The organism is Microbacterium sp. USTB-Y (assembly GCF_023703415.1).
GTDB lineage: Bacteria > Actinomycetota > Actinomycetes > Actinomycetales > Microbacteriaceae > Microbacterium.
In genome coordinates this window covers 282198-338264 of record NZ_JAGMTU010000001.1, presented here as the reverse complement: position 1 = coordinate 338264, position 56067 = coordinate 282198, and the positions used below count along the sequence as shown (strand labels likewise).

The window sequence follows — 56067 nt, the reverse complement described above, 5'->3', positions numbered from 1 at the left end:
GGGGCGCGGACAGCCCGAGGGGGCGTCGACGTTTGAGCGCGGGCGTCAGGAGGCGAACAGGCGCTGCAGGCGCTGCACGCCCTCGAGCAGCTGGTCGTCGCCGAGCGCGTAGGACATCCGGATGTAGCCGGACGGGCCGAACGCCTCGCCCGGGACCACCGCGACCTCGGCCTGGTCGAGGATGAGGTCGGCGAGCTCGAGCGAGGTCGTCGGGGTCACCCCGCCCCAGGTGCGGCCGAGCAGGCCCTGCACGTCGGGGTAGACGTAGAACGCCCCGGTCGGGTTCGGCACCACGAGGCCGTCGATCTTCGACAGCTCGGAAACGATCAGGCGGCGGCGGCGGTCGAACGCCTCGCGCATCTGCTCGGCCTCGGTCTGCGGGCCGTTCAGGGCGGCGATCGCGGCGCGCTGCGCGACGTTGTTCACGTTGCTCGTGAGGTGCGACTGCAGGTTGCCGGCGATCTTGATCGCGTCGGCCGGGCCCACCATCCAGCCCACGCGCCAGCCGGTCATCGCGTAGGTCTTGGCGACGCCGTTGACCAGGATGGTCTGACCGGCGACCTCGGGCACGGCCCCGACGACGGAGGTCGCCTTCACGCCCTCGTAGGTGAGGTTCTGGTAGATCTCGTCCGAGATGATCCAGATCCCGTGCTCGAGCGCCCAGGCCGCGATCGCCGCGGTCTCCTCGGGGGAGTACACGGATCCGGTCGGGTTCGACGGCGAGACGAACACGAGCACGGTCGTGCGGTCGGTGCGCGCGGCCTCGAGCTGGTCGACGGTGACCTTGTAGTCCTGGTCGGCACCGGCGAAGACCTCGACGGGGACGCCGTCCGCGAGGCGGATCGCCTCGGGGTAGGTGGTCCAGTACGGCGCGGGCAGGAGCACCTCGTCGCCCGGGTTCACCACGGCCTGGAACGCCTGGTAGACGGACTGCTTGCCGCCGTTGGTGACGATCACCTGCGAGGGCGAGACCTCGAGGCCGGAGTCGCGCAGCGTCTTCGCGGCGATCGCCTCGCGCAGCTCGGGCAGGCCGGCCGCGGGGGTGTAGCGGTAGTTGGCCGGGTTCGCCAGGGCTTCGGCGGCCGCGTCAACGATGAACTGCGGCGTGGCGAAGTCGGGCTCGCCCGCGGCGTACGAGACGACGGGCTTGCCCTCGGCCTTGAGGGCCTTGGCTTTGGCGTCCACCTTCAGCGTGGCGGACTCGGCGATGGCGGAGAGTTTGCGGGAGAGAGGCGCGCGTTCGGTCACGCTCCCAGCGTACTCGGGGGCCTCTGGCGGGAAATGGCCGTGACGTACAAGAACGGGGCCGATTTGTCCGCCATGGCGAACGATGGCGAGGGGTCGCCGCTGTCAGGTCAGGAACGACGGCGGAACCGCGCAGTAGTCCGCCAGTCGCCGGACGGGGGCATCCGGATCCGTCACGTCGACGAGAGCCGTGGCGGCGGTGTGCGGCACCTCATCGCCGTCGATCAGCCAGACCGAGAAGTGCCAGAGACCCCGGGTGCGCTCGGCGAGCAGCCCCGGGGTGCCGGACACGATCTGCACGGCGTCGGCCCCCGAGGAGCGGAAAGGCGTCACGACGTCGGCACGCAGTGCGTCCTCGCCGCGGCCGTCCTGCTCGGTGATGCGGGCGTCGACGCCTCGGGCGGCGAGCGCCTCGCGGAGGCTCTCGGCGGCCGCCGCGGAGCGCTCCGCGTCGGGACTCGCGACCGCGACGAGACGCGCGCCCCGCGGGTAGTCGTGCAGGAACTCGTCGGCGACGCCCTCGAAGAGGACCTGCCGTGCGGAGGGGGCGCTCATGCCTCCAGCGTAGGCGCGTCGGCGGCGGGTGGACCCGGATCGGCGACGCGACGGCTCAGCGCTCGACGAGCACGCCGTCCTCGTCGGCGTACAGCCGGGCGCCGGGACGGAACTCGACGTCGCCGAAGCGCAGCACGACGTCGGCCTCGCCGGATCCGGTCTTCGCGCTCTTGCGCGGGTTGGTGCCGAGGGCCTTCACTCCCAGGGGGAGGCGGCCGATCGCGGCGCTGTCGCGGATCGCGCCGTGGATGAGGACGCCGGCCCAGCCGTGCGCGACGGCGCTCTCCGCGATCATGTCGCCCATGAGCGCGGTGCCGAGCGAGCCGGATCCGTCGATCACGAGCACCGCGCCGTCGCCGTCGGTGGCCAGCAGCTCCTTCACGAGCTGGTTGTCCTGGAAGCAGCGCACCGTGCGGATCGGCCCCTCGAACGCGACGCGGCCGCCGAAGTCGCGCAGCTGCAGGGCGAGGGACTGCAGGGCGTCGCCCTGCTCGTCGTAGAGGTCTGCGGTGGAGGTCATCTGTTCTTCCTGCCTGTGCTCTCGCACCTGCCGGTGCTCTTGCGCTCGTGGATGTGCCGAACTCCGTCGATCATGCCGTGCGTAACGGGTGGGAACGCCGCAGCCGCGGAATCGACGGAGTTCGGCACAGGGGGACCGGCGGATGCCGGGTCAGTCCTCCACGAGGTGCTTGGCGTAGGCGCCGAGGGTGAGGAACGCGGGGAACTCCGGACGCAGCGCCACCTCGCGGAAGACGTCAGCCGCGTCGTCGAAGCGGTCGCCCTCCGCGCGCGGGGTCTCGTCCAGCAGCGCCGAGATCAGACCCTCGACGTACTCCGCCGTGATGAGGGTGCCCTCCTGGGTCGTCTGCCCCTGGTGGATCCACTGCCACACCTGCGAACGGCTGATCTCGGCCGTCGCGGCGTCCTCCATGAGGTTGTCGATCGCCACCGCTCCGATGCCGCGCAGCCACGCCTCGAGGTACCGGATCGCCACGGAGACGTTGTCGCGCACGCCGTCGGCGGTGATCGGGCGGCCGATGTGCACGTCGAGCAGGTCCTCGGCGCGCACCTGCACGTCGTCGCGCTGCCGGTCCAGCTGGTTGGGGCGCTCTCCCAGCACGGCGTCGAACTCGGCCTGCGCCGTGGGGATCAGGTCCGGGTGGGCGACCCAGGTCCCGTCGAAGCCGTCGCCGGCCTCGCGCTTCTTGTCGGCGGCGACCTTCTCGACGGCCCGGGCGGTCACCTCGGGGTCGCGCCGGTTCGGGATGAAGGCGCTCATGCCGCCGATCGCGAAGGCGCCCCTCTTGTGGCAGGTCTTCACGAGCAGCTCGGTGTACGCCCGCATGAACGGGACGGTCATCGTGACCTCGCTGCGGTCGGGCAGCACGAAACGGGCGCCGCGGCCGCGGTAGTTCTTGATGATCGAGAAGATGTAGTCCCAGCGGCCGGCGTTCAGGCCCGCGCAGTGCTCGCGCAGCTCGAACAGGATCTCCTCCATCTCGAACGCCGCGGGCAGCGTCTCGATGAGCACCGTCGCGCGGATCGTGCCGCGGGGGATCCCGAAGTAGTCCTCGCTGAAGGTGAACACGTCGTTCCAGAGCTTCGCCTCCTCGCTCGACTCGATCTTGGCGAGGTAGAAGTACGGTCCGCGGCCGGCGTCGATGAGCGTCTGGGCGTTGTGGAAGAAGTAGAGGCCGAAGTCGACCAGGGAGCCCGAGGCGTCCATCCGGCGGCCGGTCCGGTCGGTGAACTCCAGGTGCTTCTCCACGAGGTGCCAGCCGCGCGGGCGCATCACGATGGTCGGCGTCTGCTCGGCGGTGACGCGGTACTCCCTGCCGTCCTCGTTCGTGTACGTCAGGCGTCCGCGGATCGCGTCGCGCAGCGACAGCTGCCCGCCGATCACGTTGCGCCAGGTGGGGCTCGTCGCGTCCTCCTGGTCGGCCAGCCACACCTTCGCGCCGGAGTTCAGCGCGTTGATCGTCATCTTGGGGTCGGTCGGGCCGGTGATCTCGACGCGGCGGTCCTCGAGCCCGGGGCCCGCGCCCGCCACGCGCCAGTCGGCGTCCTCGCGGATGTGCCGGGTGTCGTCGCGGAACCGCGGGTCGTGGCCGTTGCCGATCTCGAAGCGGCGACGCATGCGATCGGCGAGGCGGTCGTGCCTGCGGCCGCCGAAGCGGTGGTGCAGCTCGGTGACGAAGGCGAGTGCGGCGGGGGTGAGGATCTCGCCGAAGCGCTCGTGCAGCGGCCCGGTGATGCGGATCGAGGGGCCCTCGGCGTTCGCGACGACGGTGCCGATGGTCCGGATCGGGGCGGTCGGTGACGCAGCGGGAATGGTCATGATCTGTCTCCTCCGTGAGTGGGATCCGGTCCGGCATCGGTGCCGGGGTGGCTTGTGACCACTCTGCGTGAAGATCCGGAACGGCAATGACCGAAATCGGGGAGAAGTTTGTCGAGAATTCTGCTTTCGTGACAGAATCGGGCCCTGACGACCCGGAACGAGACCCCGAGGAGCCCCGCATGAGTGAAGAGGTCGACGCCCTCACGATCGGACGCCGCATCCGACAGTTCCGCACGGCCGCGGGCCTCACTCTGGAGCAGCTCGCGACGGCCATCGACCGGGCGCCGAGCCAGGTCTCCATGATCGAGACCGGCAAGCGCGAGCCCAAGCTCACCCAGTTGCAGGCGATCGCGCGGGCGCTGGACACGACGATCGACCAGATCCTCGCCGAAGGGCCGCTCGACGAGCGCAGCGGCATGGAGGTCGCTGTCGAGCGCGCGATGAAGGGGCAGACCTTCCAGGCGCTCGGGATCGCCCCGTTCCGGATCGCCAAGACCGTTCCCGACGAGGCGCTCAAGGCGCTGCTCGCGCTGCACGGGGAGATCGAGCGGCTGCGCGACGAGCGTGCCGCGACCCCGGAGGAGGCGCGCCGGGCCAACCTCGAGCTGCGCCACCTCATGCGCAGCCAGGACAACCACTTCGCCGACCTGGAGCGGAAGGCGGCCGAGATCCTCGCCGCGGTGCGGCACCCCGGCGGCCCGCTCACCCAGCGCACCGCGAGCGACATCGCCGCACACCTCGGGTTCACCCTGCACTATGCGCCCGACCTGCCGCAGTCGACCCGCAGCGTGGCCGACCTCGCTCACGGGCGGCTGTACCTGTCCAGTCGCGTCCCGGGCAAGGGCGATGCGCGCACGGCGGTGCTGCAGGCGCTGTCGAGCCGGATCCTCGGCCATTCCGAGCCCCGCAGCTATGCCGAGTTCCTGCGTCAGCGGGTGGAGACCAACTACCTCACCGGCGCCCTGCTCATGCCCGAGGAGCACCTGGTCCCGGTGCTGAAGGATGCGAAGGAGCGCCGGGCGATCTCCATCGAGGACCTCCGCGACGCCTATTCCGTGTCGTACGAGACCGCGGCGCATCGGTTCACGAACCTCGCCACCCGGCACCTCGACATCCCCGTGCATTTCCTCAAGGTGCACGAGTCCGGCACGATCACGAAGGCGTACGAGAACGACGACGTGAACTTCCCGACCGATCGGCTCGGATCCATCGAGGGGCAGATGTGCTGCCGCAAGTGGACGAGCCGGGTCGTGTTCGAGGAGGAGGACCGCTTCAACCCGTACTACCAGTACACCGACACCGGCAACGGCACGTACTGGTGCACGGCGCGCGTGGAGCCGTCGAGCGAGGGCCTGCACTCGGTGAGCGTCGGCGTGCGCTTCGACGACACGAAGTGGTTCATCGGGCGGGACACGCCCAACCGCGGTGTCTCGAAGCACTCCGTCGAGGTGTGCTGCCGGCGGGCTCCCGCAGACCTCGAGGCGCGGTGGCGCGAGCAGTCCTGGCCGAACGTGCGCACCCCGCGGACGCTGCTGGCCACCCTGCCGACCGGGGCGTTCCCCGGCGTCGACACGACCGATGTGTACGAGTTCCTCGAGGCGCACGCGCCCGCCTGAGCGGCCCCGGCGGGGCTTCGTCGGTCGGTTCCGCTCGACGCCGTGTGCGCAATTCAGGCTGGATGGTCTTAGGCGCGGATCAGAGTCGCGTGTTTCCGCGCCGGCCTGCTGCCTCGGCCTGAAGACGGCCTGAATCGTGCACGGTCTCCCGACGCGGCGTCTCCGGCGCGGCGCGGAGGTCCGTCAGCGCCGCCACGAGGGTCGCGAGGCCGAACTCGAACGCCTCGTCCACGTCGCCGCCGAGCCGGAAGGCCCCGGCCTGCTCCATGGTGCAGAAGCCGTGCGCCCAGGCGGTCAAGGTCCGTGCGGCGGGGAGCGGATCGCCCGGAGTCGAGGCGCGCACGGCGTCGAGGAGCGTCGCGGTCAGCGCGCTCATCGACTCGGACGCCGGCTCCGCGCTGAGCGCCGCCCCGGAGAACAGCAGGGATGCGGCACGGGGGGAGCGCGCGCTGAACGCCCGGAACGCGTGGCCGATCGCGGTGAGGGCGGTGGCGGGGTCTGCGGCGGATCCGGCGAGGGCGGCGATGTCGTCGCCGAGCTCGCGGGCCGCGTCGTCGGCGATGAGCCGGAGCAGGTCGTGCCGGTGCGTCACGTGCTTGTACAGGCTGGGCGCGCGCACGCCGACGGCCGCGGCCACGGCGCTGATGGTGACGGCGTCGATCCCGTCGCGCTCGGCGATCGTGCGGGCGGCGGCGGTGAGGGCGGCGCGGGTGACGCGCTGAGGTGCCGGCATCGGTTCCTCCTCTGCGGTGCGCTTCGGCTCGGTGCGGATGACCTTCATCATAAGGCTATTGACAGTAGCCATGATAGCTATATAACGTAGCCATCATGAATGCAGAACTCCTCCGGATCGGCGACGACATCGTCGCCATGCACGCCGTCGTCACCGACGAGGGCGTCACGCTCATCGACGCGGGACTCCCGGGCGATCGCCGGATCCTGCAGCAGGCGCTCGCGGCCGCGGGGCGCAGCGTCTCCGACATCCGCGGCGTCGTGCTGACCCACGGCGACAGCGACCATATCGGCGTCGCGGAATGGCTACGCACCGAGCACGGAGTGCCGACCTTCGTGCACGAGGCCGATGCGGGGCGGGCCCAGGGGGAGAAGACGCCGTCGGCCTCGGGCGGGAAGATGCGCCTGGGTCCGACCGTGCAGTTCCTCGCCGCCGCGCTGCGCCGCGGCGGCCTGCGGCCGAAGCACCTCGGCGCGGTGCGCACCGTGCAGGACGGGGAGGTGCTGGACCTGCCCGGATCCCCGGAGATCATCGCCCTGCCGGGGCACTCGGCCGGATCCGTCGCGATCCGCGTGCCCGCGGTGGGCGCGATCTTCGTGGGCGATGCGATCACGACGAGGCACGTGCTCAACGGCTCCTCGGACGTGCAGGTCGGTCCGTTCAGCGACGACCCGGCGCAGACCCCGGTCAGCCTGGAGCGTCTGCGCGCTCTGCCCGAACGGTCGATCGTCGTCGGGCACGGCCCGATCTTCTCGGGCACGGCTGCGGAGATGTTGGCGGCGCTGGCGAGGTGACGACCCGCGTGGGCGCCACCTCACTGGCGAAGGCCCCGCCTCAGCGGGGCGAGCGCACCACCTGCGTCACTGGTCGCCCGCGGTGCGCAGGGCCGCCCAGAGCTCGGCCCGTGCGGGGAACGATGTGAGGTCGGCGTCGAGGATCATCGCGGCCTGGCCGATCCGAGTGCGCAGCGTGTGCCGATGCACGCCGAGCGCGGCGGCGGCGGGCTCCAGGCGGGTGTCGTGCTCCAGCCACACCCGCAGCGACCGCTCGAGCTCGGCCCCCTCCTGGGCGTCGTGCTGCCGCAGCGGCGCCAGCAGCGACTCCGCGATGAGCCGCGCCTCGTCGGTGGCGAACGCCGCCAGCACGCTGGTCTCCGCGGTGTCCGCGTAGCGGGCGACGCCGGCGTCGCCCGAGCGCCGCAGGGCCGTGAGCGCCTGGGCGTGCGCTCGGGAGAAGCCGGTGTACTCCTCCGGGGCCGAGGCGCCGATGCGCACGCCGGTGCGCGCCGCGACCTCGTCCAGCAGCCCGGCGTCGCCGACCGCGAGGCACATCACCAGCCCCTCCTCGGACTCGGCGAGGAACGCCGCGGGGGCGTCGGCGGGCTGGCGCTCCCACCACTCCACGACCGCGCTCTGGCGCTGTCCGGCGGCGACGGCCACCACGATGGGGGCGGGCGGGAGCGCGCCCAGGACCCGGCGTGCGAGCGTGGGGTCGTCGGCGAGCAGAGAGGCGAGCAGCTGCCGGTGCAGCCGGCGCCGGCTGCGCTCGAGCTGCTGGCTCTGCTCGAGCGAGAGCCCGGCCATCGCGATGACGGAGGTCACGACTCCGCGGGTCTCGGGATCCAGGGTGCCGCTCGCGATCGCGACGACCCCGCGCAGGTGCCCGGCCCGTCCCACCGTCAGCAGCGTGTGGGCGGCCTCGCCGGCCTGGACGACGCGGTTCGCGGATCCCCCGCGGACCAGCAGATCGGCTGCGGCCTCGTCGAGCGCGGGGGAGGATCCGTCGGCGGGATGCTCGTGCACGAGCTGCCCGGCGGCGTCGTACATGCCGACCCAGCATCCGAGCCGGCGGGAGAGCTCGGTGAGCGTCGACTCCAGCCCGTGCGGGCGGAGGGCGGCGACCGACAGCGCTCGCTGCGTCTCCAGCGCCCAGGTGCGTCGTGCGTAGGCCTGCGCCGCGATCGCCTCGGCATGGGCGCGCGCGACGGCGATGAACGGGGTGCCGTAGGGAACCTCGAGCAGCGGCAGGCCCCACGCGGCGCAGGCGGCGGCGAGGCCGGCCGGGATCCCGCTGCGGTGCACCTCGGTGCCGAATCCGAGCGCCACCACGCCGCGATCCACCAGGCGGTGCACGTACGCGCCCACGCCCGCCTCGTCGTCGTCGCCGAACTGCGTGCCGGTCGTCAGCAGGGCGATGTCCTCGGCGAGGAACGGCGTGGGATCGGTGAGGTCGGAGTTGTGCACCCAGCGCAGCGGCCGATCGAGGGATCCGGGCGGCAGCGCCGCCTCGTCGCCGACCAGGCGCAGGTGCAGGTCGCGCCTTCCGAGCAGGGTGCGCAGGGTCGGCTGCTGCTCCATCGTGTGCGCTCCTTCCGCGCCGATACCGTTGTCGCCGTTCCGGCGAAATCGTCACCCAGATTGTACGCTTCGGCGAATGCTGTGCGGCGGCGACCTCCGTAGTCTCGAGGCCATGAGCACCATCGACGCATCGGCAGAAACGCTTCCCCTCGGCGGTCCCTCCCTTCCGCAGGAGCGCCGCCTCGTCACCGAGCTCCCCGGCCCCCGGTCGGCAGAGATCCTCGCCCGCAAGGCATCGGCCGTCCCGGCCGGCGTCGGGCACACCGTGCCGGTCGCCGCGGTCGCCGCGGGCGGCGGCGTGGTCGTCGACGCCGACGGCAACTCCCTCATCGACCTCGGCTCCGGCATCGCCGTGACCACGGTCGGCAGCGCGCACCCGAAGGTCGCCGCCGCCATCGCGGCCCAGGCCGCCCAGTTCACGCACACCTGCTTCATGGTCTCGCCGTACGAGTCCTACATCGAGGTCGCCGAGGCCCTCAACCGGCTCACCCCCGGCGCCTTCGCGAAGAAGACCGCGCTGTTCAACTCGGGCGCCGAGGCCGTCGAGAACGCGATCAAGATCGCCCGCAAGCACACCGGCCGTCAGGCCGTCGTCGCCTTCGACCACGGCTACCACGGCCGCACCAACCTGACCATGGCGCTCACCGCCAAGGCCATGCCCTACAAGAGCGGCTTCGGCCCGTTCGCCCCCGAGGTGTACCGCGCACAGGCGTCGTACCCGTTCCGCGACGGCCTGTCCGGCAACGAGGCGGCGGCCCGCACGATCCTGCAGCTCGAGAAGCAGATCGGCGCCGACAACCTGGCCGCCGTCATCATCGAGCCGATCCAGGGCGAGGGCGGCTTCATCGTCCCCGCCGACGGCTACCTGCCCGCGATCCTGGAGTGGTGCCGCGCGAACGGCGTCGTCTTCATCGCCGACGAGGTGCAGACCGGCTTCGGCCGCACCGGGTCGATGTTCGCGAGCGAGATCTTCGGCATCGAGCCCGACCTGATCACCACCGCCAAGGGCATCGCCGGCGGCATGCCGCTGGCCGCGGTGACCGGCCGCGCCGAGATCATGGACGCCTCGCACTCCGGCGGCCTCGGCGGCACGTACGGCGGCAACCCGGTGGCCTGCGCCGCCGCGCTCGCCGCGATCGACGCCTACGAGACCGAGGGCCTGCTCGAGCGCGCCACCGAGATCGGCGCACTGCTCAAGAACCGCCTCGGCGCCCTCCAGGCCGCCGACCCGCGCGTGGGCGACATCCGCGGACACGGTGCGATGATCGCCGCCGAGTTCGTCGACCCGGCCACGGGCGCCCCGGACGCGGCCCTCACCGGCGCGGTCGCCAAGGCCGCGATCGCGCAGGGCGTCATCGTCCTCACCTGCGGCACGTTCGGCAACGTGATCCGCTTCCTCCCGCCGCTGACGATCGGCGACGCCCTCCTCAACGAGGGTCTGGACATCATCGCCGAGGCCCTCGCGGCCCACTGAGACGTCCGGGCGCGATCGGGATCGGGGGATGCTGGATCGCGCCCGGCAACTTTTCCATGAAGAACCGCAGGGAGACCTGCACAGCGCACCGACCGGTGCAGACCGATGAAGGAGTCGAAATTGGCCGATATCACCCGTGACGTGCTCATCGTGGGAGCGGGCGCCGCAGGCACCACCGCCGCGAACGAACTGCGCAAGGCGGGTCTGTCGGTCGTGGTGCTGGAGGCCCGCGACCGGGTCGGCGGCCGGCTCTGGACCGACGTCATCGACGGCGCCATGCTCGAGATCGGCGGCCAGTGGGTCTCTCCCGACCAGGATGCGCTGATCGAGACGATCGACGAGCTGGGACTGGAGACGTTCAGCCGCTACCGCGAGGGCGACAGCGTCTACGTCGGCCCCGACGGCACGCTGCACCGCTTCACCGGCGAGATGTTCCCGGTCTCCGCCGAGACCGAGGCGGTCATCGCCGAGATCACCGAGCGCCTCGACGCCATGGTCGCCGAGATCGACCCGGACCGCCCGTACGCGCACCCGAAGGCGGCCGAGTGGGACTCCGTCACCTGGGACGCGTGGCTGCGCCAGCAGACCGATGACGACGAGGCCGTGCGCAACCTCGCGTTCGCGACCGGATCCGCGATGCTCACCAAGCCGACGCACGCGTTCTCGCTGCTGCAGTCGCTGCTCATGGCGGCGTCCGCCGGGTCGTACTCGCACCTCGTCGACGCGGACTTCATCCTCGACAAGCGCGTGATCGGCGGCCTGCAGCAGGTTCCGCTGCTGCTCGCCGAGCGTCTCGGCGACGACGTGCTCCTCAACCAGCCCGTGCGCTCGCTGGAGTGGGACGAGAGCGGCGTCACGGCGACGACCGACTCGCTCACCGTCCGCGCCCGTCACGCGGTCCTCGCGCTCGCCCCCGTGCTGTACGACCGGATCTCGTTCGTGCCGCCGCTGCCGCGCCGTCAGCACCAGATGCACCAGCACCTCTCGATGGGCTTCGTCATCAAGGTGCACGCCGTCTACGACCGTCCGTTCTGGCGCGAGCAGGGCCTGTCCGGCACCGCGTTCAGCCCCTACGAGCTCTCGCACGAGGCGTACGACAACACCAACCACGGCGACGAGCGCGGCACCCTGGTGGGCTTCGTCAGCGACCAGAACGCCGACGACCTCTTCGAGCTCTCCGCCGAGGAGCGCAAGGAGCGGATCCTGGAGTCGCTCTCGCACTACTACGGTCCCGAGGCGAAGAACCCCGTCGTCTACTACGAGAGCGACTGGGGCACCGAGGAGTGGACCCGCGGCGCGTACGCGGCGAGCTTCGACATGGGCGGCCTGCACCGCTACGGGAAGGACCTCCGCTCCGCGGTCGGCCCGATCCACTTCGCCTGCTCCGACATGGCCGGCGCCGGCTACCAGCACGTCGACGGCGCGATCCGCATGGGCCGCCTCGCGGCGGCGCAGATCCTCGAGGCGGACCGCGGCGAGGACGGCGCCGACGCCCGCGCGGCCGAGGTCGCCTCCGTCGGAGCGGCTGAGGGCTGATGACCACCTCCATCGTCGTCGGCTACACGGCGACGGAGACCGGTGCCGACGCGCTGGCGCTGGGCGTGCGTCTCGCCCGCGCCACGCGGCGGCACCTGCATGTGCTCATCGTCGTGCCCGGCGGCGGCGACACCGCGCCGGATCATGAGAGCCCCATCCACGGACAGGCGAAGCAGTGGCTCGACGCCGCGGCCGCGATGATCCCGGCCGACGTCGCGCACACCGCGCACGCCCGCGAGAACGACTCCTTCGCGGAGGGGCTCGTGCTCGCCGGCGAGCAGCTCGACGCGGCGCTCATCGTCGTGGGCGCCGCCAACGGCGCCACGATCGGGCTGCACCGGATGGGCAGCGTCGCGCAGGCGCTGCTGCACTCCTCGCCCATCCCGGTCGCGCTCGCTCCGGCGGGCTTCGCGCACAGCGCCGACGTGCAGGCGCCGATCCCGCGGATCACGGCGGCGATCGGCAACCGCCCCGGCGCCGACGCGCTGCTGGAGGCGGCCGTGGGACTGTCCGCCGCGATCGCGGCGACCCTGCGGCTGGTCTCGCTCGTCGCCTTCGACGTGCCCCGCGGGTTCGACCCGCAGGCCATCCGGCTGGTGAGCGGCGCCCACGGAGAGGACGTGCTCGCCCGGGCCGAGATGGAGCTGCCGGCCGGTGTCCGCGCCGAACTCGAGCGGGCGCCGGGCGACACCGTGGAGGAGGCCGTCGCGCGGCTGGAATGGCTGCCCGGGGAGCTGATCCTCGTCGGATCCAGCCGGCTCGCGCAGCCGCGGCGGCTGTTCCTCGGATCGACCGCGGCCAAGATGCTCGACGTCATCCCGGTGCCGATGATCGTCGTTCCGCGCACACGCCTGGACGACAGCGCAGACTCTGGATCCTGATCGGATCCGCACCACCCGATTGCATGAGAATCGAAGCATCTGACAAGGAGGATCGCATGACCGATCTGGAGAAGACCCTGCTGGAGAGCGTCCCCACGGGGCTCTACATCGCCGGTGAGTGGATCGCCGCAGAGGGCGACAAGACCTTCGACGTGCGCGACCCCGCCACGAACGACGTGGTGCGCACGATCGCCGACGCCTCGCCCGCCGACGGCATGAAGGCGCTCGACGCGGCGGTCGCCGCGCAGGACGCATGGGCGGCCACGCCGCCGCGCACCCGCAGCGACATCCTCCGCCGCGCGTTCGACCTGGTGCAGGCGCACAAGGAGGACCTGGCGCTGCTCATGACCGTCGAGATGGGCAAGCCGCTGGCCGAGGCCCGCGGCGAGGTCGGCTACGGCGGCGAGTTCCTGCGCTGGTTCAGCGAGGAGGCCGTGCGCATCTCCGGCCGCTACGGCCTGAACCCCGAGGGCACCGGCCGCATGGTCGTGTCGCAGCGCCCCGTGGGCCCGTCGTTCTTCGTCACGCCGTGGAACTTCCCGTTCGCGATGGCGACCCGCAAGATCGCGCCCGCGCTCGCCGCCGGCTGCACCGTGGTCATCAAGCCCCCGGCACTGACCCCGCTCACCACGATGTACTTTGTGAAGCTGCTCGAGGAGGCGGGTCTGCCCGCCGGCGTCGTGAACGTCGTGCAGACGTCGCGCTCGTCCGCGCTGTCGGCCCCGATCATCGCCGACCCGCGGCTGCGCAAGCTGTCCTTCACCGGGTCCACCGAGGTCGGCCGCAAGCTCATCGCCCAGGCGGCGGAGGGCGTGCTGCGCGTGTCGATGGAGCTCGGCGGCAACGCCCCGTTCGTCGTCTTCGAGGACGCGGATCTGGACAAGGCCGTCGAGGGCGCGCTCGCCGCGAAGTTCCGCAACATCGGCCAGGCCTGCACCGCCGCCAACCGCTTCATCGTGCACCGGGACGTGGCAGACGAGTTCGCCCGCCGCATCACCGAGCGCGTGAACGCGATGAAGATCGGCCGCGGCACCGAGGAGGGCGTGACCATCGGCCCGCTCATCGACGACGACGCGGTCGCCAAGGCCGCCGAGCTCGTCGGCGACGCCGTGGAGCGCGGCGCGACGCTGCTCTCCGGCGGCAAGGCGCTCGACGGCGTCGGATCCTTCTACGAGCCGACCGTGCTCGCGAACGTGCAGGCCGGCAGCGAGATCCTCCGCGAGGAGATCTTCGGCCCGGTTCTCGCGATCGCCACGTTCTCGGACGAGGCGGAGGCCGTGCGCCTCGCGAACGACACCGAGTACGGCCTGGTCTCCTACGTGTTCACGCAGGACCTCGCGCGCGGACACCGGATGATCGACGCGCTCGAGACGGGCATGATGGGTCTGAACGTGGGCGTGGTCTCCAACGCGGCGGCCCCCTTCGGCGGCGTCAAGCAGTCCGGCGTCGGCCGCGAGGGCGGCTTCGAGGGCATCCACGAGTACCTGTCGACTAAGTACACGCTGATCCCGGTCGACTGAACGACTCCCGCGGCGGGCTCGGGTTCGGGGATCCCTCGATCCCGAGCCCGCCGAGAACTCCCACAATGATGTGACACCGAAAGGATCGACATGACCGATTACGCCGTCGTCAACCCGGCAACGGGCGAGACCGTCGCCACCTACGACACCTTCACCGATGCGCAGATCGAGGACGCGGTCGCCCGCGCGCACGCCGCCGCAGCGGTCTGGGGGCGCACGTCCGTCGCCGATCGGGCGGCCGTGATCCGCCGCATCGCCGAGGGCCATCGCGCCCACCGCGACGAGCTCGCCGCGATCATCACGCGCGAGATGGGAAAGCCCCTCGCCGCGGCCGTCGGCGAGGTGGACTTCGCCGCCGACATCATCGAGTTCTACGCGGACAACGCCGAGAAGATCAACGCCGACCAGCCCCTGGACATCCTGGGCGACGGCACCGCGGTCATCCGCAAGGCCCCGCTGGGTGTGCTCTTCGGCATCATGCCGTGGAACTTCCCGGCCTATCAGGTCGCGCGGTTCGCGGGTCCGAACCTCGCGGTCGGCAACACGATCGTGCTGAAGCACTCCGAGCAGTGCCCGGAGTCGTCGGCCCTGCTCGAGAAGATCTACGAGGAGGCCGGGCTCCCCGACGGCGGCTACGTCAACGTGTACGCGTCGATCGAGCAGGCGGCCACCATCGTCGCCGACCCCCGCGTGCAGGGCGTGTCCGTGACCGGATCCGAGCGCGCCGGTGCGGCCGTGGCGGAGAACGCCGGTCGCAACCTGAAGAAGGTCGCGCTCGAGCTCGGCGGCTCGGACCCGTTCATCCTGCTCTCCACGGACGATCTGGACGCGACCGTGCAGGCCGCCGTCGACGCGCGTCTGGACAACAACGGCCAGGCCTGCAACGGCGCCAAGCGTTTCATCGTCGTCGACGGCCTCTACGACGCGTTCGTGGAGAAGGCCGTCGCCGCGCTGTCCGCCGTGACGCCCGGCGACCCGACGCAGGAGGACACCGTGCTGGGCCCGCTCGTCTCCGAGGCGGCCGCGGTCAACCTGCAGAACCAGGTGGACACCGCGGTGGCGCAGGGCGCGACCCTGCTCACCGGCGGCACCCGCGACGGCGCGTTCTACACGCCGACGCTGCTCGCCGACGTCACGCCCGAGATGGACGTGTACCGCCAAGAGCTGTTCGGCCCCGCCGCGGTCGTCTACCGCGTCGAGGACGAGGACGCGGCTGTCGCGCTCGCGAACGACACCTCGTTCGGTCTCGGCTCCTACGTGTTCACGACCGACGACGCCCAGGCGGCGCGGGTGGCGAACGGCATCGAGGCCGGAATGGTCTATGTCAACGTCGTCCTCGCCGACAGCCCCGAACTGCCCTTCGGCGGCGTCAAGCGCAGCGGCACGTCGCGCGAGCTCGGTCTGCTCGCCGCGGACGAGTTCGTGAACAAGAAGCTCATCCGCGTGGCCTGATCTCGGCCACGGGATCCCTTCCCGCCGCACTCAGCGGGATTCGAGGGCGGGCGTCGCACACCCTGCGACGCCCGCCCTTCGTCTGTCCCCGCCGGGCCGGATCCGGAACCGCGCGATGCGCGGACGGGAGCGAAGGGGTTCCCGAGGCGGTACCTCAGTCCTCGGCGAGGCGGCGCACCTCGGCGGCGTCGGCGTCGCGTCCGAGCCCCTGCAGCACGTCGCCGAGCTCGAGCGCGGCGATCTGGCGCAGCGGCGGGATGCCCTCCGCCTGGTCGAGCACCGCGCGGTACGCCGCGACCGCGTCGGCGGGGCGCCCGCCGCCGTGCAGGGCGCGCGCCGCGAGCAGCGCGGAGCCCCCGGCGGACTGCGCGTCCCCGATCGCGGCGAACGCGTCCGAGGCGGTCAGGGCGGCGGCGACGCCCTCATCCAGGCGCTCGGCGGCCAGCAGCGCCCGCGCCCGCGAGTCGGTGACGTCGGCCATCACCCAGTCGGCGTCGTTGGCCCGGGCGATCGCCTCGACCTCGTCGAAGAGCGCGAACGCCCGGGGGTCGCGCTGCGCGCCATAGGACTGACCGAGGTTGTGCAGCACCTCCACCAGGGCAGCGGGCGCATCCTCCGCGGTGCGGACGATCTGCGCGGCCTCCTCGAGGGTCGACACCGCCTGCTCCGGCTCCTCGTACTGGGCGAGGATCTGCGCCCGGCTCATCAGGGCCAGGGCCTGATCGGCCGGGTTCTCCGCTTCGCCGAACAGCTCTGCCGCGTAGCCGAACACGCCGTAGGCCTGGCCGGCCTCGTCGGCGGCGCGGAACGCCCGGGCGAGCATGAGGGCGGTCATCGCGCGGCTGCCCGCGGGGACGTCGGCGCGCTCCTCGAGCTGCAGCACCTCGCCGAACAGCTCCGCCGCCTCGTCCGCGGCGCCGGTGTTCAGCATCGCGCGGGCGACGCGGTACTTCGCCCCGGCGACGTCCCCGCCGGTCTGCTCGAGCATCCGCGCCCCGACCCGATACCGGGCGAGGGCCTGCTCGGGCTCATCGGCGTCCTCCCAGAGGGCGCCCGCGAGCATCTGCGCTCCGGCGAGCGAGCCGCGACCGCCCAGCTCGGCGAGGATCCGGCTCGTCTCATCGGCGTCGGCGGCGCCCTCGGCGAAGTCGCCCCGTCCGCCGCGGATCCGCGCGCGCAGTTCGAGGGCGCGCGCCCGCACGCCGCGCGGCGCGTCCGAGTCGGCGAGCAGCCGCTCGATCCGGGCGTGCCCCTCCTCGGCACGGTCTCCGCGCAGCAGCGCCATGATCGCGGCGAAGTCCGCGCCGTAGCCCATCCGGGCGTCCTGCGCCTCGACGAAGAGCGCACCGGCCTGCTCGGCGAGTTCGAGGGCGGCGCCGGGGTCGTCGTCCACGAGACCGAAGGCGATCGTGAGCGCGATGTCGCCGCGGGTCTCGGCCGGCAGGGCGTCCGCGGGCTCGGCCGACGCCGTCAGGAGGGCCGCGAGCGCCGCCGTGTCCTCGGGGGTCGCCGTGCCGAACAGTGCCAGCCCGAACCGCTCCTCGAGATCGGCCTGGGCGTCTCGGCCGGCGGCCCGCAGCGAGCGGATCCGATCCGGCAGCAGCGCCGCGGCCTCGTCGAGGCGCTCCAGGTTGACCAGGGCCGCGAGGCGCTGGCCCGTCAGCACCGCCCGGCGCTGCGGATCCACGGCGTCGATCACGTGCGGCAGGGTGTCCAGCATCTCGGCGGCCGCGCCGTAGCCGGAGACGTCGAGCGCGCGACGGTACCAGCCGTCCACGTCGAGGGGTGTCTCGTCGGGAGCCGGCGCGGTGAACACGTCGCTGCGGATGGGCACGTCGTAGCGCTCGGCGGCGCGGCGCTTCGCGGTCTGCAGGCGCCGGGCGTGGTTGTCGGTGCCGTCGCGCTCGTCGAATCGCGCGCCCAGGCGCTCGGCGGCGACCCAGGCGACCGGGGCCAGCTCCGCGGCCGTCCAGGCCGTCTCGCGGGCGCCGAAGAACGGCGCGAGCTCGGTCGCGTCCGCGCCGCGCACCGGGGTGGATCCGTGTCCGGCGTCGACCACGGCATCGAGCGTGGTGGCGACCGCGATGAGCATGCCGAAGTGCCCCTGGGAGTTGAGGGCGTCGTGGGCGAGCCACGGCAGGTGACGCTCGACGAGGGCGAGAGCGCGCGCCTCGTTGCCCGTCAGCGCGCAGAAGCGGATGCTGTTCGCGACCGCCCCGAGCAGGTCGGGATTGTCCTTGGCGAGACGGTAGCTGCGCAGATGGGCGGCCTTCGCCTCGTCCCCGCGTCCCAGGCGCAGGTAGGGCAGCAGCGCCAGCGAGAGCGCGTGCTCGGGCTCCTCGCCGCAGGAGAAGCCGCCCTCCACCATCTCCTCGACGAGACGGATCGCCTCCTCGTCGCGGTCGGTGTCGGCCAGGAAGCCGGCGACCTGGCTCCGGCCGCAGGCGTCGCAGTGGCTGTGCGAGTCGCGCGGAGTGGTCTCCAGCTGCACCCGGAGCCGCTCCGCCTCGTCCAGGCGTCCGGCCGCGTGCGCGTCCTCGAAGCGGGCCATGAGCACGCCGCTGGGACCGAGACCGGCGGCGGCGTAGTGGGCGTCCATGTCCTCGAGCACCGCGGCGATCTGCTCCGGCGCGAACGCGGGCGAGCCGCGCAGCGACGACGCCATCCACTTGAACTGCCACATCAGGTCGGCGGCGCCGTTGTCGATGTCGGCGGGGAACCGGGCGGGGTCGGCGTCGTGGCGGGCGAGGCACCAGGCGAAGGAGCTGAGCATGAGGTCGGTGAGTCCGCCCATGTTCGCCGACGCCGTCTGGCGCATGCGGGCCTGGTACTCGAGCTCCTCGTCGCCGAGCTCCTGGGCGATGCCGACGGCCTCCGCGACCAGCGCCTGCTCGTGCGGACCCCACGGCGTGCGGTCGATCTCCTCGAACAGTCGCTTCAGCTGCTTCTTCTGGCCTGCCATCATCCATCCTCGGGGTCGAGAGCGTCGGGAGCGGGGGAATCGTCGTCGGTGAGGGCGACGGGGAGCGGTGCGGGCGCGACCGGGACGACGCCGGCCGACAGAGCGACGAGATCGGCGAGGGCGCCGGTCATCAGCGCACGGTCGGCGTCGCCCAGCGGGCGGTGCCCGGCGAGCAGCGCCTGGATGTAGAGCAGCTGCACGGTGCGCGCGAACACCGCGTCGTCGCCGACGTCGCGCAGCGCGCGCACCACGCGGTTCGCGCCGTTCAGGCACAGCCGGGCGGCGGCCGCGGGCCCGTCCCCGGGCGAGACCGCATCATCGATCCGATCCAGCACGCCGCCCCACAGAGCGCCCGTGATGCCCTTGGTGCGCGTGCGGTCCAGCCGTCGCAGCACGGCCGGGTCGGCGACGTACAGCGACGGCAGCTCGGGCTGATCGATCATCCGCACCACGACCTGGCAGCCCACCTCGGCGAGCACGGCCGAGGCACGGTCCTCCAGCGCCACGGCCTCGGCGCGGTCGTCGAGCGGCGGGGGATCCAGCCGGTCCAGCTCGCCCACCACGTCGACCCGCTCGACCGAGACGGCCGGGTGCAGCTCGGGCAGGCGCCGGATCAGATCGGCGTCGTAGAGGTACCCGCCGTTCACGAGCACCTGCTCGGGGCGGCTGATGCCGGCCACCTGGCGGAACTCGTCGACGCTCTCGGCGTAGCGGATCCTGTCGAAGCGCTCGACGAGGTCGCCCACCGTCATGGTGCCGTGCGTGGTCTCGACGGTGAGCCAGCGCGTGATGAACCGGGCGAGCTCGTCGTCGTGGCGGATGAGGGACTTCAGCCCCACCTCGTGCACCGCCACGAACTGCGCGAGCCGGTGCGGCTCGCGCAGGCCGAGCTCGAGCACCCAGCGCCGGATCGCGGCGCCCAGCTCGTCCCGGACGCGCGCGAGCGCCTCGTCGTCGACCAGCGACTCGCGACTGGCCGTGGGGTTCAGCCCCGTCGAGTCGACGACGGCGCGGACGAAGAAGGCCCAGTCGGGCAGCACGTCGTCGGCCCGCTCGGACAGGAGCATCCGGCCCAGGTACATGCGCGTCGCCTGCCGTGCGCCGGGCGGGGGAGCGTAGGGCAGGACGTAGGCGACACCGCGGGTGCCCGTGGCGGCGTCGGTCAGCTCGATCACGTCCAGCGGGGTCGCGCCGAGCAGCTCGCGGCCGTACTGCACGACGGCGACAGGATCCTGCGCCGGCTCGAGGAACGGGGCGGCGTGCGTGAGGGGCGTCGTGCCCCCGCCCGTCTGCAGCAGCACGGGGACGGGGAGGAACTCCGCGAAGGTCTCGGCGAGCTCGCGGACGGCGGGGGCGCGGAGCAGGTCGGCGGAGTCGAACCGCGGGACGAGATGCACGCTGGTGCCGATCGGCAGCTCCTCGTCCAGCTCCCGCACCCGGAAGGTCCCGTCCGCGGACCCGATCCACTCGACCGGTGCGCCGCCGCGGGCGCTGCGGGAGCGGATCCGGATCGTGTCGGCGACCATGAAGCAGCTGAGCAGCCCGATGCCGAACTGACCGAGGTAGTCGCTGCGGGGGAGATCGAAGATGTCGCGCTTGGAGCTGCGGCCGACGGTGGCGAGCAGCTCGGCGACCTCGGCGGCGGTGAGTCCGACCCCGTCGTCGACGAGCACGAACTCCTCCGCGGTCCCCGATCCCGTCGACGGGGGCGTGGCGGCGAGCGGCGTGATCCGGATCGTGCCTCCGCGGCCGTCGACCTCGTGCCGCGCGGTGATCGCGTCGCGTGCGTTCTGCAGCAGCTCGCGCAGGTACACGCGCGGGCTCGAATAGATGTGCCGGCTGAGCAGATCGACGACTCCGCGCAGATCCACCTGGAACTGCTGCGCCTCCTCGTGCGCGCCGTCATCCGTCCCCATCGGCCCCCCTCGTCTCCGCCTCGGGCCTGCACCCGCGTTCCGAGCCTAACAACCGCGGCGCCGGGCCCGTCCGCCACGCCCGGGCTGCGCGCGGGACGCGCCCGGTTCGGTCCGTCCGTGCGGATGCCGTACACTGGACGAGCAGTTGTTGTCTGCATTCTTTCGCCGTGCCCCGGGTCTCCCGGAGCGCGGAGGGGATGCGGACAGAGATCTCCGGATCTCTAGGGCGGTAGCTCAATTGGCAGAGCAGCGGTCTCCAAAACCGCAGGTTGCAGGTTCGATTCCTGTCCGCCCTGCGCGTCGGCGCGCAGCCGGCACACGAAAGGTACTCGAGGATGGTTCAGGACGCATCGGGCGCTGTGGTTCCCACGGCGAACGGCGGCGCGGGCCGCGACAAGAAGCTCGGCTTCTTCGGTCGCATCGCGCTGTTCTTCCGTCAGGTGATCGCGGAGCTCCGCAAGGTGGTCACCCCCACGCGCAAGGAGCTCGTCAAGTACACCCTGGTCGTCCTGGGCTTCGTCATCGTGATGATGGCGCTGGTGTACGGCCTCGACATGGCCTTCTCGTGGCTGACGACGCAAGTCTTCGGGGTTCCCGGGAAAACCGCGTGATCCCGCGGCCCGGCGGCGTCTGACCCCGGGCCGAACCTGAAGGAGAGAAGAGCAAGTGTCCGAACGATACTCTGGCGACGACGTCGATTGGGCGACCGCCGCTGAGCAGTCCAGCGAAGACGACGAGGCTCAGGAGGGCGATGTCCTCGCCTCCGAGGAGCGCGCCGTCGAGGCCGCCGAGCGGGTCGCCCTGCACATCGAGGGCGACGACGACGCGGACGCGGACGACGAAGACATCGAATTCGAAGAAGACCCGGAGGCAGACGCGATCGTGAACGACGCTCTCAACCTGGACCAGGCGGCCGAGTCCGAGGCCGCCGCGTCGGTCCTCAACGACTCCGTGGCCGAGGAGGCCGCCGACCGCGAGGCCGCCGCTGCCGACGAGGTCACGCCCTACGACGGCCCCGACGTGAACGGCGAGGAGGACGCCCCCGTCCTCGACCCCGAGGAGGTCGCGGAGATCGATGCGGCCGCCGGCGTCGTGGACGCGGTGGAGTCCGAGCTCGACCCGGCCGACGCCGCGAGCGCCCCGGTCGACGCCGACGAGGACCCGTACGAGTCCTTCCGCATGGACCTGCGGATGCTCCCCGGCAAGTGGTACGTCATCCACTCCTACGCCGGCTTCGAGCGCAAGGTGAAGGCCAACATCGAGCAGCGCAAGTCGACGCTCGAGGTCGAGGACGACATCTACCAGATCGAGGTCCCGATGGAGGACGTCGTCGAGATCAAGAACGGTCAGCGCAAGATGGTCACGCGCGTCCGGATCCCCGGCTACGTGCTCGTGCGCATGGAGCTGAACGAGGACACCTGGTCCGTCGTGCGGCACACGCCCGGCGTCACCGGCTTCGTGGGCAACGCCCACAACCCGACCCCGCTGCGCTTCGAAGAGGCGTTCAACATGCTGAAGTCCCTCGTCGAGGTCAAGGACGTCCCGACCGCCAAGGCTGTCGCGGCCAAGGGCGGCACCGCCGTGGCGCGTCCGCTCACCGCCGAGGTCGACTTCGAGATCGGCGAGACCATCACGATCAAGGAGGGCTCGTTCGCGGGTCTTCCCGGCTCGATCTCCGAGATCAAGCCGGAGAGCGGCAAGCTCACCGTGCTCGTCTCGCTGTTCGAGCGCGAGACCCCGGTCGAGCTGTCGTTCGACCAGGTCACCAAGATGATCTGACGCTTCCCCGGAAGCGCTCGCAGAACGGCCGTCCCTCTCGAGGGACGGCCGTTCTCGCGTTCGCGGGCCGGATCCGTCGCGGGATCCTGCATCCGTCGCGGGATCCTGGCGGTGAGCGGCGGGTGCGGGCGGCCCGGAGACCGCCGTGCGCGGACGCGCCCGGGATCGGGTAGACTTCTATGGTTTGTGCGCCGCTTCGTCGTGCGCGCGGACACCACCGCGTTCCGGAGATGCCGGATCCGCGGGAGAGGGACGCCCCAGGGCGTCTGCTCGAGAAAGGAATCACTATGGCACCGAAGAAGAAGGTGACCGGCCTGATCAAGCTCCAGATCAACGCCGGCGCTGCCAACCCGGCGCCGCCGATCGGCCCCGCGCTCGGTCAGCATGGCGTCAACATCATGGAGTTCTGCAAGGCGTACAACGCCGCGACCGAGTCGCAGCGCGGCAACGTCATCCCCGTGGAGATCACCGTCTACGAGGACCGCAGCTTCACGTTCATCCTGAAGACCCCGCCGGCCGCCGAGCTGATCAAGAAGGCTGCGGGCGTGCAGAAGGGCTCCGCCACTCCGCACACCGTCAAGGTCGCGAAGATCACCGCCGAGCAGGTCCGTCAGATCGCCGAGCAGAAGCAGGCCGACCTGAACGCGAACGACATCGACGCCGCGTCCAAGATCATCGCCGGAACCGCCCGTTCCATGGGCATCACGGTCGAGGGCTGAGGGAGATAACAATGGCTACCAAGTCCAAGGCTTACAACGCTGCTGCCGCGAAGATCGAGGCAGACCGCTTCTACACCCCCGCCGAGGCCGTCGCCCTGGCGAAGGAGACCGGCTCCGCGAAGTTCGACTCGACCGTCGAGGTCGCGCTGAAGCTCTCCGTCGACCCGCGCAAGGCGGACCAGATGGTGCGCGGCACCGTCATCCTCCCGCACGGCACCGGCAAGACCGCCCGCGTCATCGTGTTCGCGACGGGTCCGGCCGCTGAGGCCGCGATCGCCGCGGGTGCGGACGAGGTCGGCGGCGCCGAGCTCATCGAGAAGGTCGCCGGCGGCTGGACCGCGTTCGACGCGGCCGTCTCCACCCCCGAGCTCATGGGCCAGGTCGGCCGTCTCGGCAAGGTGCTGGGTCCGCGTGGCCTGATGCCGAACCCGAAGACCGGCACCGTGACCCCGAACGCGGCCAAGGCCGTCGAGGAGATCAAGGGCGGCAAGATCGAGTTCCGCGTCGACAAGCACGCCAACGTGCACTTCGTCGTCGGCAAGGCGTCGTTCTCGGCCGAGCAGCTCGACGAGAACATGAAGGCCGCGCTCGAGGAGATCGTCCGCCTCAAGCCGTCCAGCTCGAAGGGCCGCTACATCCAGAAGGGCGCCGTGTCGACCACGTTCGGCCCCGGCATCCCGCTGGACGTCAACGCCATCTGAGCCTGAACGCCCAGGCATCGTCTGGCGCTCACACGCGAAGGCCCGCACCGGTTCGCCGGGGCGGGCCTTCGTCGTGCGCGCTCCCCGCGCGGCACCGGCCCCGGCCGGTTCAGAACGCCGTGCCGCCGAGGAACGCCCACCAGATCAGCAGCATCGTCGCGAGGAAGCCGCAGAGGTAGTTCAGCAGGAGGAAGCGGCGCCAGCCGCGGTTCGTCGTTCCCGACTCCGCATCCGAGACCGAGCGGAACGGCCACACCGCACCGAGATAGGGCAGTGCGAGCAGCGCGCCCAGCGGACCCGGCCAGACCGTGAAGAGCATGAGCGCACCCGCGAGGGTCCACATCGACAGGGCGAAGCGCACGGTGCGTCGCGCGCCCAGCACCGTGGCGATCGAGGAGATCCCCGCCTCCCGATCCGGCACGACGTCCTGCACCGCGCCGAACGCATGGCTCGCGACGCCCCAGGCGAAGAACGCGAGCAGCAGCATCGTGAGCGGGAGGCTCGGCTCCGCGCCGGCGAGGACGAGCCCGTAGACCGCCGGCGAGACGAAGTGCACGCTCGAGGTGACGGAGTCGAGGAACGGGATCTCCTTGAACCGCAGCCCCGGTGCGGAGTAGGCGACCACGGCGAACAGGCTGATCGCGAGCACGATCCAGGACAGCGGGTTCCCCTGCACGACGAGCGCGGCGACGAACGGCACCGGCAGCAGCACGGACCAGGCCAGCACCGCACGATGGCGGGCGGGGGAGAGCACCGCCCCCTCGGCGCCGCCCTTGCGCGGGTTCGCGAGGTCGGAGGCGTAGTCGAAGACGTCGTTGATGCCGTACATCGTGAGGTTGTACGGCACGAGGAAGAACAGCGTCCCGATCACGAACGCCGCGTCGACGCGTCCAGTGGTGAGCAGGTACGCGGCGGCGAAGCCGAAGGCGGTGTTGATCCAGCTCAGCGGGCGCGAGGTCAGCAGCAGGTCGCGGGTCAGGGAGGGGGCGACGGCGGAGCTCATCGGCGCGCCTCCTCGGGGGATGCCGTCCCGTCGCCGTGCAGGGAATCCGGAGCCGGCCGCGGCGCCCGGCGGCCGAGACTCCACAGCGCCGTGCCGAGCAGTGCGGCCGCGAGCGGATAGGCGAGGTCCTCGATCGGGGCGAGCCCGATCCGGATCCCGCTGATCCGCTCCGGGTCATAGGTGAACAGGCCCGCCGCGATCATCAGGGAGTCGAAGACGACCGTGAGCGCGACGAGCAGGACGATCGTGGCGAGGAGGGCCGGACCGTGCCCGGGCGGCCTGCGTCGCCAGGCGAGCGCCTGCACGAGCACGCAGGGCACCAGGAAGACCGCGTCGACGATCAGGTAGGCGGCCTTCATGCGCGACGCTCCCTGCGGCTCTCCAGGATCCGCCGCGAGCCCGCGTAGACAACCATCGTCAGCTGCACGAGGAAGAGGAGGAACACGGGCTCCTCGATGGGCAGGTGCGGCGCGAGCAGGATCCCGGTCGAGATCGGATTGCCCTCCCGCGAGAAGATCCCGGTCGCGATGCCCACGACGTCCCAGAGCAACAGGAACGCCGTCCCCGTCAGGAGCACGGTCCACGCACGACGCGGCGCCGCCCAGAGGAACAACCGCCAGCGCGCGTCCACGAGCCCCACGCAGAGGATCGAGACGAGCAGCAGACCGAGATACAGGAGGCTCATCGCACGGCCTCCGGCACGGGCAGCGGCCCGGTCGTGCGATCGCCGCGGAACGCCTTGAGCACGAGCTCGGCGCTGATCAGGCACATCGGAAGGCCGATCCCCGGCAGCGTCGTCGCCCCCGCGTAGAAGAGCCCGCGCGTGGTCCGGGAGCGGGTGCGGCCGCGCAGGAACGCGCTCTGCCGCAGGGTGTGCGCCGGGCCCAGCGCCGAGCCGCGCCAGGAGTGCAGGTCGCGGGCGAAGTCCGCGGGCCCGACGGTGCGCCGCACGACGATCCGCTCGGCGAGGTCGGGGGCGCCCGCGTGCGCCGCGAGCGCGGCGATCGCGCGGTCGGCGACGCGCTCGACCGCGGACGCCCCGCCGCCGTCGACGCCCCCGGAGCCGATCGCGGGGTCGGCCGGCACGGGGACGAGCAGGAACAGGTTCTCGTGACCCTCCGGCGCGACGGAATCATCGGTCCGACTGGGGGCGCAGGCATAGAAGGACGCGGGATCCGGCACCCGGGGCGCATCGCCGAAGATCGCGTCGAAGTTCGCATCCCAGTCCTCCGTGAAGACGAGGTTGTGATGGACGAGCCCGGGGAGCCGGCCCCGGACTCCGAGCATCGCGAGCACGGCGCCCGTGCCGGGGTTGGCGCGCCGCCAGTGCCGGGGCGAGCGCTCGCGCGCCGCACCCGGCAGGAGGGCGGTGTCGCTGTGGTGCATGTCGACCGTGCTCACGACGCGGTCGAACCTCTCCTCGCGCACGAGCCCCTCGCGGGCGACGACGACTCCGCGGACCGCGCCGCCGTCGACGAGGATCCGGTGCACCCGTGCGCCCGTGTGCAGATGCGCCCCCGCCTCCCGGGCGAGGCGGGCGAACGCCTCGATCACGGTGGTGAACCCGCCGCGCGGGTAGAGCACGCCCTCGGCGAGGTCGAAGGAGCTCATCAGATGGAACAGCGCGGGCGCGATGTCGGGCGAGCCGCCGAGGAAGACGGCGGGGTACTGCAGGATCTGCCGCAGCCGGCGGTCCGAGAACGACGCCTCGACCATGCTCCGCAGCGAGGTGCCGAGCAGCGTCGCGAGACGGGGCAGCTCGCGGAGCTCGCCGCCGGGCAGGAACGCCTTCGGATGCGAGAAGTCGGTGTAGAGGAAGCGGTCGTTCGCGATCCGCGCCGTGCGGGCGGCCGAGTCGAGGTGGCGCGCGAGGGCCGCGCCGGCCCCGGGCTCGACGGACTCGAACAGCGCGAGCGAGCGCTCGCGGTCCGAGTGCACGTCCAGCGGTGCCGCCCCGTCGGCGAAGAGGCGGTAGGCGGGATCCAGGCGGACGAGGTCGAGCTCCGCCGCGGCGCTCGTGCCGAGCAGCCGGAAGCAGTGCTCGAAGACCTCCGGCATGAGGTACCAGGACGGCCCGGTGTCGAAGCGGAAGCCGTCGCGCTCCCAGCTGCCGGCGCGCCCGCCGAGCTGTGCGGCCTGCTCGAAGAGGGTGACCTCGTGCCCGTCGGCGGCGAGCAGGGCCGCCGAGGCGAGCCCCGAGATGCCGCCGCCGAGCACGGCGACCCGGCTCACCGGGCGCTCCGCCGCGCCGTGCCGCTGCCGACCAGCGCGGCGCGCGCGAGCAACGCGGCCTTGCGCGCCGCCGGAACGCGTACTCGCCGTCCGACGAGCACGCGGGCCGGGGTGCGCCGTAGACGCGCGGACAGCTCGGAGTAGAGCAGGTGCGCGGCGGCGACCGCGCGGCGCGAGGATGACGGCAGCTCGCCGATCACGGCGCCCGCGATCGCGAGCTCCGCATCGATCCCGTCCAGGATCCGATCGCGCTGGGAATCGGTGAACGAGTGCGGATCGACCCCGGGCAGGTAGCGGCGGCCGAGCCCGTCGGCGTCCTCGCCGAGGTCGCGGAGGAAGTTCACCCGCTGGAACGCCGAGCCCAGCGCGATCGCGCCGCGATCCCAGCGGGCGTTCCGCACCGGATCCGGAGCGAGCCCGCGCCGGAACGAGGCGAGGCACATGAGCCCGACGACCTCGGCCGAGCCGTGCACGTACTCGTCGAGCTCGCGCTCCTCGGTGAAGACGAGCGGGCTGAGATCGCGGCGCATCGATGCGAAGAACGGGCGGGTGAGGTCGTCGCCGATCCCCGTCGCCCGCGCGGTCGTGACGAACGCGTGCACGACGAGATTGGCGCTGTACCCCGAGCGGAGCGCGGCCTCCACCTCGCGCTCGAGGCCGTCGAGCACCTCCCGGCACTCCGGCGAGGACAGCCCGGCGTCCGTCGCGCACCCGTCGACGATCTCGTCGGCCACGCGCACGAGGGCGTAGATCGCGGCGAGGTCGGCGCGCACGGCGCGCGAGCAGAGCCGGCTCGCGAGACGGAACGAGGTCGAGTAGCTGTCCAGGACCTGGGCGGATCCGCGGGCCGCGGCGCGATCGTAGAGGGCGAGACCCGCGACGGCCGTCATCGGGTGCGCTCCGTCGCGCGGGCGATGACGCTCTCGAGCTCGGCGATCAGCGGGGCGGGGAGCGCGGAGAACAGGAGGGCGGCACGTGCCTCGGCGACCAGACCGGAGATCGCGGCCTCGGTGCGGGCCAGGCCGCCCGACTCCACGATCGCGGTCCGGAGCACGGCGGCGCCGCGCTCGTCGAGGCCGGGATCGCCGAACAGCGCGGACGCCTCCCGCCAGGACGCATGGCTGCGGGAGTGCGCGACGAGCAGCGTGACCTTGCCCTCGCGGAGGTCGGAGAGCACGGACTTGCCGGTGCGCTCGGGATCGCCGAAGACGCCGAGCACGTCGTCCCTCGCCTGGAAGGCGATGCCGATCGTCGTCCCGATGAAGCCCAGCGTGTCGATCGCGGCGGGGTCCGCCCCGCCGAGCAGGGCGCCCATCCGGAGCGGGGCGCTGAACGAGTAGCGGGCGGTCTTGTGCTCCATGGTGCGCAGGACCGCCTCCTCGTCGGCATCGCCGCGGAGTCCGAGGACGACGTCGGCGTGCTCGCCGACGGCCGCGGCCTCGATCGCGTCGCCCAGGACGGCGAGGAGCGCCCTGCGATGCGCTGTGGGGGCGTCGAGCTCGGCGATGAGGCGATGCGCGGCGGAGAGAAGGAGGTCGCCCGCGAGGATCGCGCAGCTGTCGCCGTAGCGGAGCGCGCCGGCCTCGTCGGCACCCGCCGCCTGCGCGGCGTCTCTCCGGCGGGCGATCAGGTTGGGCTCGCCCCGCCGCAGGACGTCGCGGTCGATCACGTCGTCGTGGAGGAGGAAGGCGAGATGGAGCAGCTCGAGCGCGGCGGCGGCGTGGACGGCGCTCTCCGCGGGCTCGCCGGCAAACGCTCCCTGCGCCGCGAGCAGGAGGCGGGGGCGCAGGAGCTTGCCGCCCGCCGCGCCCTGGCGGGCCTCCTCCCAGACCGCGTCGAAGCCGGCGAGGTCGCCGAGCCGACCTCCCGCGTCCTGGAAGACCCGGTCGATCACGGTCTCGACCTCCGCGAGCAGGTCCTCCGCGACGGCTCTGCCCGTCATGAGGCGAGCTCCTCGAGCCCGCGCCCGCCCAGGAAGGGCAGCAGCTGCGCCTGGAGCACGAGCCAGGGGCTGAACGCCCAGGGGGTGCGGCGCACCGACTCGGCGAGATCGTCCGGATCCACCCAGCGGTGCTCGACGACCTCGTCCGGGTGAGGGCGCGGGGTGTCCGAGGTGACCGCCAGGTACACCGGGCAGATCTCGTTCTCCACGATGCCTGTGGCGTCGGTGGCGCGGTAGCGGAAGAACGGCAGCACCGGGTCGACGGAGTCGAGGGCGATCCCGAGCTCATACTCGGCCCGGCGGCGCACCGCCGCCACCAGCCCCTCGCCGGGAGCGGGGTGGCCGCAGAACGAGTTCGTCCAGACGCCCGGCCAGGCGGCCTTCGTGAGCGCACGGCGGGTGACGAGCAGCCGGCCGCGCGGGTCGAAGACATGGCAGGAGAACGCGAGGTGCAGGCGCGTGTCGGCGCCGTGCACCGTGCTCTTCGGGGCGGTGCCGATCTGCGCTCCCTCGGCGTTGAGGAGTACGACCATCTCGACGTCGGGGGTCATCGGGGCTCCTTTTGCTAACCGAGAAATTTACTAACCTTGTTAGGAATAGACTCTATGGCATAGAGTCCTCCCGTGGAAGTCCCCGAGTCCCAGCGCCGCATCGACCGCGCCATGGTCGATCCGCGACTCATCGATCCCCGCAGGGAGCTCGTGCACCGCGCCCATCTCTCCGATGGCGAGGTCGACGAGATCGTCGACCTGATGTCGGCGCTGCGCGCCTGGCACCGTGCCGCCGCACGGATGAGCGAGGCCTCACGGCGCTACATGAAGCTGAACGAGAACGACATGCGCGCGCTGCGCCTCCTCATCGCTTCGGAGAACGCGGGTGAACTCGTGACCGCCAGGGCCGTCGCCGACCATCTCGGCATCAGCAGCGCGGCGACGACGAAGATGCTCGATCGCCTCGAGCACGGAGGTCATGTGGAGCGCCGGCCCCATCCGGGCGACCGGCGTGCGATCGTGCTCACGGTCACGCCCGAGACGCGCCTCGCGGCGCGCGAGAGCGTGGGTCGCCTGCATGCGCGGCGTTTCGACGTCGCCGCCCGGCTGTCCTCGGAGGAGCGCGGCGTCGTCACGCGGTTCCTGCGCGAGCTCGCCACCACCGAGGAGGACGGATCCGGACCCTCGTCCGAGGGGGGAGCAGACGCCCTGGGCGGGACGGGCTCCGAGAACGGCTGACCGAGGGAGTCGCGCCGCTCAGCCGAAGAAGACCGGGAGCACGAGCGCGACGCCCATCACCACGAGCAGCACCGCGATGCCCGTGTCCAGGATCCGCCAGGCGCGCGGGGTGCGCAGCCAGCGTCCAAGGTGGCGCGCACCGTAGCCGAGCGCGAAGAACCACGTGACGCTGGCGAGGATCGCGCCGGCCGCGAACAGCCACCGGCCGTCGCCGTGCGTGGCGGCGATGCCGCCGATGAGCAGGACCGTGTCGAGGTAGACGTTCGGGTTGAGCCAGGTGAAGGCCAGCGTGGCCAGGATCACCGGCGCGAGCGGTGCGGTGCGGGTGAGGGTCGCCGTGCCCCGGCCGCCGGCCGCATCGGTCGCGGGTTCCGCGCCATCGGCGATGAGGGCCTCGCCCCCTGAGGCCCACGCACGCCGCGCGGCGAGGATCCCGTACACGATGAGCGAGATCGCGCCCGCCCACCGGGCCACGACGATCAGCCACGGCAGCGTCTTGACGAGGTAGCCGAGCCCCGCGGTTCCGGCCAGCACGAGTGCGGCGTCCGAGGCCGCGCAGATCAGCACCGCGGACAGCACGTGCTCGCGGCGCAGTCCCTGGCGCAGCACGTAGACGTTCTGGGCGCCGACGGCGACGATGAGCGAGAACATGAGTCCGAGGCCGGAGAGCAGGGTGAGCACGGAATGACGATACGGGCCGCGGAACTTCAGTACCAGCGAACATTCCTTAAGCCAGATTAGGATCTCTGATGTGCAGGTGGATCCGGAGGCGGCGCGCACCGTGGCCGCCGTGCTCGACGATGGCAGCTTCGAGGGCGCGGCGCGGAGGCTGCTCGTGACGCCGTCCGCCGTGAGCCAGCGCGTCAAGACGCTCGAGCAGCAGCTCGGCCGGATCCTGCTCGTACGCAGCAAGCCCGCGCGCGCGACCGAGGCGGGGGAGGCGGTGGCGCGGTTCGGACGCCAGGTCGCGCTCCTCGAGCGGGATGCGATCACGGGATCCGGGCTCGCCGGCGAGGCTGAAGGCGCCAGGGTGCGCATCCCCCTCGCCGTCAACGCCGACTCGATGGCGACGTGGTTCCTCGCGCCGCTCGCGCGGCTGTCCGCCCGCCATGACGTGGAGTTCGACCTGCATCGCGACGACCAGAACTTCACGGCCCGGCTGCTCGAGTCCGGCGCGGTGATGGCCGCGGTGACCAGCGAGTCGGAGCCGGTCGGCGGCTGCCGGGTGGAGGCCCTCGGCGCCCTGCGCTACGTGGCCGCGGCATCGCCGGGGTTCGCCCGCCGGTGGTTCGCCGACGGGGTGACCGCCGCCGCGCTCGCCCGGGCGCCCTTCGTCGACTTCGACCGCCGCGACGTGCTGCAGCAGGACTGGCTGCGCGAGCGCGGGGTGGATCCCTGGCCCGTGCCGCGCCACCACGTGCCGGCGTCGGCGGACTTCTCTGTCGCCGTCGAGCTCGGCCTGGGCTGGGCGCTGCTGCCCGTGCCGCACGCCGAGGCGGGCCTCGCCGATGGGCGCCTGGTGCGGCTCGACGACGGCGAGCTCGCGTCGCCGCTGTACTGGCAGCAGTGGAACCTGCGCTCCGAGCTGCTGGATGCGATCGCGGCGGAGATCCGCGCCGAGGCCGGTCACGTGCTGCGCTGAGGGCGAGGGCACCGCGGCCCGCGGACGCTGGCGCGGCGTCGGCGGCGCGCCCTAGGGTCGACTCATGGCATCCGAGCGCATCACGCTGACCATCCCCGGGCCCGAGGGCGAGCGGTCGCTGGATCTGTCCAGCCCCAACCGCGCGGTCTGGCCGGACGCGGAGGGCGGCCCCATCACCAAGGCCGAGCTCGCCGAGTACGTGCAGACGGTCGCGACGCCGTTCCTCGCCTCGACCGGCGACCGGCCCGTCTCGCTCGAGCGGTACCGCGACGGCATCTCCGGGGAGAGCTTCTTCTCGAAGAACCCGCCCAAGGGTACGCCCGACTTCGTGCAGAGCGTGATGTGCACCTACAACTCCGGCCGCAAGCATCCGCAGATCGTGCTCACCGAGGCGGCGGCCATCGTCTGGGCCGTGCAGATGAACACCGTCGTGTTCCACCCCTGGGCCTCGCTCGCATCGGACACGGACAACCCGGTGGAGCTGCGCATCGACCTCGACCCGCAGCCGGGCACGGGCTTCGCCGAGGCCATCCCTGCCGCGCACGAGCTGCGCTCCGTGCTGCGCGAAGCAGGGCTCGAGGCCTTCATCAAGACCAGCGGCAACCGCGGGCTGCACGTGTTCTGCCCGATCGTCCCGGAGTGGGAGTTCCTGACCGTGCGGCACGCCGTGATCGCGGCGGGGCGCGAGCTGGAGAGGCGGATGCCCGACCGCGTCACCACGGCGTGGTGGAAGGAGGAGCGCGGGGAGCGCATCTTCGTCGACTTCAACCAGGCCAACCGCGACCGCACCATGGCCGGCGCCTACAGCCCGCGCGCACTGGCCGGCGCCACGGTGTCGACCCCGATCGAGTGGGACGAGCTCGACGGGGTGGATCCGACCCGGTTCACCGTGCGCACGGTCCCGCAGCGCCTCGCCGACGTCGGCGACCCGTGGGCGCGCATGCAGGACGCCCCGGGCCGCATCGACACGCTCCTGGCCTGGTGGGAGCGCGACGTGGAGAACGGGCTCGGCGAGATGCCGTTCCCGCCGGAGTTCCCCAAGATGCCCGGAGAGCCCCCTCGTGTGCAGCCCTCGAAGAAGGTCGCCGCGCACTGGGACGAGAACGGCGAGCGCGTCGAGGAGTGACGGGCGACCGTTCCCGGGGTCGTTGAGCGAGGACGGCGAAGCCGACCGAGACGAAACGCGGTTCCCCGCGAGTGACCGCGTTTCGTCTCGCTCCGCCCGCGGCGGTCGCTCAACGACCCCGACGGGGCTCAGTCGATGACGTCGCCGAGGTCGTAGCCGGCGACGGTCTCGAGCTGCTCGTAGGTGCAGGAGCGGGCCTCGCGGTCGTCGCGCCAGCGCTCGAACTGCACGGTGTGGCGGAACCGCCAGCCCTCGAGCTGGTCGTAGCGCACCTCGAGCACACGCTCGGGACGCAGCCGCACGAACGAGGTGTCCTTGCTGCCGCTGAACCGGGAGCGCTCGCCGTCGCCGGTCAGGGCTGCGCCGGACTCGTCGCGCTCCACGAGGGGCGCGAGGTCGTCGACCAGCTGCTGCCGCATCGCGTCGCTCCAGGCCGCGACGCCGCCGACCTGGCGCAGCACGCCGTCGTCCCCGTAGAGGCCGACGAGGAGGGATCCGACACCGGATCCGCTCTTGTGGATCCGGTAGCCGAGGGCGACCACGTCGGCGGTGCGGGCGTGCTTGATCTTGAACAGGGTGCGCTTGTTGGGCGCATAGGGCTGATCGAGGGGCTTCGCGACGACGCCGTCGAGGCCGGCGCCCTCGAACTCGGCGAGCCAGCGCCGGGCCGTGACCGGGTCGGCCGTGGTGCGGGTGAGGTGCAGCGGGTGCGGGACGTCGGCGAGCAGCCTCTCCAGGCGTGCGCGTCGCTCGCCGAAGGGGAGCGGCTGCAGGTCCTCGTCGCCCGCGGCGAGGAGGTCGAACGCGATGAACATCGCCGGAGTCTCCGCCGAGAGCTTCTGCACCCGGGACGCGGCGGGGTGGATCCGCTGGCTCAGGGCCTCCCAGTCCAGGCGCTGGGAACCGGCCGGTCCGGATGCGACGACGATCTCACCGTCGAGCAGGCACGGACCGGGCAGCAGGCGCGGGATCGCCTCCACGAGCTCGGGGAAGTAACGCGTCAGCGGCTTCGCGCCCCGTGAGCCGATCTCGACCGACTCGCCGTCCCACGAGATCAGTCCGCGGAACCCGTCCCATTTGGGCTCGTACAGCAGGCCGCCCGGGAACTTCGCCGGTTCGGGCACGGAAGCGGCGGCCTTCGCGAGCATCGGTGCGGGGATCTCGTAGCGCATGGATCCCATCCTGCCGCCCGACAGGCTTCAATCGCCATGGTTCGGACCCGCCGGCGCGGATCCGAACAGGTCTCCGAGGTCGACGCGCTCGCCCGCATCCGCCAGCGCCGTGCGCGCCGCGTGCCAGCCGGCCTGGAAGTTCACCCCGGGACCGGGCGGGGTCGCCGCGGAGGCGAGATAGACCCCGGGCATCGGCGTGCGCCAGGGGGCCGGCGAGAGCACGGGGCGCACCACGGCCTGGCGCATCGTGAAGGAGCCGCCGAAGATGTCGCCCCCGATCTCCGCGGGATTGAGGTGCACGCGCTCCCGCGCGGGCACCGCCTGGCTCGCCAGGATGCGGTCGCGGAACCCGGGCGCGAAGCGCTCGATCTGCCGCACGACGAGCTCGGTCGGATCCGCGTCCGAGTTCGCCGGCACGTGGATGTACGCCCACAGCGTCTGCTTCCCCGCCGGGGCCCGGGAGTCGTCGAGCACGGAGGGCTGCGCGACCAGCACGTAGGGCCGTTCGGAGACGCGCCCCTGGGCGACGGCGTTCTCGCTCGCCCACACCTCCTCGCGGGTGCCGCCCACGTGCACGGTCGGGGCGAGGGCGACCTCCCGGTTCGTCCACGGCACCGGCCCGTCCAGGGCGAAGTCGACCTTGGCGGCGGCGGGGCCGTAGCGGTAGGCCCGGATCGCCGAGGCGTACCGGGCCGGCACGTCGCGCAGCGTGAGCGCGAGCCGCGGTGCGGTGTTGAGGAGCAGCAGATCGCCGCGGTGCGGATCCCCCCAGTCCAGCGCCGAGAGGTCGGCCACGGGGGCGTCCGTGCGGATCGCGCCGCCGTGGGCGCGCAGGTCGTCGGCCAGCGCGTCGGCGATCCGCTGCGCGCCGCCGCGCGGATACGCCCAGCCGCCTGCATGCGCCTGGGCCATGAGCAGGAGCCCGGCCGCGGCCCCGCTGAGCGCGGGCAGCGCCGTGTTCGCGTGCGCGACGACGCCGGCGACCAGCCCGGCCGCCTCGGCGGTGCGGAAGGTGCTCCGGGCCATCATCGATCCCTGTTCCAGCACCCGCAGCCCGTACCGCACCGCCGTGACCGGATCCCGGGGGATCCGCAGCAGCGACCCCCCGGTCACGTCGAGCAGGCCCTCGATGTGCGTGCTCAGGGGACGCAGCAGTGCGCGCCAGGCCCGGGCGTCCGGCCCGAGCGCGTCGGCGGTGCGCTCGAGGTCGTGCCAGGCGATGCCGGCCCTTCCGTCGTCGAGGGGATGCGCATATGCCGCTTCGGGAATGATCCACTCGACGCGGTCCCGGCCGAAGGCCCGCAGGAACGGCGAGGAGTAGGCCGCGGGGTGCACCGCCGAGCAGACGTCGTGCACGAACCCGGGGAGGGTCGACGCCGCGCTGCGCACGCCGCCGCCGATCGTCGGGGCCGCCTCGAGGACCTCGACGGCATAGCCGGCGCGGGCGAGGGAGACGGCGGCGGCGAGCCCGTTCGGTCCGCTGCCGATGACGGTGGCGCGGGGCATGCCGCCAGTCTGGCACGGAGTCGGAGTCGGAGTCGCGCGCCCGCGGGCGGAGCGCGGACGTGCAGGTCGCGTGCAGCAGGACGTGGGATCCTGGAGGGGATGAACGAAGTCCAGGGCCCGACCCCCACCGGCACCTCCCGTCCCTACAAGTCCCTCGCCGAGGCGCTGCGCGGTCAGCGCATCGATCCGGTGAACCACGACTTCATCCGCGCGATCGTCGAGGCGGTGGGCATCAGCACCTTCATCGACCGCGGTCGCTACATCGAGGCGATCCGGCGTGGCGAGGGGGCGGCGCTGCACATCGGGCGCACCTACACGAACGGCTTCGGCGAGGACGAGCAGGTCGTCGTCGCCGGACGCGTGCTGCCGCTCGCGCCCAGCGAGGGGCGGGCGCCGTACTTCTACGTCACGCATCCGAGCGAGCTGCAGGGCGCGCCGGCGGGCGTCGCCCGTCCGTCGCGCGCCGCGGGCACCCGCGCCCCGGGCACCCGCGCCGCGGCGAAGCCCAAGCCGGAGCCGCGCGCCCCGAAGGCGACCCCGCTCGCGGAGCGCGACTACGGCATCTGCGACGTGTGCTTCATGGTGAAGACGCCGTCCGGCGGCTGCGGCTGCGACTGAGTCCCATGCCGTTCTGCAGGGACCCCGCGCCGTTGTGCAGGGAGGCCCGGTCGTTGTGCAGCGAGCCCCGGCTGTTGCGCAGGGCGGCCGCGCCGTTCTGCAGGAGCCCCGGCGCGCATGCCCCGGTAGCCGCCCGTGGAATGGCCGGAATACCGGATCCGCCCTGCAGAACGCCACCGGGTCCCTGCACAACGGCCCCGGGTCCCTGCAGAACGGCGCCGGGTCCCTGCACAACGGCCCCGGGTCCCTGCAGAACGCCACCGGGTCCCTGCACAACGGCCCCGGGGCCCTGCGCAACGTCCGCGGGCCCTGCGCAACCTCCGGGGACCGGGCGGAGCGGGCGTGCGCGCGCCCGACGCCCGTCAGGCGAACGCGCTCATCCCGGTGATGTCGCGGCCGATGAGCAGCGCCTGCACGCTCTCGGTGCCCTCGTAGGTGTGGATCGCCTCGATGTCGGCCATGTGCTGCATCACGCCGTTCTCGAGCAGGATGCCGTTGCCGCCGAGCAGGTCGCGCGCGGTCTGCGCGATGCGGCGGGCGGCGCGGGTGTTGTGGAACTTCGCCAGCGACGCCTGTGTGGGCCGGAGCGTCCCCGCCCCGTCCATGTCGGCCATGCGACGGCAGTACAGCTGCATCGCCGTGAGCTCCTCCAGCATGTGCGTGAGGCGCTCCTGCACCATCTGGAACCTCGCCAGCGGCTTGCCGAACTGGATCCGGGTCTTCGCATAGGCGAGCGCCGCCTCGTAGCAGGCGGTCGCGTGCCCGAGGGCCGACCATGCCACGCCGGAGCGCGTCGCGTACAGCACGGTGGACGCGTCCTTGAAGCTGTGCGTGCCGGGCAGCACCGCGTCCAGCGGCACGCGCACGTCGTCGAGGCGGATGTGCGCCTGATGGATCCCGCGCAGTGACACCTTGCCGGTGATCACCGTGCCCTGGTAGCCCGGGCGCTCCTGCTCGACGAGGAAGCAGCGCACGGCCCCGTGGTCCTCGGCCCCCTCGTCGTCGACGCGTGCCCACACGAACGTGATGCCGCCGGAGGCGCCGTTGCCGATCCACTTCTTCGCCCCGCGCAGCACCCACTCGTCGCCGTCGCGACGGGCGACCGTCTCGAGCGAGACGGAATCGGATCCGTGGTCGGGCTCGGTGAGGGCGAAGGATCCGAGCACGGAGCCGTCGGCGAGGGGGACGAGCCAGCGCTCCTGCTGCTCGGGGCTGCCGAACAGCGCGAGGGTGCGCAGCGCGAGTCCGCCCTGCACGGCGAGCACGGTGCCGAGGGAGCCGTCGCCGCGTGAGATCTCCATGTTGACCAGGCCCGCTGCGAGCGGGCTCATCCGGGTGAGGGCAGGGTGGTCGATGCCGTCCACGACGAGGTCCATCTCGCCCATGCGGCGGGCGACGTCGAGCGGGTACTCCGCGCGGTCCCAGGCGGCCTGCATGCGCGGGCCGACCTCGTCGACGTAGGCCTGGGCGCGCTCCCAGTGCGCGCGATCGGCGGCCGGGATGTCGGAGAAGACCTCGTAGTAATCGGTGCCGCCGCGACCGGTCAGGTCGTAGGAGGTGACGGCTTCACCGGGGAAGCGGGCGTCGTTGCTCATGGGGTCTCCGTCCGAGGAGTGAGACTGAGTCTCAGGTTTCATGAGACAGCGTACCGCCATTCGCGAGCGCGACGAGCATCGGATCCACCGGGGATCCGTCGTGCCGCGCCGAGCTCAGTCCAGTTCGTCGCGCAGGCGGCGGGTGATCTCCGCCATCGGCATGGAACGCGGGAACACGGCCACCACGACCGCGTCCTCGCCGGGCTCCTTCATGCCGTCCGGGTGCACGCCGTACCGGCGCAGCACGTCGTCGAGCGCGCGACGCAGGGCGGCCGCCGAGGTGCGCGATCCGCGGAGCAGCCGGCGCAGCACATGGTTGTGCACGGCGGTGACGAGGGCGGCGAAGCCGACCGCGTCGAGCGGATCCAGGTCCGGGAGCGAGCGGCGCAGGTACTCGTCGAACAGGCGCTCGTAGCGGAACACCGCGACGATCTCACGATCGCGCAGGGTGGGCACCTCGCGCACCACCTGATAGCGCAGGCGCGCCAGGTCGGGGTCGGCGGCGAACGCGCGGAACACCATCATCGACGCGTCGCACACCGCGCTCCAGGGATTGGGATGCGCGCGGTCCAGATAGCGGCGCAGCCCCTCCAGGAGCTCCTCGTGGTCGGCGAAGACGACGTCGTCCTTGCCGCCGAACTGGCGGAAGAAGGTGGAACGGGAGATGCCCGCGGCCCGCGCGATCTGCTCGACGGAGGTCGAATCGAAGCCCTGGGCGGAGAACAGCTCGAGCGCCGCACGCACCACGGCGGTGCGGGCGGGCGACACGTCGGCGTGCTCGGTCATAGAAGGAGAGCCTAGTTGTCCGGATCCTGCGCCGGGACTGCCGAGTCACCCGAGGTCTCGGGGGCTGGACAGGTGGCCGGGTCCGCGGTCAGGAAGCGCGATTCCGCGGTAGTAGGCTGGTTGATCGGGTCGAATCACATCGACACCCGACAGAATTCCTGTCGCGTCCCATTCGTCGCAACCAGCGAAGGACTGCACGTGGACCTCTACGAGTACCAGGCACGAGACCTTTTCGAGAAGTACGGAGTGCCGGTCCTCGCCGGCATCGTCGCCGACACCCCCGAGGAGGTGAAGGCAGCGGCGGAGAAGCTCGGCGGAGTGGTCGTCGTCAAGGCGCAGGTCAAGACCGGCGGCCGCGGCAAGGCCGGCGGCGTGAAGGTCGCGAAGAACCCCGACGAGGCGTACGAGGCCGCGAAGGCGATCCTGGGCCTGGACATCAAGGGCCACGTCGTCAAGCGCGTCATGGTCGCCGCCGGCGCCCGCATCGCCCGCGAGTTCTACTTCTCGGTGCTGCTGGACCGCTCCAACCGCTCCTACCTGAGCCTCGCCTCGGTCGAGGGCGGCATGGAGATCGAGCAGCTCGCCGTGGAGAAGCCCGAGGCGCTCGCCCGCGTCGAGGTCAACCCGCTCGAGGGCATCACCCCCGAGAAGGCGCTCGAGATCGCGAAGGCCGGCAACTTCGAGCCGGGCCTCGCCGAGAAGGTCGCCGACGTCTTCGTCAAGCTCTACGAGGTCTACAAGGGCGAGGACGCGACCCTGGTCGAGGTCAACCCGCTCGTGCAGACCGAGGACGGCGACATCATCGCCCTGGACGGCAAGGTCACGCTCGACGACAACGCCTCCGAGGTGCGCCACCCCGAGCACGAGGAGCTCGCCGACAAGGCGACCGAGAACCCGCTCGAGGCCAAGGCCAAGGAGTCGGGCCTGAATTACGTCAAGCTCGACGGCCAGGTCGGCATCATCGGCAACGGCGCGGGCCTGGTCATGTCGACCCTCGACGTCGTCGCCTACGCGGGCGAGAACCACGGCGGCGTGAAGCCGGCGAACTTCCTCGACATCGGCGGCGGCGCGAACGCGCAGGTCATGGCCTCCGGGCTCGACGTGATCCTCGGCGACGAGCAGGTCAAGAGCGTCTTCGTCAACGTCTTCGGCGGCATCACCAGCTGCGTGGCCGTGGCGGAGGGCATCGTCAAGGCGCTCGAGATCCTCGGCGACGCGGCCACCAAGCCGCTCGTCGTTCGCCTCGACGGCAACCAGGTCGAGGAGGGGCGCGCGATCCTCACGGCCGCGAACCACCCGCTCGTCACGCTCGCCGCCACCATGGACGAGGGCGCCGACAAGGCCGCCGAGCTGGCGAACGCCTGACCTTCCGACGAGACAAGGACTAGGAACATGTCTATCTACCTCAACAAGGACTCCAAGGTCATCGTCCAGGGCATCACGGGCGGCGAGGGCACCAAGCACACCGCGCTCATGCTGAAGGCCGGCACCAACGTCGTCGGCGGCGTCAACGCGCGCAAGGCCGGCACCACCGTCTCGCACACCGACAAGGACGGCAACGCCGTCGAGCTGCCGGTGTTCGCCTCCGTCGCCGAGGCCATCGAGAAGACCGGCGCCAACGTGTCCGTCGCCTTCGTGCCGCCGGCGTTCACGAAGGACGCGATGATCGAGGCCATCGACGCCGAGATCCCGCTGCTCGTCGTCATCACCGAGGGCGTGCCCGTCGGCGACTCCGCCGAGGCGTGGGCGTACGCGACCGAGAAGGGCAACAAGACCCGCATCATCGGCCCGAACTGCCCCGGCATCATCACCCCGGGCGAGGCGCTCGCGGGCATCACGCCGGCGAACATCACGGGCAAGGGCCCGATCGGCCTCGTCTCGAAGTCGGGCACCCTGACCTACCAGATGATGTTCGAGCTGCGCGACCTGGGCTTCTCCACCGCCATCGGCATCGGCGGCGACCCGATCATCGGGACCACGCACATCGACGCGCTCGCCGCGTTCGAGGCCGACCCCGAGACCAAGGCGATCGTGATGATCGGCGAGATCGGCGGCGACGCCGAGGAGCGCGCGGCCGAGTTCATCAAGGCCAACGTCACCAAGCCCGTCGTCGGCTACGTCGCGGGCTTCACCGCCCCCGAGGGCAAGACCATGGGCCACGCCGGCGCCATCGTCTCCGGCTCCGCGGGCACTGCCCAGGCGAAGAAGGAGGCCCTCGAGGCCGCCGGGGTCAAGGTCGGCAAGACGCCGTCCGAGACCGCCGCCCTGCTGCGCGAGGTGTTCGCCGCGCTGTAAGCAGCTGCCGATCGAAGGGCCCCGGGCGGATCTGCCCGGGGCCCTTCGTCGTGCCGTCCGGTGAGACCCGGAGAGCGCTCCGGCCCTGCCGGGAAGAGGTGAATCGACCGAGATCGGGCGGATCTGGCAGGATCCGCCTGATCTCGGTCGATCGTCCTGATCTGGGGGCAGGAGGCGAGCCAGGAGGCGGGCAGGAGGCGGGCCAGGAGGCGGGCCGGGAGGCGGGGCAGGAGGCGGGCCGGGACGGGCGGGATTCCGCCAGCCGGAAGCCCACGGCGCGACGGTCAGGCGGGGCCGGCGAACGCCCGGCGGTGCGCGCCCGGGGTGGTGCCGAAGCGCGCGCGGAAGTGGTGGCGCAGGGTCACGGCGCTGCCGAAGCCGGTGCGATGCGCGACGGCCTCGACGGGCAGATCCGAGGCCTCCAGCAGCCGCCGCGCCTCGTCCAGGCGGCGCTGCAGCAGCCAGTCGCCGGGGCTGCTGCCGGTGCGGTCGCGGAAGCGCCGGGTGAACGTGCGGCGGGAGAGGTGCACGGCGCCCGCCCAGGCGTCGAGGGGCGCCGGGGTGTCGAGCCGCTCGAGCGCCCAGGCGATGGCACGGTCGATCTCGTCCCCGTCCCGGTCGGCGGCGAGCGGGCGGGAGAGGAACTGCGCCTGGGATCCCTCGCGGTGCGGCGCCATCACGAGCGAGCGGGCCAGGTCGGCGGCGACGGCGCTGCCCTGCTCCGTGCGGACGACGTGCAGGCAGCAGTCCAGGGCGGCTGCCACGCCGGCGGAGGTCACGACGTCGCCGAGGTCGGTCCACAGCGCCTCGCACCGCACCGTGAGCTCGGGGTGGCGCGCGGCGAGCTGCGGGCCCGCGGACCAGTGCGTGGAGACCTCCCTGCCCTGCGCGATGCCGCTCGCGGCCACCACGAAAGCGCCGAGGCACAGGCCGAGCACCTTCGCCCCGTGCGCGTGCGCCGTGCGGACCGCGTCCAGGAGCTCGGCGCTCGGCACCAGATCCGGATCCCAGCTCGGCAGCACGACGAGATCCGCGGTCGCGAGGAGGTCCAGCCCGTCGGTCACCAGGAGGTCGAGCCCGGCGGCGGTGCGGACGGCTCCGGGGTGCTCCGCGACGGTGACGACGCGGTAGGCGGCCTCGACCGAGCGGACGCCGACTCCGCCGAAGACCATCAGCGGGACGGAGAGGTGGAAGGGGCTGATCCCGGGGAACGCGAGGACGGCGGCGGTGCGCATGGCCCGATCTTATCGAAAGGTGTCATCAGGGCCACTCCCGCGCCGTCTACCGGCTCGCCACGATGGATCCATGACCCAGAACCCTCTGACCCTCACCCTCGTCGGCGGACCGACCGCCGTGATCGACTACGCCGGCCTGCGTCTGCTCACGGATCCCACCTTCGACGCCCCGCAGACCTATCCGGGCGGCATCCCGCTGCACAAGCTCACCGGCCCTGCTCTCGACGCCGACGCGGTGGGCGAGATCGATGCGGTCCTGCTCTCGCACGACCAGCATCCGGACAACCTCGACGAGGCAGGGCGGGCGTTCCTGCCGCGCGCGGGAGTCGTGCTCTCCACCCCGGAGGCCGAGGATCGGGTGGAAGGGGTCACCGGGCTCGCGCCGTGGCAGACCCACCGCATCGGCGATGTGGAGATCACGGCGGTGCCGGCGCTGCACGGGCCGGAGGGCGCCGAGGAGCTGTCCGGCACGGTGACCGGCTTCGTGCTGAGCGCGCCGGGGGAGCGGGTCGTCTACGTCTCCGGAGACAACGCCTCGGTCGCGCTCGTCACGGCCATCGCGGAACGGATCGGGCGCATCGACGTCGCGGTGCTCTTCGCCGGTGCGGCGAACGTCGGCCGCTTCGGCGACGCCGACCTCACCCTCAACGCGCGCACCGCGGTCGAGGCGGCGCGCGAGCTCGGCGACGCCGTGATCGTGCCCGTGCATGCCGAGGGCTGGCACCACTTCTCCGAGACCCGCGAGCGGCTCGTGCGGGAGTTCGGCTACGCGGGCCTGTCCGACCGGCTGCGCGTGCCGGAGGCGGGCGTCCCGCTCCCGCTCTGAGCCCGGCGACGCGGTGCGCTGCCGGACGCACGTCGAGGCCCGCTCTGCGCATCGAGGCCCCCTCCCGGAAACGTTCCGGGGAGGGGGCCCCGATGCTGCGAGGGGGCCTCGACGGATCTGGACGGATCCGGGCGCGGCCGGCGGATCCTCAGGCGCCGAGCAGCGCCTCAATGGGGCCGCGGGCGAAGAACAGCACGAACCCGATGCCGACCGCCCACAGCAGCGGATGGATCGTCTTCGCGCGGCCGGTGAGGGCGTTCACGACGATCCAGCTGACGAACCCGGCGCCGATGCCGTTGGCGATCGAGTAGGTCATCGGCATGACCGTGACCGTGAGGAACACCGGCAGCAGGACGCGGAAGTCGGTCAGGTCGATGTTCTTGATCTGCGACAGCATCATCGCGCCGACGAGCACGAGCGCTGCCGCCGCGACCGCGCTCGGGACCAGGGCGGTGAGCGGCGTGAAGAACATCGCGAGCAGGAACAGCACGCCGGTGACGGTGGTCGCGAGGCCCGTGCGCGCGCCCTCGCCGATGCCCGCGCCGGACTCGACGAACACGGTCGCGGACGAGGACGACGTGCCCCCGCCGACGATCGCGCCGACGCCCTCGACGACGAGCGCCGACTTGATGCGCGGGAAGTCGCCCTTCTCGTTCGCCAGGTCGGCCTCCTTCGCGAGACCGGTCATCGTGCCCATCGCGTCGAAGAAGTTCGAGAACAGCAGCGTGAAGACGAACATCACCAGGGTGACGCCGCCGACCTTCGCGAGGTCGAAGCCGAAGTCGACCCGCCCGATCAGGCTGAGGTCGGGGATGCTCACGATGCTGCCCGAGAAGCCGAAGTTCAGCCCGAACGGCCAGATCAGGTTGAGGATCGCGGCGAGCACGGTTCCGCCGACGAGCGCGATCAGGATCGCCCCCTTGACCCGCAGGGCGATGAGCACCCCGCCGATCAGCAGGGTGAGCACGAACAGCAGCGTGGGGATCGAGGCGACGGATCCGCCGACGCCGAGGTCGACCGGCGGGGAGGGCTGCTTGGTCGAGGTGACGAAGCCCGCGTTCACGAAGCCGATGAAGGCGATGAAGAGGCCGATGCCGACCGTGATGGCGAGCTTGAGCTGCACGGGAACGGCGTCGAAGATGAGCTTGCGCAGTCCGGTCGCGGCGAGCAGGACGATGATGAGGCCGTTGATCATCACCAGTGCCATCGCCTCGGGCCAGGTGACCGACTTCACGACCGTGAACGCGAGGAACGCGTTGATGCCGAGCCCGGCCGCGAAGGCGAAGGGCAGCCGGGCGACGAGCCCGAACAGGATCGTCATCACGCCCGCGGTCAGCGCCGTGGCGGCGGCGACGGCAGTGCCGGGGAGGGTGTGGCCGGCGACGTCGGGCGTGGCCAGGATGATCGGGTTGAGGATCACGATGTAGGCCATCGTCACGAAGGTGACGATGCCGCCGCGGACCTCGGTGCCGAGGGTGGATCCGCGTCGGGTGATCTCGAAGAACCGGTCGAGGGCGTTCTTCGGCTCCGCGGCGGTCTGGTCGGTCGTGGGCGGGGGGACTGTTGTCATGGGGGACCTCCGCGGAAAACCGTATCGCGTCGCGGATGTCGTCCGTGTGTCGCGCTGCGGGCGGCGTCGCCCGCGTGCCCGCAGGGGAGCGCGAAGGGGAGGACGTAGGCTCGAAACCGTCATGCAACGCCTCCTCATCGTGCTCCTGGCGGCGGTCGACGCCGTGGTCGCGGCCGCGATCGGCCTCGCCCTGCTGCTCGCCCCGCTCACCGTGATCTGGGCGGTGGCGTTCGGGCAGCGCGCCGACTGGGGGGCGCTGTGGCCGACGACGGCGACGCTGTGGCAGTTCGGGCACGGGGTGCCGCTCACGGTCGCCCTGCCCGACGCGCTGGTGCGATCGACCGGACTGGATCCCTCCGCCGCGCGTTTCGTCCTGTCGGTCGCTCCGCTGCTGCTGCTCTGCTTCACGGCGATCTTCGCGGCGCGTTCCGGCCGCCGCGCGGCACTCGCCGGATCCTGGCCCAGCGGCGTGATCAGCGGCACGGTCGTCTTCGCGGCGATCTCCGCCGGCGCCGCGTTCACGGGCGCGCTCGGGGCGGTGCAGACCCCGTTGTGGATGGCGGTGCTCTTCCCGCCGCTCGTCTTCCTCTGCGGTGCGCTCGCCGGTGCGATCGCCACCGCGTGGAGCGAGGGCGACGGAGGCCTCGTCGACCGGGTGCAGGACGCCCTCGACCGCCACCCCGACTGGGCGCACACGCCGGGCGACATCGTACGAGGGGCGGCCGTCGCGGTCGCCGGCGTCGTCGGTGCGGCCGCGGTCGTCGTGGCCGTCGCGGCGCTGGTGCGGGGCGGTCAGGTCGTCGCGCTGTTCGAGGCCCTGCGCGCCGACGGGCTCGGCGTCGTGGTGATCGGGCTCGCACAGCTCGCCTACGTCCCCACGCTCGTCGCGTGGGCCGTCGCCTGGATCGCAGGCCCCGGCTTCTCGATCGGCGCCGGCACCGCCGTGTCTCCGGCGGGCACCGCGCTCGGAGTGGTCCCCGGAGTCCCGGCGCTGGGCCTCGTGCCGGACAGCTCCTCGCCGTGGTTCCTCATCATCGTGCTCGTGCCGATCGCCGCGGGCGCCCTCGCCGGCTGGCTCATCCGCTCGCAGCAGGTCGCCGCCGGGGCCGAGGCCCCTTTCGGCCCGCGCGCCGCGACGGCGGCGGGCATCGCGGTGCTGGCCGGGGGAGCGGGCGCGCTGCTCGCGGCGCTGTCGCGCGGATCCCTCGGGCCGGGGCGGCTCGCCGTCGCGGGGCCGGATCCGGGCCCCGTGGCGCTCGCGCTCGGACTCGAGGTCCTCGTCGGCGCCGGCATCCTGCTCCTCGCCCCTCGCCGCCGCGGTCCGCTCGACGCCGCCTGGCTCGACGACGAGGACGCGCTCCGCTCCGACCGCGTATGAGCGCGGCGCCTCCGCGGCCCGTCGCCCGCGACGACTCGCCACGGCGGACACCCCCTAGACTGTTCGGGTGCTGACGGTCGCCGTACTCATCTCGGGCACCGGCTCGAATCTTCGTGCCCTCCTCGACGCGGCCGACGACCCCGGATTCCCGGCCCGCGTCATCGTGATCGGGGCGGACCGGGAGGCCGACGGGCTCGCCCACGCCGAGGCCTTCGGGATCCCCTCGTTCGTCGTGCCCTGGGAGGCCTTCGCCACCCGGGAGGAGTGGGGCGCCGAGCTCGACGCGCAGCTCAAGGTCTGGAACCCCGACCTGATCGTGCTGTCCGGCCTCATGCGCCTGCTGCCGCACGACGTCGTGGCGGCCTGGGCGCCGAACATCATCAACACGCATCCCGCCTACCTGCCCGAGTTCCCCGGGGCGCACGGCGTGCGCGACGCGATCGCCGCGGGCGTGAGCGAGACCGGAGCCAGCGTGATCGTGGTCGACGACGGCGTCGACAGCGGACCGATCCTCGCGCAGGAGCGCGTGGCGGTGCACGAGGGCGACACCGAGTCCGCGCTGCACGAGCGCATCAAGCCCGTCGAGCGGCGCCTGCTGATCGACGTCGTCCGCCGCATCGCCGAGGGCGAGCTCGACCTCGGCGCACGCCCCCCTGCTCGGGACGCGCACCGGCCGCAGGCCGGCGACGCGACCTGACGCCAACCCGGAAGGAAACCCCGATGGCCGGTCCCGCCCACGACCCGTCTCTCTACCGTCCCCGCGATGCGGTGCGCATCCGCCGCGCTCTCGTCTCCGTGAGCGACAAGACCGGTCTCGTCCCCCTCGCGCAGGCGCTGGCCGACAACGGCATCGAGATCGTGTCGACCGGATCCACCGCCCAGACCATCCGTGCCGCGGGGCTCGACGTCACCGATGTGGCGGCCGTCACGGGCGTCGCCGAGATGCTCGACGGCCGCGTGAAGACGCTGCACCCGTCGATCCACGGGGCCGTGCTCGCCGACCTGCGGCTGGAGGACCACGAGCAGCAGCTCGCCGAGCTCGGGATCAGCCCGTTCGAGCTCGTCGTGGTGAACCTCTACCCGTTCGTGGAGACCGTCGCCTCGGGCGCGGTCGGCGACGACGTCGTGGAGCAGATCGACATCGGCGGCCCGGCGATGGTGCGCGCGGCGGCGAAGAACCACGCGAACGTCGCGATCGTCGTCTCGCCCGAGTCCTACCCGTCGCTGCTGCGCGCCCTCGAGGAGGGCGGCACCACGCTCGCGCAGCGCCGCGAGTTCGCCGCGCGCGCCTTCGCGCACACGGCCGCCTACGACACGGCCGTCGCGCAGTGGTTCTCCGACGGCACCCTGTCCAGCGACACCGAGCTGCCGGAGCACCTCACCATCTCGGCGTCGCGCCTGGCCACCCTGCGGTACGGCGAGAACTCGCACCAGCGCGCCGCGATCTACACGCGGGCGGGCGGGCACGGCATCGCCCAGGCCACGCAGCTGCAGGGCAAGGAGATGTCGTACAACAACTACGTCGACGCCGACGCCGCCCTGCGCGCGGCCTACGACATGGTGCACCCCGCGGTCGCCATCATCAAGCACGCCAACCCGTGCGGCATCGCGACGACGGCGCCGAACGCGCTGGATCCCATCGCGAGCGCGCACCTGCGCGCGCACGAGTGCGACCCCGTGTCCGCGTACGGCGGCGTGATCGCGGCGAACGGCACCGTGACGCTGAAGATGGCGGAGAACCTGAAGGACATCTTCACCGAGGTCATCGTCGCCCCCGCGTTCGAGCCGGCGGCGCTCGAGGTGTTCAAGGCGAAGAAGAACCTCCGCCTGCTGCAGCTGCCCGACGACTGGCAGCAGGAGCGCATGGACGTGCGCCTCGTCTCCGGCGGACTGCTGCTGCAGGACGCGGACCGGTTCCCGGACGACATCGTCTCGGTCGCCGCGAACTGGGAGCTCGTCTCGGGCGAGCGCCCCGACGATCTGGAGATGGAGAACCTCATCTTCGCCTGGAAGGCGTGCCGCGCGGTGAAGTCGAACGCGATCGTGCTCGCCAAGGCGAACGCGACGGTCGGCGTCGGCATGGGGCAGGTCAACCGGGTCGACTCCTGCCGTCTCGCCGTCGAGCGCGCGGGCGACCGCGCGGCCGGATCCGTCGCCGCCTCCGACGCGTTCTTCCCGTTCGCGGACGGCGCCCAGGTGCTCATCGACGCCGGTGTCACGGCGATCGTGCAGCCGGGCGGATCGGTGCGGGACGAGGAGGTCGTGGACGCGGCGCGCAAGGCCGGCGTGACCATGTTCTTCACCGGGGAGCGGCACTTCTTCCACTGAGCCGGAGGTCTCCACGGCTCCCAGCCGGCCCGAACTCTGCAGGACGATCGCACGTTTGCAGGATGGATCCGCGGATCCTGTCCTGCAGACGTGCGATCGTCCTTTTCTCTTGAGTCGAGAGGACCGGGTGGGAGCGCACTGTCATGTCCGATTTCCGCGAGCCTGCGGGAATCGGACATGACAGGGTGGAGGCATGAGCCTTCCCGCGATGACCTTCGACGAGCGGTACCGCGCCATCGACGCGCGGGACACCCGCTTCGACGGGCAGTTCGTCACGGCCGTGCGCTCGACCGGGATCTACTGCCGGCCGAGCTGTCCGGCCCGCACGCCCCGGCCCGAGAACGTCACGTTCTTCCCCACCAGCGCCGCGGCGCACGAGGCGGGCTACCGCGCCTGCAAGCGGTGCCTGCCCGAGGCGGCGCCCGGATCGCCGGAGTGGAACCTGCGCGGCGACGTCGTGGCCCGCGCGATGCGGCTCATCGCCGACGGCGTCGTCGAGCGCGAGGGCGTGCCGGGGCTCGCCGCGCGGCTCGGCTACTCCTCGCGCCACCTCACCCGGCTGCTCGCCGCCGAGCTCGGGGCGGGTCCGCTCGCGCTCGCCCGCGCCCACCGTGCGCACACCGCGCGGATGCTCCTCGTCGGCACCGACCTGGCGATCGCCGACGTCGCGTTCTCGGCGGGGTTCGCGAGCGTGCGCCAGTTCAACGACACGGTGCGCGAGGTGTTCGGCCTGACCCCGGGGGAGCTGCGCGCACGCCGCCACGGCCGCGACGAGCGGACCGCCGCCGCGCCGGGCGAGATCGGCCTGCTGCTGCCGTACCGTGCGCCGTTCGACGCCGCAGGGCTGTTCGCGTGGATGCGGGCGCGGGCGCTGCCCGGGGTGGAGGAAGCCGGCGAGCGCTTCTTCCGCAGGAACCTGCGGCTGGACGGCGGACCGGGATGGTTCGAGCTACGCCTCGACGACGCCGACCGGCTGCATCTGCGGGCGGGGCTGACGGGTCTCGGCGACCTCGCGCCGGTCGTCGCCCGCGCCCGGAGGCTCTTCGACCTCGACGCCGATCCGCAGGCCGTGGACGCCGCGCTGTCCGCGCACGCGCCGCTCGCGCCGCTCGTCGCCCGGGTCCCGGGCATCCGGGTGCCGGGGGCCGCGGATCCGCACGAGATGCTCATCCGCACGATGGTCGGACAGCAGGTCACCGTCGCGGCGGCGCGCACCGCGCTGACCCGGCTGGCCGAGGAGCTGGGGGAGCGGATCGGATCCGACAGCTCGTTCCCGTCGCAGAAGACGTCGTCCTCCGCCGCGGATTCGGACGACTTCGGCGACGGGAACGCGGCGGACGGCCCGGAGTCGCGGATCCTGTTCCCGACGATGGCGGCGATCGCCGAGCACGGGCACGAGGTGCTGCGCGGACCTGCCGCGCGGATCAGGGCCGTCACCGGCGCCGCGGCCGCCCTCGCCGACGGCTCGCTCCGGCTCACGCTCGCGGACGACGGCGCGGAGCAGCGCAGGGCGCTCCTCGCGATGCCGGGGATCGGACCGTGGACCGCCGACTACGTGCGGATGCGGGTGCTCGGGGATCCCGACGTGTTCCTGCCCGGCGACGTGGCCGCGCGCGCCGGGGCCGGCGGAGCCGGGCTCCCGGCGGAGGCCGGCCCCCTGGACGCGTGGGCGGCCCGCACGGCCCCCTGGCGCAGCTACCTCACCGCGCACCTCTGGCGCGCGGCGCCCGTGAGGGTCGCACGGAGCGGCCGGCCGGAGGCGCCGGGCGCCGGTTCGCCGGGTGCCTCAGCGTCGCGTCCCGCCTCACGCCGATGACCCCACCCACCCCCTCGACCACGGAGAGCCCGAGAATGACCGCCATCATCCAGACCATCGCCACCCCCGACGGCCCGTTCACGATCCTCGCGGATGCACAGGACCGCGTGCTCGCGTCCGGATGGACTGCCGACCGCGACGCCATCCTGCATCGTCTCGCCGACCGGAACCGCCCGGCCGACGTCGTCGCCGGGACCACCCGGGCGGCCGCCGCGGTCGACGCGTACTACGCGGGCGACCTCGCCGCGATCGACGCCGTCGAGGTGCACCAGTCCGGCACCGGGATGCAGGACGCCGGGTGGGACGCCCTGCGGCGGATCGCGCCGGGCGCGCCGCTGACCTACACCGGGTTCGCCGCCGCGCTCGGCCGGCCGGGGGCCGTGCGCCCCGCCGCCTCGATCTGCGCCCGCAACGCCGCAGCGCTGTTCGTGCCGTGCCATCGGGTGCTGCGCGTGGACGGGACGCTCGGCGGGTTCGCCTGGGGCGAGGACGTGAAGCGCCGGCTGCTGGATCGGGAGGCCGCCCAGGCGATCCGCGCCTGAGCGCTGGCGGTCCCGACGATCCGGGATGGTCCCGCTGGTGCGGATCGACGAATCGGGAGCCCTCGGAGCGCTCTAGCCTCGACCTGAGCCGACGTCGAGGAGGACCATGCCCGAGCTCGCCACCGTCCAGGCCTGGATCGAGGAGCACCTTCCCACGCTGATGGCACGCCATCGCGTGCCCGCCGTCTCCCTGGCGATCGGCGCCGGAGACGCGACGTTCGTCTGGGCCGGGGGGATCCTCCACCGCGGCACCGGCGTCAAGGCCGACCCCGGATCCGTGTTCCAGATCGGATCCGTCACCAAGGTGCTCACGGCCACACTGGTCCTGCAGCTCGTCGAGGAGGGGGTGCTGGATCCGGACGCCCCGGTGCGGAGCATCCTCCCGGGGTTCCGCGTCCTGGACGACGACGCGTCCGCGACCATCACGACGCGCCAGCTGCTCAGCCACACAGCCGGTTTCGAGGGCGACGTGTTCGTCGACACGGGCGACGGCGACGACGCCCTGGCGCGCTATGTCGGCCTCCTCGCGCAGACGCCGCAGCTCTTCGCGCCGGGGGAGATGTTCTCGTACAACAACGCGGGGTTCTCCACGCTCGGGCGCATCGTCGAGGTGCTCCGCGGAGCGCCGTACGAGCGGGTGCTGCGCGATCGCCTGCTCGCGCCCCTGGGGCTGCGTCACGCGGCGGTGGACGCCTCCGAGGCGATCCTGCATCGTGCCGCCGTGGGGCATCTGCGCCAGGACGACGGCGAGTTCGCCCCGACCGCGGTCTGGGCGATGGAACGCGCGGGGGCGGCGGCAGGTTCGCGGCTCGCGATGAGTGCGGCCGATCTGCTCGCATTCGCCCGGCTGCATCTGCGCGCCGGGGTCGCCCGGGATGGCACCCGCCTGCTCTCCCGGGAGGGAGCGGAGGCGATGCGCACCCCGCAGATCCTCTTGCCCGACATCGACCAGGGAGCCGCCTGGGGGCTCGGCTGGGAGCTGTTCGACCGCGCGGGGCGCCTGATCCCGGGTCACGACGGGAACACGATCGGGCAGTCGTCGTGCCTGCGGCTGCTGCCGGAGCAGGACGCGGCGATCGCCGTGCTCGCCAACGGCGGCGACCCCCATCCCGTGTTCGCGGCGCTCGTGGACGTCGTGCTCGAGGAGCTCGCCGGCATCGCGGCGAAGCCCGCTCCCGCTCCCTCCGGCGCCGTGCCCGCGGACGCCGACCGCTTCGTCGGCCGGTACGCGTCGAGCACCGCGCTCACCACGATCAGCCGCACCGCGGACGGCCGGGTGTGGCTCGACCGCGTCCCGCACGGCGTGGTCGCCGACCTCGGCGACCTGCCGTTCCGCACGGAGCTGGTGGGCTGGCGCGGAGACGTGCTCCTGCCGGTGGAGACGGACGGCGGGATGCGGCAGCCCGTCGCCTTCCTCGGCGACGACGGCGCCGGCCGTGCCCTGTTCCTGCACACCGGCCGCGCCGACCGGCGGGTGGCGTCATGACGCCGTCGCGCGCCGCCGAGGCGCTGCACCATCGCGCGGTCGTCGCGGACGCGCACAACGACCTGCTCTGCGCGGTCGTCGCCCGTCCTCCGGAGCTGTGGGGCGCGTTCTTCCGGGAGCGTTGGCTGCCGCAGCTCGAGGCGGGCGGGGTCGACCTGCAGGTGCTCCCGGTGTTCGTCGAAGACCCGTATCGTCCCGAGGGGGCGCTGCGCCGCACGCTGCGCATGATCGAGGCGGCGCACCGTCTGGCCGAGGAGAACGCCGGACGCGTGGCCCTGTGCCGCACCGGGGCGGAGGTCGACCGCACGATCGCGGACGGCCGGATCGCGCTGGTGCTCGCCCTCGAGGGCATGCCGGGGCTGGACGGCGACGTCGAGCTCCTCGCCACGATGCACCGGCTCGGCGTGCGCGTCGGCTCGCTCACGCACGTGGGACGCGGCGCCTTCGCGGACGGGTCGGGCGAGGATGCGGCCCGCAGCCGCATGACCGCGGCCGGCGTCGCCGCGGTCCAGGAGATGGAGCGCATCGGGATGCTCGTCGACCTCAGCCATCTCGGCGCCGCGGGGGTCTCGCACGTCCTGGAGATCGCGACCCGACCGGTGATCGCGACGCACTCCTCGGCGCGGGCGCTGCGCGACCACCACCGCAACCTCCCCGACGACCAGCTCGTGGCGATCGCGGCGGGCGGAGGGGTGGTCTGCGCCAACTTCTTCGCCCCGTTCCTCGACGTCGGGCACCCCACGATCGACCGGCTCGTCGACCACCTGGAGCACATCGCCGCCGTCGCGGGTGTGGAGCACACCGGGATCGGCCCGGACTTCGTGCAGGAGGTCATCGCGGAGACCACCCCGCCCTGCTGCACCGTCACCGAGGTGCAGGGGGTGCCGGCCGACATCTATCTCCCGGGGCTGGAGGGCCCGCGGGGACTCCCGCTGCTCACGGACGCGCTGCTGCGCCGGGGGTGGCCGGAGGCCGATATCCTCGGCGTGCTCGGCGGGAACGTGCAGCGGCTGTTCCGCCGCGAACTCGGCGTGCCCGGCGGACGATGAGCGGCCAGGTCCGCGGAGTCGTGCAGGGGGACGAACTCGCACGGGTCCGTTCGACGGATCGGACGAACGAGCGGCCGACCCGGTGCCGCAGGATCATGAGAGAAGCCAAGCCCGGCGGCGCCGAACACGCGCGGCGGGCGCAAGGGAGCGCGCAATGCTGACGATTCGAGACCTCTCGGTCCAGATCCGCACCGGCGACCGGATCGTGCGTCCGATCAGCGGAGTGGACCTCGACCTCGCCCGCGGCGAGACGCTCGGGATCGTGGGCGAGACCGGCTCGGGCAAGTCGATGACCGGCCTCGCCATCATGGGGATGCTGCCGGCCGGATCCGAGATCATGAACGGATCCATCCGCTTCGACGGCGAGGAGCTCGTCGGCCGCGACCCCCGGGCGTACCGGTCGCTGCGCGGACGCCGGATCTCCATGGTGTTCCAGGACTCGCTGACCGCCCTGAACCCGACCCGGCGCATCGGCGACCAGGTCGCGGAGCCGCTGCTGCTGCACGGTCTCGCGCACCGGGCGGAGGCGCTGCGCCGGGCCGAGGAGATGCTGGCGCTGGTCGGCATCCCGCGCCCGTCCGAGCGCATGCGCGACTATCCGCACCAGCTCTCCGGCGGCATGCGGCAGCGCGTGATGATCGCCATGGCGCTCATCGCCGAGCCCGATCTGCTCATCGCCGACGAGCCGACGACCGCCCTCGACGTGACGATCCAGGCGGAGATCCTGGAGCTGCTGGGAAGGCTCAAGGAGCAGCTCGGCATGGCCATGATCCTCGTCACGCACGACATGGGCGTGGTGGCGCGGCACGCCGACCGAGTGGGCGTCATGTACGCCGGACGGCTCGTGGAGACCGGTCCGACGCGCGCGCTGTTCCGGCGCACCCGGCACCGCTACACGCGCGCGCTGCTCGATTCGATCCCCTCGCTCGAGCAGGACCGCGGCGTCGAGCTGTTCTCGATCCCCGGATCCCCGCCGGATCCCGCCGAGACGGTTCCCGGATGCCGGTTCGCGCCGCGCTGCGCCGCCGCCACGGATCGCTGCCGGGCCGAGCGCCCGCCGCTCGAGGGCGAGGGCGGGCACGTCTTCGCCTGCTGGAACCCGGTCGCCGACGCGCCGCCCGTGCTCCCGGGCCGCGCGCTCCCGGCTGCCCCCGTGGTCGAGACGTCGACGGAGCCGCGGCTCGAGGTCGTCGACCTCGTGCAGGAGCACCCCGTCTCCGGCTGGGCTCCGAAGGGGCGCCGGCGCACGGTGAAGGCGGTCTCCGGGGTGAGCTTCACGGTGCAGGCAGGGGAGACCCTGGGGCTGGTCGGAGAGTCCGGATGCGGCAAGTCGTCGCTCGGGCGCATGCTCGTCGCGATGGACCGGCCCACGGCGGGGGAGGTGCGCCTCGAGGGCACGAAGGTCTCCGGGATCGGCCGGCGCGGGCTCGGCGCTCGCCGGGCGCGACTGCAGATGATGTTCCAGGACTCCGGCGCCGCGCTGGATCCGAAGATGACGATCGGCACGATCCTGCGGGAGCCCCTCGCGATCCAGGGGATCGGCACGACCGCCGAGCGGACCGAACGGGCGATCGCGCTGCTGGACGGCGTCGGCCTCGGCCCGTCGATCCTGGAACGGTATCCGCATGAGCTCTCCGGCGGGCAGCGGCAGCGCATCGGGCTCGCCCGCGCTCTCGCACTGGATCCCGACGTCCTCGTCGCGGATGAGCCGGTGAGCGCGCTCGACGTCTCGATCCGCTCCCAGGTGCTCAACCTCATGCGCACCCAGCAGCGCGAGCGCGGGCTCAGCAGCGTCGTGATCTCGCACGACCTGTCGGTCATCCGCTACCTCTCCGACCGGGTCGGCGTGATGTACCTCGGCAAGATCGTCGAGGTCGGCGCCACCGACGAGGTGTACGAGCGCCCGGCGCACCCGTACACCGCCGGCCTGCTCGCCGCGGTGCCGATCGCGGATCCGGATGCGCCGCCGCCGGACGCCGCAGAGCGCGTCCGGGGCGAGCTGCCCAGCCCCCTGGATCCGCCCAGCGGCTGCCGGTTCCGCACCCGGTGCCCGCTCGCGACCGAGCTGTGCGCGACGGTCGAGCCGACGCTGGAGGCGGTCGGGGACGCGCACGACGTGGCGTGCCACTTCCCGCTGCAGCCCAAGGCACAGGCGCCGGCGGACGCGAGCGCCCCGGGCGCGCGGCCGGGCGAGACGGAGGCGGCGGCGTGATCTCCTACCTGCTGCGGCGGATCCTCGTCTCGCTGCTCGTGCTCATCGGCATCTCGATCGTGATCTTCGTGATGCTGCACCTCATCTCCGACAGCCCGGGCCGCGTGGTGCTCGGGCCCCAGGCCTCCGCCGCGGCGGTCGAGGCCTTCAACCGGGAGAACGGCTACGACCGACCGCTGTTCGTGCAGTACGCGGACTACGTGGTGCAGCTCCTGCACGGCGACCTCGGCCGCTCCTACAAGCTGAACGAGGAGGTCACGGTGCTGTTCGCGCAGAACGCGGGACGCAGCGCCGTGCTGTCGCTCTCCGGGCTCGTGCTCGCGCTGCTCATCGCGATCCCGCTCGGGATCCTCCAGGCGGTGCGCCGCAACAGCGTCGTCGACCGGGCCGCCACCGGGGTCGCCTACCTCCTCTACGCGACCCCCTCGTTCCTCGTCGCGCTGCTGCTGATCGCGCTGCTCAGCCAGCTCGTGCCGCTCTTCCCTGCGGAGGCCTCGCAGTCGACCTCGCCCTGGGTCGTGTTCACGGATCCGCGGGCCATGGCGCTGCCGCTGATCACGCTCGCGCTCACGAACGTCGTGGTGTTCTCCCAGTACCAGCGCTCGGCGGCGCTCGAACAGCTCGGCATGGACTACATCAAGGTCGCCCGGGCCAAGGGCGCCCCGGAGCGGATCGTGCTGCTGCGCCACCTGCTG

49 protein-coding genes and 1 tRNA gene (1 of these 50 cut by a window edge) are annotated in these 56067 nt (G+C 72.4%); 28 read left to right on the top strand and 22 right to left on the bottom strand.

What is annotated here, in order from left to right; genetic code table 11:
* Positions 1-45: 45 nt before the first annotated feature.
* The 4 genes from J8G10_RS01495 to aceB all read right to left on the bottom strand — a co-directional run bounded on the left by J8G10_RS01495 (position 46) and on the right by aceB (position 4138).
* Entirely contained in the window at positions 46-1248 is a 1203-nt protein-coding gene (locus J8G10_RS01495) for a pyridoxal phosphate-dependent aminotransferase (protein ID WP_251438711.1), read from the bottom strand.
* Between the two features lie 102 nt (positions 1249-1350).
* Positions 1351-1800 (bottom strand): hypothetical protein, encoded by a 450-nt coding sequence (locus J8G10_RS01490; RefSeq protein ID WP_251438710.1) that lies wholly within the window; start codon positions 1798-1800, stop codon positions 1351-1353.
* Positions 1801-1855: 55 nt separating this feature from the next.
* Positions 1856-2320, bottom strand: a complete 465-nt coding sequence (gene rraA / locus J8G10_RS01485; protein WP_251438709.1) for a ribonuclease E activity regulator RraA — start codon at positions 2318-2320, stop codon at positions 1856-1858.
* Positions 2321-2470: 150 nt separating this feature from the next.
* Positions 2471-4138 (bottom strand): malate synthase A, encoded by a 1668-nt coding sequence (gene aceB, locus J8G10_RS01480; protein WP_251438708.1) that lies wholly within the window; start codon positions 4136-4138, stop codon positions 2471-2473.
* Positions 4139-4317: 179 nt separating this feature from the next.
* Between aceB and J8G10_RS01475 the strand changes: the two genes are divergently transcribed.
* Positions 4318-5754: a helix-turn-helix transcriptional regulator gene (locus J8G10_RS01475; protein WP_251438707.1), complete on the top strand. Its 1437-nt coding sequence runs from the start codon at positions 4318-4320 to the stop codon at positions 5752-5754.
* A 79-nt stretch (positions 5755-5833) separates the two neighbouring features.
* Here the strand turns inward: J8G10_RS01475 and J8G10_RS01470 are convergent, their stop codons facing one another.
* Positions 5834-6487 (bottom strand): TetR-like C-terminal domain-containing protein, encoded by a 654-nt coding sequence (locus J8G10_RS01470; RefSeq protein ID WP_251438706.1) that lies wholly within the window; start codon positions 6485-6487, stop codon positions 5834-5836.
* Positions 6488-6582: 95 nt separating this feature from the next.
* On the opposite strand from J8G10_RS01470, the gene J8G10_RS01465 reads away from it, so the two are divergent.
* On the top strand, positions 6583-7281 hold the full coding sequence (locus J8G10_RS01465) for an MBL fold metallo-hydrolase (protein ID WP_251438705.1): 699 nt from the start codon (positions 6583-6585) through the stop codon (positions 7279-7281).
* Positions 7282-7347: 66 nt separating this feature from the next.
* On the opposite strand, the gene J8G10_RS01460 is transcribed toward J8G10_RS01465, so the two are convergent.
* The gene (locus tag J8G10_RS01460) at positions 7348-8844 is read right to left on the bottom strand and encodes a PucR family transcriptional regulator (protein WP_251438704.1); all 1497 of its coding nucleotides are present in this window, start codon (positions 8842-8844) and stop codon (positions 7348-7350) included.
* A 112-nt stretch (positions 8845-8956) separates the two neighbouring features.
* On the opposite strand from J8G10_RS01460, the gene gabT reads away from it, so the two are divergent.
* The 5 genes from gabT to J8G10_RS01435 all read left to right on the top strand — a co-directional run bounded on the left by gabT (position 8957) and on the right by J8G10_RS01435 (position 15707).
* Positions 8957-10318 (top strand): 4-aminobutyrate--2-oxoglutarate transaminase, encoded by a 1362-nt coding sequence (gene gabT, locus J8G10_RS01455; protein ID WP_251438703.1) that lies wholly within the window; start codon positions 8957-8959, stop codon positions 10316-10318.
* 120 nt (positions 10319-10438) lie between these two features.
* Positions 10439-11854: an NAD(P)/FAD-dependent oxidoreductase gene (locus tag J8G10_RS01450; protein ID WP_251438702.1), complete on the top strand. Its 1416-nt coding sequence runs from the start codon at positions 10439-10441 to the stop codon at positions 11852-11854.
* Positions 11854-12735, top strand: a complete 882-nt coding sequence (locus J8G10_RS01445; protein WP_251438701.1) for a universal stress protein — start codon at positions 11854-11856, stop codon at positions 12733-12735. Before J8G10_RS01450 ends, J8G10_RS01445 begins: the two co-directional genes overlap by 1 nt.
* A 56-nt stretch (positions 12736-12791) precedes the next feature.
* Positions 12792-14255 (top strand): NAD-dependent succinate-semialdehyde dehydrogenase, encoded by a 1464-nt coding sequence (locus J8G10_RS01440; protein ID WP_251438700.1) that lies wholly within the window; start codon positions 12792-12794, stop codon positions 14253-14255.
* 90 nt (positions 14256-14345) lie between these two features.
* Entirely contained in the window at positions 14346-15707 is a 1362-nt protein-coding gene (locus J8G10_RS01435) for an NAD-dependent succinate-semialdehyde dehydrogenase (protein ID WP_251438699.1), read from the top strand.
* Between the two features lie 154 nt (positions 15708-15861).
* Here J8G10_RS01435 and J8G10_RS01430 read toward each other — a convergent pair whose 3' ends face one another.
* Both J8G10_RS01430 and J8G10_RS01425 read right to left on the bottom strand, forming a co-directional pair.
* The gene (locus J8G10_RS01430; RefSeq protein WP_251438698.1) at positions 15862-18669 is read right to left on the bottom strand and encodes a hypothetical protein; all 2808 of its coding nucleotides are present in this window, start codon (positions 18667-18669) and stop codon (positions 15862-15864) included.
* Positions 18669-20585 (bottom strand): HSP90 family protein, encoded by a 1917-nt coding sequence (locus tag J8G10_RS01425; RefSeq protein ID WP_251438697.1) that lies wholly within the window; start codon positions 20583-20585, stop codon positions 18669-18671. The genes J8G10_RS01430 and J8G10_RS01425 overlap by 1 nt, the downstream gene beginning before the upstream one ends.
* A 223-nt stretch (positions 20586-20808) precedes the next feature.
* Here J8G10_RS01425 and J8G10_RS01420 point away from each other — a divergent pair.
* The 5 genes from J8G10_RS01420 (at position 20809) to rplA (ending at position 23784) form a co-directional block, all read left to right on the top strand.
* A tRNA-Trp gene (locus J8G10_RS01420) sits at positions 20809-20881 on the top strand.
* Between the two features lie 39 nt (positions 20882-20920).
* Positions 20921-21196, top strand: coding sequence for a preprotein translocase subunit SecE (secE, locus tag J8G10_RS01415; RefSeq protein ID WP_045272112.1), 276 nt, complete (start codon positions 20921-20923; stop codon positions 21194-21196).
* Positions 21197-21251: 55 nt separating this feature from the next.
* Entirely contained in the window at positions 21252-22364 is a 1113-nt protein-coding gene (gene nusG / locus J8G10_RS01410; RefSeq protein WP_251438696.1) for a transcription termination/antitermination protein NusG, read from the top strand.
* Positions 22365-22651: 287 nt separating this feature from the next.
* On the top strand, positions 22652-23083 hold the full coding sequence (gene rplK / locus J8G10_RS01405) for a 50S ribosomal protein L11 (RefSeq protein ID WP_045250755.1): 432 nt from the start codon (positions 22652-22654) through the stop codon (positions 23081-23083).
* A gap of 11 nt (positions 23084-23094) precedes the next feature.
* Positions 23095-23784: a 50S ribosomal protein L1 gene (gene rplA, locus J8G10_RS01400; protein WP_045250756.1), complete on the top strand. Its 690-nt coding sequence runs from the start codon at positions 23095-23097 to the stop codon at positions 23782-23784.
* 109 nt (positions 23785-23893) lie between these two features.
* Here the strand turns inward: rplA and J8G10_RS01395 are convergent, their stop codons facing one another.
* The 7 genes from J8G10_RS01395 to idi are packed head-to-tail and all read right to left on the bottom strand — an operon-like array spanning position 23894 to position 29512.
* On the bottom strand, positions 23894-24787 hold the full coding sequence (locus tag J8G10_RS01395) for a prenyltransferase (RefSeq protein ID WP_251438695.1): 894 nt from the start codon (positions 24785-24787) through the stop codon (positions 23894-23896).
* On the bottom strand, positions 24784-25146 hold the full coding sequence (locus tag J8G10_RS01390; RefSeq protein ID WP_251438694.1) for a lycopene cyclase domain-containing protein: 363 nt from the start codon (positions 25144-25146) through the stop codon (positions 24784-24786). Before J8G10_RS01390 ends, J8G10_RS01395 begins: the two co-directional genes overlap by 4 nt.
* Positions 25143-25472: a lycopene cyclase domain-containing protein gene (locus J8G10_RS01385; protein WP_251438693.1), complete on the bottom strand. Its 330-nt coding sequence runs from the start codon at positions 25470-25472 to the stop codon at positions 25143-25145. The genes J8G10_RS01390 and J8G10_RS01385 overlap by 4 nt, the downstream gene beginning before the upstream one ends.
* Entirely contained in the window at positions 25469-27019 is a 1551-nt protein-coding gene (crtI, locus tag J8G10_RS01380; protein ID WP_251438692.1) for a phytoene desaturase family protein, read from the bottom strand. Before crtI ends, J8G10_RS01385 begins: the two co-directional genes overlap by 4 nt.
* Entirely contained in the window at positions 27016-27909 is an 894-nt protein-coding gene (locus tag J8G10_RS01375; protein WP_251438691.1) for a squalene/phytoene synthase family protein, read from the bottom strand. Before J8G10_RS01375 ends, crtI begins: the two co-directional genes overlap by 4 nt.
* Positions 27906-28961, bottom strand: a complete 1056-nt coding sequence (locus J8G10_RS01370; protein WP_251438690.1) for a polyprenyl synthetase family protein — start codon at positions 28959-28961, stop codon at positions 27906-27908. The genes J8G10_RS01375 and J8G10_RS01370 overlap by 4 nt, the downstream gene beginning before the upstream one ends.
* Positions 28958-29512, bottom strand: a complete 555-nt coding sequence (gene idi / locus J8G10_RS01365; protein WP_251438689.1) for an isopentenyl-diphosphate Delta-isomerase — start codon at positions 29510-29512, stop codon at positions 28958-28960. The genes J8G10_RS01370 and idi overlap by 4 nt, the downstream gene beginning before the upstream one ends.
* Positions 29513-29584: 72 nt before the next feature.
* Here idi and J8G10_RS01360 point away from each other — a divergent pair, with 72 nt between their 5' ends.
* Positions 29585-30190, top strand: coding sequence for a MarR family transcriptional regulator (locus J8G10_RS01360; RefSeq protein WP_251438688.1), 606 nt, complete (start codon positions 29585-29587; stop codon positions 30188-30190).
* An 18-nt stretch (positions 30191-30208) separates the two neighbouring features.
* Here the strand turns inward: J8G10_RS01360 and J8G10_RS01355 are convergent, their stop codons facing one another.
* Complete coding sequence (locus J8G10_RS01355; RefSeq protein ID WP_251438687.1) at positions 30209-30871, bottom strand: LysE/ArgO family amino acid transporter; 663 nt, start codon at positions 30869-30871, stop codon at positions 30209-30211.
* Between the two features lie 70 nt (positions 30872-30941).
* Between J8G10_RS01355 and J8G10_RS01350 the strand changes: the two genes are divergently transcribed.
* Both J8G10_RS01350 and ligD read left to right on the top strand, forming a co-directional pair.
* The gene (locus J8G10_RS01350) at positions 30942-31832 is read left to right on the top strand and encodes a LysR family transcriptional regulator ArgP (RefSeq protein WP_251438686.1); all 891 of its coding nucleotides are present in this window, start codon (positions 30942-30944) and stop codon (positions 31830-31832) included.
* 64 nt (positions 31833-31896) lie between these two features.
* On the top strand, positions 31897-32958 hold the full coding sequence (gene ligD / locus J8G10_RS01345) for a non-homologous end-joining DNA ligase (protein ID WP_251438685.1): 1062 nt from the start codon (positions 31897-31899) through the stop codon (positions 32956-32958).
* A 128-nt stretch (positions 32959-33086) separates the two neighbouring features.
* On the opposite strand, the gene J8G10_RS01340 is transcribed toward ligD, so the two are convergent.
* Together J8G10_RS01340 and J8G10_RS01335 are read right to left on the bottom strand one after the other, a co-directional pair.
* On the bottom strand, positions 33087-34130 hold the full coding sequence (locus J8G10_RS01340; RefSeq protein ID WP_251438684.1) for an ATP-dependent DNA ligase: 1044 nt from the start codon (positions 34128-34130) through the stop codon (positions 33087-33089).
* A gap of 27 nt (positions 34131-34157) precedes the next feature.
* The gene (locus J8G10_RS01335) at positions 34158-35636 is read right to left on the bottom strand and encodes an NAD(P)/FAD-dependent oxidoreductase (protein ID WP_251438683.1); all 1479 of its coding nucleotides are present in this window, start codon (positions 35634-35636) and stop codon (positions 34158-34160) included.
* Positions 35637-35735: 99 nt separating this feature from the next.
* Between J8G10_RS01335 and J8G10_RS01330 the strand changes: the two genes are divergently transcribed.
* On the top strand, positions 35736-36254 hold the full coding sequence (locus J8G10_RS01330; protein ID WP_251438682.1) for a hypothetical protein: 519 nt from the start codon (positions 35736-35738) through the stop codon (positions 36252-36254).
* Between the two features lie 362 nt (positions 36255-36616).
* On the opposite strand, the gene J8G10_RS01325 is transcribed toward J8G10_RS01330, so the two are convergent.
* Both J8G10_RS01325 and J8G10_RS01320 read right to left on the bottom strand, forming a co-directional pair.
* Entirely contained in the window at positions 36617-37849 is a 1233-nt protein-coding gene (locus J8G10_RS01325) for an acyl-CoA dehydrogenase family protein (protein WP_251438681.1), read from the bottom strand.
* A gap of 114 nt (positions 37850-37963) precedes the next feature.
* Complete coding sequence (locus J8G10_RS01320) at positions 37964-38635, bottom strand: TetR family transcriptional regulator (protein ID WP_251438680.1); 672 nt, start codon at positions 38633-38635, stop codon at positions 37964-37966.
* 198 nt (positions 38636-38833) lie between these two features.
* Between J8G10_RS01320 and sucC the strand changes: the two genes are divergently transcribed.
* Together sucC and sucD are read left to right on the top strand one after the other, a co-directional pair.
* Positions 38834-40000, top strand: a complete 1167-nt coding sequence (sucC, locus tag J8G10_RS01315) for an ADP-forming succinate--CoA ligase subunit beta (protein ID WP_251438679.1) — start codon at positions 38834-38836, stop codon at positions 39998-40000.
* Between the two features lie 27 nt (positions 40001-40027).
* A complete protein-coding gene (gene sucD / locus J8G10_RS01310; protein WP_251438678.1) occupies positions 40028-40930 on the top strand; it encodes a succinate--CoA ligase subunit alpha in 903 nt (300 codons plus the stop codon).
* 284 nt (positions 40931-41214) lie between these two features.
* On the opposite strand, the gene J8G10_RS01305 is transcribed toward sucD, so the two are convergent.
* Positions 41215-42165: a GlxA family transcriptional regulator gene (locus J8G10_RS01305; protein ID WP_251438677.1), complete on the bottom strand. Its 951-nt coding sequence runs from the start codon at positions 42163-42165 to the stop codon at positions 41215-41217.
* A gap of 70 nt (positions 42166-42235) precedes the next feature.
* Between J8G10_RS01305 and J8G10_RS01300 the strand changes: the two genes are divergently transcribed.
* Positions 42236-42991 (top strand): MBL fold metallo-hydrolase, encoded by a 756-nt coding sequence (locus J8G10_RS01300; protein ID WP_251438676.1) that lies wholly within the window; start codon positions 42236-42238, stop codon positions 42989-42991.
* Positions 42992-43139: 148 nt separating this feature from the next.
* Here the strand turns inward: J8G10_RS01300 and J8G10_RS01295 are convergent, their stop codons facing one another.
* On the bottom strand, positions 43140-44561 hold the full coding sequence (locus J8G10_RS01295) for an NCS2 family permease (protein WP_251438675.1): 1422 nt from the start codon (positions 44559-44561) through the stop codon (positions 43140-43142).
* A gap of 121 nt (positions 44562-44682) precedes the next feature.
* On the opposite strand from J8G10_RS01295, the gene J8G10_RS01290 reads away from it, so the two are divergent.
* The 9 genes from J8G10_RS01290 to J8G10_RS01250 all read left to right on the top strand — a co-directional run.
* Entirely contained in the window at positions 44683-45939 is a 1257-nt protein-coding gene (locus tag J8G10_RS01290) for a DUF6350 family protein (protein WP_251438674.1), read from the top strand.
* A 67-nt stretch (positions 45940-46006) separates the two neighbouring features.
* Positions 46007-46636, top strand: a complete 630-nt coding sequence (purN, locus tag J8G10_RS01285) for a phosphoribosylglycinamide formyltransferase (protein WP_251438673.1) — start codon at positions 46007-46009, stop codon at positions 46634-46636.
* Between the two features lie 23 nt (positions 46637-46659).
* A complete protein-coding gene (gene purH, locus J8G10_RS01280) occupies positions 46660-48267 on the top strand; it encodes a bifunctional phosphoribosylaminoimidazolecarboxamide formyltransferase/IMP cyclohydrolase (protein WP_251438672.1) in 1608 nt (535 codons plus the stop codon).
* Between the two features lie 193 nt (positions 48268-48460).
* Positions 48461-50083, top strand: a complete 1623-nt coding sequence (locus J8G10_RS01275) for a DNA-3-methyladenine glycosylase 2 family protein (RefSeq protein WP_251438671.1) — start codon at positions 48461-48463, stop codon at positions 50081-50083.
* 35 nt (positions 50084-50118) lie between these two features.
* Positions 50119-50625 (top strand): methylated-DNA--[protein]-cysteine S-methyltransferase, encoded by a 507-nt coding sequence (locus J8G10_RS01270; protein ID WP_251438670.1) that lies wholly within the window; start codon positions 50119-50121, stop codon positions 50623-50625.
* 106 nt (positions 50626-50731) lie between these two features.
* Complete coding sequence (locus J8G10_RS01265) at positions 50732-52111, top strand: serine hydrolase (RefSeq protein ID WP_251438669.1); 1380 nt, start codon at positions 50732-50734, stop codon at positions 52109-52111.
* Positions 52108-53160, top strand: coding sequence for a dipeptidase (locus J8G10_RS01260; RefSeq protein ID WP_251438668.1), 1053 nt, complete (start codon positions 52108-52110; stop codon positions 53158-53160). The genes J8G10_RS01265 and J8G10_RS01260 overlap by 4 nt, the downstream gene beginning before the upstream one ends.
* A gap of 154 nt (positions 53161-53314) precedes the next feature.
* Positions 53315-55372 carry an ABC transporter ATP-binding protein gene (locus J8G10_RS01255; RefSeq protein WP_251438667.1) on the top strand — a complete coding sequence of 686 codons (2058 nt, stop codon included), beginning with the start codon at positions 53315-53317 and terminating at the stop codon, positions 55370-55372.
* Positions 55369-56067, top strand: partial view of an ABC transporter permease gene (locus J8G10_RS01250; protein WP_251438666.1) — the 5' portion only. Its footprint extends 252 nt past the window's final position; only the first 699 of its 951 coding nucleotides appear in the window; its start codon is at positions 55369-55371; its stop codon lies beyond the right edge, outside the window. Before J8G10_RS01255 ends, J8G10_RS01250 begins: the two co-directional genes overlap by 4 nt.

Excerpts from the sequence above, each read along its gene's own strand:
- J8G10_RS01465 (WP_251438705.1), top strand. The coding sequence starts at position 6,583 with ATGAATGCAGAACTCCTCCGGATCGGCGACGACATCGTCGCCATGCAC.
- secE (WP_045272112.1), top strand. The coding sequence starts at position 20,921 with ATGGTTCAGGACGCATCGGGCGCTGTGGTTCCCACGGCGAACGGCGGC.
- J8G10_RS01270 (WP_251438670.1), top strand. The coding sequence starts at position 50,119 with ATGACCGCCATCATCCAGACCATCGCCACCCCCGACGGCCCGTTCACG.
- rplK (WP_045250755.1), top strand. The coding sequence starts at position 22,652 with ATGGCACCGAAGAAGAAGGTGACCGGCCTGATCAAGCTCCAGATCAAC.
- J8G10_RS01440 (WP_251438700.1), top strand. The coding sequence starts at position 12,792 with ATGACCGATCTGGAGAAGACCCTGCTGGAGAGCGTCCCCACGGGGCTC.
- J8G10_RS01445 (WP_251438701.1), top strand. The coding sequence starts at position 11,854 with ATGACCACCTCCATCGTCGTCGGCTACACGGCGACGGAGACCGGTGCC.
- J8G10_RS01325 (WP_251438681.1), bottom strand. The coding sequence starts at position 37,849 with ATGAGCAACGACGCCCGCTTCCCCGGTGAAGCCGTCACCTCCTACGAC.
- J8G10_RS01370 (WP_251438690.1), bottom strand. The coding sequence starts at position 28,961 with ATGACGGGCAGAGCCGTCGCGGAGGACCTGCTCGCGGAGGTCGAGACC.
- J8G10_RS01390 (WP_251438694.1), bottom strand. The coding sequence starts at position 25,146 with ATGAAGGCCGCCTACCTGATCGTCGACGCGGTCTTCCTGGTGCCCTGC.
- J8G10_RS01275 (WP_251438671.1), top strand. The coding sequence starts at position 48,461 with ATGAGCCTTCCCGCGATGACCTTCGACGAGCGGTACCGCGCCATCGAC.
- ligD (WP_251438685.1), top strand. The coding sequence starts at position 31,897 with ATGGCATCCGAGCGCATCACGCTGACCATCCCCGGGCCCGAGGGCGAG.
- J8G10_RS01265 (WP_251438669.1), top strand. The coding sequence starts at position 50,732 with ATGCCCGAGCTCGCCACCGTCCAGGCCTGGATCGAGGAGCACCTTCCC.
- J8G10_RS01340 (WP_251438684.1), bottom strand. The coding sequence starts at position 34,130 with ATGCGCTACGAGATCCCCGCACCGATGCTCGCGAAGGCCGCCGCTTCC.
- J8G10_RS01335 (WP_251438683.1), bottom strand. The coding sequence starts at position 35,636 with ATGCCCCGCGCCACCGTCATCGGCAGCGGACCGAACGGGCTCGCCGCC.
- J8G10_RS01305 (WP_251438677.1), bottom strand. The coding sequence starts at position 42,165 with ATGCGCACCGCCGCCGTCCTCGCGTTCCCCGGGATCAGCCCCTTCCAC.
- J8G10_RS01295 (WP_251438675.1), bottom strand. The coding sequence starts at position 44,561 with ATGACAACAGTCCCCCCGCCCACGACCGACCAGACCGCCGCGGAGCCG.
- J8G10_RS01475 (WP_251438707.1), top strand. The coding sequence starts at position 4,318 with ATGAGTGAAGAGGTCGACGCCCTCACGATCGGACGCCGCATCCGACAG.
- J8G10_RS01300 (WP_251438676.1), top strand. The coding sequence starts at position 42,236 with ATGACCCAGAACCCTCTGACCCTCACCCTCGTCGGCGGACCGACCGCC.
- J8G10_RS01435 (WP_251438699.1), top strand. The coding sequence starts at position 14,346 with ATGACCGATTACGCCGTCGTCAACCCGGCAACGGGCGAGACCGTCGCC.
- J8G10_RS01470 (WP_251438706.1), bottom strand. The coding sequence starts at position 6,487 with ATGCCGGCACCTCAGCGCGTCACCCGCGCCGCCCTCACCGCCGCCGCC.
- sucD (WP_251438678.1), top strand. The coding sequence starts at position 40,028 with ATGTCTATCTACCTCAACAAGGACTCCAAGGTCATCGTCCAGGGCATC.
- rplA (WP_045250756.1), top strand. The coding sequence starts at position 23,095 with ATGGCTACCAAGTCCAAGGCTTACAACGCTGCTGCCGCGAAGATCGAG.
- J8G10_RS01260 (WP_251438668.1), top strand. The coding sequence starts at position 52,108 with ATGACGCCGTCGCGCGCCGCCGAGGCGCTGCACCATCGCGCGGTCGTC.
- J8G10_RS01330 (WP_251438682.1), top strand. The coding sequence starts at position 35,736 with ATGAACGAAGTCCAGGGCCCGACCCCCACCGGCACCTCCCGTCCCTAC.
- J8G10_RS01375 (WP_251438691.1), bottom strand. The coding sequence starts at position 27,909 with ATGACGGCCGTCGCGGGTCTCGCCCTCTACGATCGCGCCGCGGCCCGC.
- J8G10_RS01320 (WP_251438680.1), bottom strand. The coding sequence starts at position 38,635 with ATGACCGAGCACGCCGACGTGTCGCCCGCCCGCACCGCCGTGGTGCGT.
- J8G10_RS01430 (WP_251438698.1), bottom strand. The coding sequence starts at position 18,669 with ATGGCAGGCCAGAAGAAGCAGCTGAAGCGACTGTTCGAGGAGATCGAC.
- J8G10_RS01460 (WP_251438704.1), bottom strand. The coding sequence starts at position 8,844 with ATGGAGCAGCAGCCGACCCTGCGCACCCTGCTCGGAAGGCGCGACCTG.
- idi (WP_251438689.1), bottom strand. The coding sequence starts at position 29,512 with ATGACCCCCGACGTCGAGATGGTCGTACTCCTCAACGCCGAGGGAGCG.
- J8G10_RS01395 (WP_251438695.1), bottom strand. The coding sequence starts at position 24,787 with ATGAGCTCCGCCGTCGCCCCCTCCCTGACCCGCGACCTGCTGCTGACC.
- rraA (WP_251438709.1), bottom strand. The coding sequence starts at position 2,320 with ATGACCTCCACCGCAGACCTCTACGACGAGCAGGGCGACGCCCTGCAG.
- purH (WP_251438672.1), top strand. The coding sequence starts at position 46,660 with ATGGCCGGTCCCGCCCACGACCCGTCTCTCTACCGTCCCCGCGATGCG.
- gabT (WP_251438703.1), top strand. The coding sequence starts at position 8,957 with ATGAGCACCATCGACGCATCGGCAGAAACGCTTCCCCTCGGCGGTCCC.
- aceB (WP_251438708.1), bottom strand. The coding sequence starts at position 4,138 with ATGACCATTCCCGCTGCGTCACCGACCGCCCCGATCCGGACCATCGGC.
- J8G10_RS01490 (WP_251438710.1), bottom strand. The coding sequence starts at position 1,800 with ATGAGCGCCCCCTCCGCACGGCAGGTCCTCTTCGAGGGCGTCGCCGAC.
- J8G10_RS01425 (WP_251438697.1), bottom strand. The coding sequence starts at position 20,585 with ATGGGGACGGATGACGGCGCGCACGAGGAGGCGCAGCAGTTCCAGGTG.
- J8G10_RS01255 (WP_251438667.1), top strand. The coding sequence starts at position 53,315 with ATGCTGACGATTCGAGACCTCTCGGTCCAGATCCGCACCGGCGACCGG.
- J8G10_RS01290 (WP_251438674.1), top strand. The coding sequence starts at position 44,683 with ATGCAACGCCTCCTCATCGTGCTCCTGGCGGCGGTCGACGCCGTGGTC.
- J8G10_RS01385 (WP_251438693.1), bottom strand. The coding sequence starts at position 25,472 with ATGAGCCTCCTGTATCTCGGTCTGCTGCTCGTCTCGATCCTCTGCGTG.